At 58.1% G+C, this 55,084-nt stretch carries 62 protein-coding genes and 3 pseudogenes (1 of these 65 cut by a window edge); 50 read left to right on the top strand and 15 right to left on the bottom strand.

The genetic code is table 11. The features are described 5' to 3' along the window. Together AC3B6F_RS02765 and AC3B6F_RS02760 are read left to right on the top strand one after the other, a co-directional pair. A protein-coding gene (locus tag AC3B6F_RS02765) for a hypothetical protein (RefSeq protein WP_489823312.1) crosses the window boundary here: on the top strand, positions 1-69 show its 3' portion. 309 nt of this gene lie to the left of the window's left edge; 69 of the gene's 378 nt are visible here — the last part of the coding sequence; its start codon lies beyond the left edge, outside the window; it ends in the stop codon at positions 67-69. Then, a pseudogene (locus AC3B6F_RS02760) lies at positions 66-704 on the top strand (phosphoadenosine phosphosulfate reductase domain-containing protein); the annotation flags it as partial. The gene AC3B6F_RS02765 and the pseudogene AC3B6F_RS02760, both read left to right, overlap by 4 nt. A 336-nt stretch (positions 705-1,040) precedes the next feature. On the opposite strand, the gene AC3B6F_RS02755 reads toward AC3B6F_RS02760, so the two are convergent. Further along, a complete protein-coding gene (locus tag AC3B6F_RS02755) occupies positions 1,041-1,553 on the bottom strand; it encodes a Ros/MucR family transcriptional regulator (RefSeq protein WP_489823319.1) in 513 nt (170 codons plus the stop codon). A 361-nt stretch (positions 1,554-1,914) separates the two neighbouring features. Between AC3B6F_RS02755 and AC3B6F_RS02750 the strand changes: the two genes are divergently transcribed. The 15 genes from AC3B6F_RS02750 to AC3B6F_RS02680 all read left to right on the top strand — a co-directional run bounded on the left by AC3B6F_RS02750 (position 1,915) and on the right by AC3B6F_RS02680 (position 15,657). Continuing rightward, positions 1,915-2,178 carry a hypothetical protein gene (locus tag AC3B6F_RS02750; RefSeq protein ID WP_141353760.1) on the top strand — a complete coding sequence of 88 codons (264 nt, stop codon included), beginning with the start codon at positions 1,915-1,917 and terminating at the stop codon, positions 2,176-2,178. Positions 2,179-2,291: 113 nt separating this feature from the next. Beyond that, complete coding sequence (locus AC3B6F_RS02745; RefSeq protein ID WP_489823311.1) at positions 2,292-7,433, top strand: DEAD/DEAH box helicase family protein; 5,142 nt, start codon at positions 2,292-2,294, stop codon at positions 7,431-7,433. Positions 7,434-7,566: 133 nt separating this feature from the next. Beyond that, complete coding sequence (locus tag AC3B6F_RS02740; protein ID WP_489823310.1) at positions 7,567-8,202, top strand: hypothetical protein; 636 nt, start codon at positions 7,567-7,569, stop codon at positions 8,200-8,202. After that, positions 8,199-8,540 (top strand): hypothetical protein, encoded by a 342-nt coding sequence (locus AC3B6F_RS02735; RefSeq protein WP_489823309.1) that lies wholly within the window; start codon positions 8,199-8,201, stop codon positions 8,538-8,540. Before AC3B6F_RS02740 ends, AC3B6F_RS02735 begins: the two co-directional genes overlap by 4 nt. Next, the gene (locus tag AC3B6F_RS02730; RefSeq protein WP_153431511.1) at positions 8,537-8,845 is read left to right on the top strand and encodes a DUF5983 family protein; all 309 of its coding nucleotides are present in this window, start codon (positions 8,537-8,539) and stop codon (positions 8,843-8,845) included. Before AC3B6F_RS02735 ends, AC3B6F_RS02730 begins: the two co-directional genes overlap by 4 nt. Before the next feature lie 189 nt (positions 8,846-9,034). Beyond that, a complete protein-coding gene (locus AC3B6F_RS02725; protein ID WP_211561853.1) occupies positions 9,035-9,460 on the top strand; it encodes a hypothetical protein in 426 nt (141 codons plus the stop codon). A gap of 56 nt (positions 9,461-9,516) precedes the next feature. Beyond that, positions 9,517-11,379 carry a ParB/RepB/Spo0J family partition protein gene (locus tag AC3B6F_RS02720; protein ID WP_489823308.1) on the top strand — a complete coding sequence of 621 codons (1,863 nt, stop codon included), beginning with the start codon at positions 9,517-9,519 and terminating at the stop codon, positions 11,377-11,379. A gap of 80 nt (positions 11,380-11,459) precedes the next feature. Next, positions 11,460-11,690 carry a hypothetical protein gene (locus tag AC3B6F_RS02715; protein WP_010505037.1) on the top strand — a complete coding sequence of 77 codons (231 nt, stop codon included), beginning with the start codon at positions 11,460-11,462 and terminating at the stop codon, positions 11,688-11,690. 414 nt (positions 11,691-12,104) lie between these two features. After that, positions 12,105-12,773, top strand: coding sequence for an LPD29 domain-containing protein (locus tag AC3B6F_RS02710; protein ID WP_489823307.1), 669 nt, complete (start codon positions 12,105-12,107; stop codon positions 12,771-12,773). A gap of 69 nt (positions 12,774-12,842) precedes the next feature. Then, the gene (locus tag AC3B6F_RS02705) at positions 12,843-13,457 is read left to right on the top strand and encodes a hypothetical protein (protein ID WP_489823306.1); all 615 of its coding nucleotides are present in this window, start codon (positions 12,843-12,845) and stop codon (positions 13,455-13,457) included. A 69-nt stretch (positions 13,458-13,526) separates the two neighbouring features. Beyond that, positions 13,527-13,901, top strand: a complete 375-nt coding sequence (locus AC3B6F_RS02700) for a hypothetical protein (protein ID WP_489823305.1) — start codon at positions 13,527-13,529, stop codon at positions 13,899-13,901. Positions 13,902-14,156: 255 nt separating this feature from the next. Beyond that, complete coding sequence (locus tag AC3B6F_RS02695) at positions 14,157-14,333, top strand: hypothetical protein (protein ID WP_155721125.1); 177 nt, start codon at positions 14,157-14,159, stop codon at positions 14,331-14,333. Positions 14,334-14,409: 76 nt separating this feature from the next. Further along, positions 14,410-14,865, top strand: coding sequence for a DUF3085 domain-containing protein (locus AC3B6F_RS02690; protein ID WP_489823304.1), 456 nt, complete (start codon positions 14,410-14,412; stop codon positions 14,863-14,865). 34 nt (positions 14,866-14,899) lie between these two features. Next, positions 14,900-15,127, top strand: coding sequence for a hypothetical protein (locus tag AC3B6F_RS02685; protein ID WP_011251416.1), 228 nt, complete (start codon positions 14,900-14,902; stop codon positions 15,125-15,127). Between the two features lie 8 nt (positions 15,128-15,135). Beyond that, positions 15,136-15,657, top strand: a complete 522-nt coding sequence (locus AC3B6F_RS02680; RefSeq protein WP_489823303.1) for a hypothetical protein — start codon at positions 15,136-15,138, stop codon at positions 15,655-15,657. Here the strand turns inward: AC3B6F_RS02680 and AC3B6F_RS02675 are convergent. After that, positions 15,639-16,157: a hypothetical protein gene (locus AC3B6F_RS02675; RefSeq protein ID WP_489823302.1), complete on the bottom strand. Its 519-nt coding sequence runs from the start codon at positions 16,155-16,157 to the stop codon at positions 15,639-15,641. The genes AC3B6F_RS02680 and AC3B6F_RS02675 overlap by 19 nt on opposite strands. Before the next feature lie 281 nt (positions 16,158-16,438). On the opposite strand from AC3B6F_RS02675, the gene AC3B6F_RS02670 reads away from it, so the two are divergent. From AC3B6F_RS02670 to AC3B6F_RS02635, 8 genes are all read left to right on the top strand, one after another. Next, on the top strand, positions 16,439-16,678 hold the full coding sequence (locus AC3B6F_RS02670) for a hypothetical protein (protein WP_062106941.1): 240 nt from the start codon (positions 16,439-16,441) through the stop codon (positions 16,676-16,678). A 92-nt stretch (positions 16,679-16,770) separates the two neighbouring features. Then, positions 16,771-17,016: a hypothetical protein gene (locus AC3B6F_RS02665; protein ID WP_062493445.1), complete on the top strand. Its 246-nt coding sequence runs from the start codon at positions 16,771-16,773 to the stop codon at positions 17,014-17,016. 80 nt (positions 17,017-17,096) lie between these two features. Then, positions 17,097-17,924, top strand: coding sequence for a DNA/RNA non-specific endonuclease (locus tag AC3B6F_RS02660; protein ID WP_489823301.1), 828 nt, complete (start codon positions 17,097-17,099; stop codon positions 17,922-17,924). Beyond that, positions 17,921-18,187 (top strand): hypothetical protein, encoded by a 267-nt coding sequence (locus AC3B6F_RS02655; RefSeq protein WP_062493448.1) that lies wholly within the window; start codon positions 17,921-17,923, stop codon positions 18,185-18,187. Before AC3B6F_RS02660 ends, AC3B6F_RS02655 begins: the two co-directional genes overlap by 4 nt. 435 nt (positions 18,188-18,622) lie before the next feature. After that, positions 18,623-18,910 (top strand): hypothetical protein, encoded by a 288-nt coding sequence (locus AC3B6F_RS02650; RefSeq protein WP_489823300.1) that lies wholly within the window; start codon positions 18,623-18,625, stop codon positions 18,908-18,910. After that, positions 18,828-19,580 (top strand): DUF3991 and toprim domain-containing protein, encoded by a 753-nt coding sequence (locus AC3B6F_RS02645; protein WP_489823299.1) that lies wholly within the window; start codon positions 18,828-18,830, stop codon positions 19,578-19,580. Before AC3B6F_RS02650 ends, AC3B6F_RS02645 begins: the two co-directional genes overlap by 83 nt. Positions 19,581-19,590: 10 nt before the next feature. Then, positions 19,591-20,274, top strand: a complete 684-nt coding sequence (locus AC3B6F_RS02640) for a hypothetical protein (RefSeq protein WP_489823298.1) — start codon at positions 19,591-19,593, stop codon at positions 20,272-20,274. After that, a complete protein-coding gene (locus AC3B6F_RS02635) occupies positions 20,267-22,288 on the top strand; it encodes an ATP-dependent helicase (protein ID WP_489823297.1) in 2,022 nt (673 codons plus the stop codon). The genes AC3B6F_RS02640 and AC3B6F_RS02635 overlap by 8 nt, the downstream gene beginning before the upstream one ends. Before the next feature lie 264 nt (positions 22,289-22,552). On the opposite strand, the gene hyoA is transcribed toward AC3B6F_RS02635, so the two are convergent. Then, positions 22,553-26,977 carry an NACHT domain-containing antiphage protein HyoA gene (gene hyoA / locus AC3B6F_RS02630; protein WP_489823296.1) on the bottom strand — a complete coding sequence of 1,475 codons (4,425 nt, stop codon included), beginning with the start codon at positions 26,975-26,977 and terminating at the stop codon, positions 22,553-22,555. A 215-nt stretch (positions 26,978-27,192) separates the two neighbouring features. Next, positions 27,193-28,116, bottom strand: a complete 924-nt coding sequence (locus AC3B6F_RS02625; protein WP_489823295.1) for a LysR family transcriptional regulator — start codon at positions 28,114-28,116, stop codon at positions 27,193-27,195. A gap of 98 nt (positions 28,117-28,214) precedes the next feature. On the opposite strand from AC3B6F_RS02625, the gene AC3B6F_RS02620 reads away from it, so the two are divergent. The 3 genes from AC3B6F_RS02620 (at position 28,215) to AC3B6F_RS02610 (ending at position 31,067) form a co-directional block, all read left to right on the top strand. Further along, the gene (locus AC3B6F_RS02620) at positions 28,215-29,183 is read left to right on the top strand and encodes a carbon-nitrogen hydrolase family protein (protein ID WP_489823294.1); all 969 of its coding nucleotides are present in this window, start codon (positions 28,215-28,217) and stop codon (positions 29,181-29,183) included. 402 nt (positions 29,184-29,585) lie between these two features. Continuing rightward, a complete protein-coding gene (locus AC3B6F_RS02615) occupies positions 29,586-30,419 on the top strand; it encodes a macro domain-containing protein (protein ID WP_489823293.1) in 834 nt (277 codons plus the stop codon). Between the two features lie 87 nt (positions 30,420-30,506). Further along, a complete protein-coding gene (locus AC3B6F_RS02610; protein WP_489823292.1) occupies positions 30,507-31,067 on the top strand; it encodes a TIR domain-containing protein in 561 nt (186 codons plus the stop codon). Between the two features lie 28 nt (positions 31,068-31,095). On the opposite strand, the pseudogene AC3B6F_RS02605 reads toward AC3B6F_RS02610, so the two are convergent. Continuing rightward, a pseudogene (locus AC3B6F_RS02605) lies at positions 31,096-31,877 on the bottom strand (IS5 family transposase). 384 nt (positions 31,878-32,261) lie between these two features. Then, a complete protein-coding gene (locus tag AC3B6F_RS02600; RefSeq protein ID WP_489823291.1) occupies positions 32,262-32,456 on the bottom strand; it encodes a hypothetical protein in 195 nt (64 codons plus the stop codon). Between the two features lie 96 nt (positions 32,457-32,552). Here AC3B6F_RS02600 and AC3B6F_RS02595 point away from each other — a divergent pair. Continuing rightward, positions 32,553-33,301: pseudogene (locus AC3B6F_RS02595) on the top strand (IS630 family transposase); the annotation flags it as partial. 132 nt (positions 33,302-33,433) lie between these two features. Here the strand turns inward: AC3B6F_RS02595 and AC3B6F_RS02590 are convergent. After that, complete coding sequence (locus tag AC3B6F_RS02590; protein WP_489823290.1) at positions 33,434-34,513, bottom strand: IS5 family transposase; 1,080 nt, start codon at positions 34,511-34,513, stop codon at positions 33,434-33,436. Positions 34,514-34,732: 219 nt separating this feature from the next. Further along, the gene (locus AC3B6F_RS02585; protein ID WP_141353783.1) at positions 34,733-35,668 is read right to left on the bottom strand and encodes a hypothetical protein; all 936 of its coding nucleotides are present in this window, start codon (positions 35,666-35,668) and stop codon (positions 34,733-34,735) included. A 392-nt stretch (positions 35,669-36,060) separates the two neighbouring features. Between AC3B6F_RS02585 and AC3B6F_RS02580 the strand changes: the two genes are divergently transcribed. Both AC3B6F_RS02580 and AC3B6F_RS02575 read left to right on the top strand, forming a co-directional pair. Continuing rightward, entirely contained in the window at positions 36,061-37,041 is a 981-nt protein-coding gene (locus tag AC3B6F_RS02580) for an IS481 family transposase (protein WP_489823289.1), read from the top strand. A gap of 169 nt (positions 37,042-37,210) precedes the next feature. Beyond that, a complete protein-coding gene (locus AC3B6F_RS02575) occupies positions 37,211-38,170 on the top strand; it encodes an IS110 family RNA-guided transposase (RefSeq protein WP_489823288.1) in 960 nt (319 codons plus the stop codon). Positions 38,171-38,347: 177 nt separating this feature from the next. Here AC3B6F_RS02575 and AC3B6F_RS02570 read toward each other — a convergent pair whose 3' ends face one another. Both AC3B6F_RS02570 and AC3B6F_RS02565 read right to left on the bottom strand, forming a co-directional pair. Further along, positions 38,348-39,235, bottom strand: coding sequence for an MBL fold metallo-hydrolase (locus AC3B6F_RS02570; protein WP_211568951.1), 888 nt, complete (start codon positions 39,233-39,235; stop codon positions 38,348-38,350). A gap of 52 nt (positions 39,236-39,287) precedes the next feature. Beyond that, entirely contained in the window at positions 39,288-39,620 is a 333-nt protein-coding gene (locus tag AC3B6F_RS02565) for a YciI family protein (RefSeq protein WP_211570756.1), read from the bottom strand. A gap of 115 nt (positions 39,621-39,735) precedes the next feature. On the opposite strand from AC3B6F_RS02565, the gene AC3B6F_RS02560 reads away from it, so the two are divergent. Then, positions 39,736-40,629, top strand: coding sequence for a LysR family transcriptional regulator (locus AC3B6F_RS02560; protein ID WP_211570755.1), 894 nt, complete (start codon positions 39,736-39,738; stop codon positions 40,627-40,629). Positions 40,630-40,687: 58 nt separating this feature from the next. Here AC3B6F_RS02560 and AC3B6F_RS02555 read toward each other — a convergent pair whose 3' ends face one another. Next, positions 40,688-41,434, bottom strand: coding sequence for an SDR family oxidoreductase (locus tag AC3B6F_RS02555; RefSeq protein WP_041240784.1), 747 nt, complete (start codon positions 41,432-41,434; stop codon positions 40,688-40,690). 149 nt (positions 41,435-41,583) lie between these two features. Between AC3B6F_RS02555 and AC3B6F_RS02550 the strand changes: the two genes are divergently transcribed. Then, positions 41,584-42,498, top strand: coding sequence for a helix-turn-helix domain-containing protein (locus AC3B6F_RS02550; protein ID WP_211570754.1), 915 nt, complete (start codon positions 41,584-41,586; stop codon positions 42,496-42,498). Between the two features lie 19 nt (positions 42,499-42,517). Here AC3B6F_RS02550 and AC3B6F_RS02545 read toward each other — a convergent pair whose 3' ends face one another. Continuing rightward, entirely contained in the window at positions 42,518-43,000 is a 483-nt protein-coding gene (locus AC3B6F_RS02545) for a DUF2938 family protein (RefSeq protein WP_211570753.1), read from the bottom strand. Between the two features lie 103 nt (positions 43,001-43,103). Between AC3B6F_RS02545 and AC3B6F_RS02540 the strand changes: the two genes are divergently transcribed. Then, complete coding sequence (locus tag AC3B6F_RS02540; protein WP_082666660.1) at positions 43,104-43,556, top strand: Rrf2 family transcriptional regulator; 453 nt, start codon at positions 43,104-43,106, stop codon at positions 43,554-43,556. Between the two features lie 76 nt (positions 43,557-43,632). Here the strand turns inward: AC3B6F_RS02540 and AC3B6F_RS02535 are convergent, their stop codons facing one another. Further along, positions 43,633-44,559 carry an aromatic alcohol reductase gene (locus AC3B6F_RS02535; RefSeq protein ID WP_058988284.1) on the bottom strand — a complete coding sequence of 309 codons (927 nt, stop codon included), beginning with the start codon at positions 44,557-44,559 and terminating at the stop codon, positions 43,633-43,635. A gap of 66 nt (positions 44,560-44,625) precedes the next feature. Between AC3B6F_RS02535 and AC3B6F_RS02530 the strand changes: the two genes are divergently transcribed. Continuing rightward, positions 44,626-45,078 (top strand): winged helix-turn-helix transcriptional regulator, encoded by a 453-nt coding sequence (locus AC3B6F_RS02530; RefSeq protein ID WP_426067790.1) that lies wholly within the window; start codon positions 44,626-44,628, stop codon positions 45,076-45,078. 288 nt (positions 45,079-45,366) lie between these two features. On the opposite strand, the gene AC3B6F_RS02525 is transcribed toward AC3B6F_RS02530, so the two are convergent. Beyond that, a complete protein-coding gene (locus AC3B6F_RS02525; protein ID WP_489823287.1) occupies positions 45,367-46,233 on the bottom strand; it encodes an NAD(P)H-binding protein in 867 nt (288 codons plus the stop codon). A gap of 115 nt (positions 46,234-46,348) precedes the next feature. On the opposite strand from AC3B6F_RS02525, the gene AC3B6F_RS02520 reads away from it, so the two are divergent. The 9 genes from AC3B6F_RS02520 (at position 46,349) to AC3B6F_RS02480 (ending at position 50,742) form a co-directional block, all read left to right on the top strand. Then, the gene (locus AC3B6F_RS02520; protein WP_007284623.1) at positions 46,349-46,711 is read left to right on the top strand and encodes a winged helix-turn-helix transcriptional regulator; all 363 of its coding nucleotides are present in this window, start codon (positions 46,349-46,351) and stop codon (positions 46,709-46,711) included. A gap of 614 nt (positions 46,712-47,325) precedes the next feature. Further along, the gene (locus AC3B6F_RS02515) at positions 47,326-47,589 is read left to right on the top strand and encodes a hypothetical protein (protein WP_034953721.1); all 264 of its coding nucleotides are present in this window, start codon (positions 47,326-47,328) and stop codon (positions 47,587-47,589) included. Between the two features lie 70 nt (positions 47,590-47,659). Continuing rightward, on the top strand, positions 47,660-48,190 hold the full coding sequence (locus AC3B6F_RS02510) for a hypothetical protein (RefSeq protein WP_489823286.1): 531 nt from the start codon (positions 47,660-47,662) through the stop codon (positions 48,188-48,190). Beyond that, the gene (locus tag AC3B6F_RS02505; protein ID WP_489823285.1) at positions 48,183-48,734 is read left to right on the top strand and encodes a transcriptional regulator; all 552 of its coding nucleotides are present in this window, start codon (positions 48,183-48,185) and stop codon (positions 48,732-48,734) included. Before AC3B6F_RS02510 ends, AC3B6F_RS02505 begins: the two co-directional genes overlap by 8 nt. Positions 48,735-48,745: 11 nt before the next feature. Beyond that, positions 48,746-49,033 (top strand): DUF2312 domain-containing protein, encoded by a 288-nt coding sequence (locus AC3B6F_RS02500; RefSeq protein ID WP_211571531.1) that lies wholly within the window; start codon positions 48,746-48,748, stop codon positions 49,031-49,033. 4 nt (positions 49,034-49,037) lie between these two features. Next, a complete protein-coding gene (locus AC3B6F_RS02495) occupies positions 49,038-49,334 on the top strand; it encodes a hypothetical protein (protein ID WP_211571529.1) in 297 nt (98 codons plus the stop codon). Positions 49,335-49,336: 2 nt separating this feature from the next. Next, positions 49,337-49,759: a hypothetical protein gene (locus AC3B6F_RS02490; protein WP_167495576.1), complete on the top strand. Its 423-nt coding sequence runs from the start codon at positions 49,337-49,339 to the stop codon at positions 49,757-49,759. 54 nt (positions 49,760-49,813) lie between these two features. Continuing rightward, positions 49,814-50,524 carry an HD-GYP domain-containing protein gene (locus tag AC3B6F_RS02485; protein ID WP_489823284.1) on the top strand — a complete coding sequence of 237 codons (711 nt, stop codon included), beginning with the start codon at positions 49,814-49,816 and terminating at the stop codon, positions 50,522-50,524. Continuing rightward, positions 50,521-50,742: a hypothetical protein gene (locus AC3B6F_RS02480; protein ID WP_489823283.1), complete on the top strand. Its 222-nt coding sequence runs from the start codon at positions 50,521-50,523 to the stop codon at positions 50,740-50,742. Before AC3B6F_RS02485 ends, AC3B6F_RS02480 begins: the two co-directional genes overlap by 4 nt. A gap of 110 nt (positions 50,743-50,852) precedes the next feature. Here AC3B6F_RS02480 and AC3B6F_RS02475 read toward each other — a convergent pair whose 3' ends face one another. Then, positions 50,853-51,947, bottom strand: a complete 1,095-nt coding sequence (locus AC3B6F_RS02475; protein ID WP_489823282.1) for a hypothetical protein — start codon at positions 51,945-51,947, stop codon at positions 50,853-50,855. Between the two features lie 156 nt (positions 51,948-52,103). Here AC3B6F_RS02475 and AC3B6F_RS02470 point away from each other — a divergent pair, with 156 nt between their 5' ends. The 6 genes from AC3B6F_RS02470 to AC3B6F_RS02445 all read left to right on the top strand — a co-directional run bounded on the left by AC3B6F_RS02470 (position 52,104) and on the right by AC3B6F_RS02445 (position 55,038). Next, positions 52,104-52,235 (top strand): hypothetical protein, encoded by a 132-nt coding sequence (locus tag AC3B6F_RS02470; RefSeq protein ID WP_489823281.1) that lies wholly within the window; start codon positions 52,104-52,106, stop codon positions 52,233-52,235. A gap of 12 nt (positions 52,236-52,247) precedes the next feature. Continuing rightward, entirely contained in the window at positions 52,248-53,063 is an 816-nt protein-coding gene (locus tag AC3B6F_RS02465) for a hypothetical protein (protein WP_489823280.1), read from the top strand. A gap of 742 nt (positions 53,064-53,805) precedes the next feature. Further along, positions 53,806-54,285 carry a single-stranded DNA-binding protein gene (gene ssb / locus AC3B6F_RS02460; protein WP_489823279.1) on the top strand — a complete coding sequence of 160 codons (480 nt, stop codon included), beginning with the start codon at positions 53,806-53,808 and terminating at the stop codon, positions 54,283-54,285. Positions 54,286-54,312: 27 nt separating this feature from the next. Then, positions 54,313-54,591, top strand: a complete 279-nt coding sequence (locus AC3B6F_RS02455; protein WP_489823278.1) for a hypothetical protein — start codon at positions 54,313-54,315, stop codon at positions 54,589-54,591. After that, on the top strand, positions 54,584-54,709 hold the full coding sequence (locus tag AC3B6F_RS02450) for a hypothetical protein (RefSeq protein WP_489823277.1): 126 nt from the start codon (positions 54,584-54,586) through the stop codon (positions 54,707-54,709). Before AC3B6F_RS02455 ends, AC3B6F_RS02450 begins: the two co-directional genes overlap by 8 nt. 152 nt (positions 54,710-54,861) lie before the next feature. Further along, positions 54,862-55,038, top strand: a complete 177-nt coding sequence (locus AC3B6F_RS02445) for a hypothetical protein (RefSeq protein WP_211591016.1) — start codon at positions 54,862-54,864, stop codon at positions 55,036-55,038. Positions 55,039-55,084: the final 46 nt, after the last annotated feature.

Raw genomic sequence — 55,084 nt, 5'->3', positions numbered from 1 at the left:
CCGATCGCCCACGCCTTGATGTGCCGCTCGGTGCGGACAGGCGCGCCTGTCAGTCAGTGGACCTCATGAGCCCGGATCTCGCGTCCTATGACCGCATCATTGTCGCCGTGTCGGGCGGCAAGGACGGCACGGCCTGTCTGCTCGCCCTGCTGGAAGCCGGTGCTCCGGTCGAGCTCATCGAGCTCTGGCATCACGAGGTGGATGGGGCAGGGCAGTCCTTCATGGACTGGCCCTCCACAGGCCCGTATGTCGCAGCCCTGGCGCGGGATTTCAGCCTGCCGCTCTATCGCTCCTGGCGCGAGGGTGGCTTCGAGCGCGAAATGCTGCGGGACAATGCGCCCACAGCTCCGGTTGTCTTCGAAACCCCTGACGGGGTCATTACAGCAGGCGGGCAGGGGCCAGAGGGTACACGCCTGCGCTTTCCCCAGGTCTCAGCCAGCCTCTCCGTGCGCTGGTGCTCGGCGAGCCTCAAGGTTGATGTGGCCGATCGCGCTTTGCGGGGACAGGACCGGTTCCTGAACCGACGTACCCTCATGGTCACAGGCGAGCGTGCTGAAGAGAGTCCCGCACGGGCTCGATATGCGGCCTTCGAACGCCATCGGACTGACACAAGAAACGGGACGCGGCGGCGTCGACATGTCGATCACTTCCGGCCCGTGCACGCCTGGTCCGAGGCCGAAGTCTGGGCCATCCTCGAGCGCTGGCGCGTGATGCCCGCCTTTCCCTATCAGGTCGGCTTTTCGCGCCTGTCCTGCGCGTTCTGCATCTTCGGCAATGCAGACCAGTTCGCCACCCTGAAATGGATGGATGCGAACCGGTTTGCGAAACTGGTCAGATATGAAAAGGACTTCGGCTGCACGATCAAACGTGACAGGGGGGCTCGAACAGCTGTCGTCCGAAGGGACGGTCTATCAGGAAGCCCGGTCGCGGCCCGACCTGGTCGCAGCCTGCCTGGCAGACCGACCGTTAGAGACGGTTCTGACAGAGGACTGGACCCTCCCGGCCGGAGCCTTCGGCACCGGGGGAGGGCCGGTCTAGTCTCAGGCGCGGGCCGGACGGCCGCGACGTTTCTCGGGAAGCTTCTTTACCGGAGGAAGGGTGTCTTCCTCAGGGGAGGGCTCCTGCGACGCAGAGGCGCGGGTCGTAGAGCCCAGGCCAATTTCGCGGGCGAGGGACGAGCGTTTCTCGGAATAGCTGGGTGCCACCATTGGATACTCGCGCGGCAGGCCCCACCGGGCCCGGTACTCCTCCGGGGTCATGTTGTAGGCTGTCTTGAGATGACGGCGGAGCATTTTCAGCTTTTTCCCGTCTTCCAGGCAGATGATGTAGTCCGGAAACACGGAGCGCTTCGGGTTCACGGCGGGGGTCGGGGCTTCTTCCGCGACAGGCTCGGCCTTGGTCGGGGTGGTGAGGGCATCGTGCACGCTGCGGATCAGCGCGGGCAGATGGTCGGCGGAAAGCTCGTTCTGCGACAGATAGGCGGCCACGATGTCGGCGGTGAGTGGCAGAAGATCAGCATGAGGGTGTGCACTGGTCTCATTCAGGTCGGTCATAAATGTCCCTCAAGGTTCTGGAAGAGCTCTGGACATGGCTCTTTCAGGTCATGACTGCAAGTCGTTACGACTATTACTGCCTCAGATATTAACAGTTCCCTGAGCCGCGTCGAAACACGGTCATGTTTCTTTGATCGTGAGAGCACAAATCGCAGAAGACGCGGACCGTAAAAGAAAAAGAGGAAAGAAAAGGAAGGAAAGAAGGGCAGGCACCACGGGATCGCCCTGTGCCGCAAGGGGTGGGTCCGTCCGTGTCCTCGCTGGCGCTGCGGGCCGGGCGGTCCCGACGCTGACGCGTCGCCCTTGCCGCCCAGAACGACGCCGCGCTCGCCGGAAAGGGTCAGAAAGGAGACAGCAGACGATGCCCGTCATGGCCCTCACACGCCCAACCCCCACACAGAATTTCAGCCTGGTTCAGGCCCACCGCGAGGGCTGGACCATTCTCGAAGGCTGCGGCCCGGAGCACGCTGACACCCAGCTGCGCGGCGTGACCTGCTCGGACCAGAATGCCTGGTGGCAGGTCGCGCGCCAGGCCCGTCAGGGATCGCCCTATCACCGTGAGGCCCTGTCGCGTCTGTCTCACAGTGAGCGCGAACAGATCTCCCTGCGCTTCGGTCCGCTGTGACCTGACCCGGAAGGCCTGAGCGCCTTTCGCCCAAACCCATCCTGTTTGTTTTCCGGCCCCCCGGTCTGTCCCCGCGCAGCACCGGGCGCTGCCGCTTGTCCGGAGTTCCTCCCATGAGCAAGACCCAGCTCAGCTTTTTCGACACCTCCGCCCTGGGTGGCGGCAGCAGCACCCTGTTCTGGGGCGACCTGCCCGGAGATCGTGCGTTCGAAGAGGCCGCCTCCCTCGCGAAAGAAGCCACCGCAGCCCCGGTTGCCGCGTCTAAGATTGACTTCCGTCTCTGCGGCACACGCGAGCTGGCACAGGGCTGGAAAGCGCGGGCGCGGGACAACCTCGCCGCCATCCGTCTTCTGACCGAACTTGAAACGGAGGGCCGCAATGCAACGCCGTCCGAGCAGGCTTTGCTGGCGAAGTTTACGGGATTTGGAGCCGGGGAGCTGGCCAACAGCCTGTTCCCCCGTCCGGGCGAAGCCTTCCGTCAGGGCTGGGAAGAGATCGGGGTGCAGCTTGAGACGCTGACGAGCCAGCAGGAGCGGGCCGGACTGGCGCGGGCCACGCAGTACGCGCATTACACGCCGGAACTGATCGTGCATGCGCTGTGGGATCTGGTGGCGCAGATGGGGTTCCGCGGCGGACGTGCGCTGGAGCCGGGCTGTGGCACGGGTCTGTTCATGGGCGCGATCCCGGAGAAACTTGCCCCGAAGACGGCCTGGACGGCGATTGAGAACGATCCGCTGACCGCCCGCATCGCCCGCAAGCTGTTTCCGAACCAGTGGGTCCGGTCAGAGGACTTCACGACGGCGAAGATTGCCGAGCAGTTCGACCTCACGATTGGCAACCCGCCGTTCAGTAACCGCACGGTGCGCGGCACGGACGAGTTGGGGCGGCTTGGGCTGTCGCTGCATGACTACTTCATTGCACGCGCAGTGTCCCGCCTGCGGCCTGGAGCGATGGGTCTGTTCGTAACGTCGCGTTGGACGATGGACAAGCGCGACGCCACAGCACGCCGGCACCTGTTCGAAACGGCCGATCTGGTCGGTGCGGTTCGCTTGCCGGCTGGCGCGATGCGCGATGATGCCGGAACGGACGTGGTCGTGGACGTGCTGGTTCTGCGCCGTCGCGAGATTGGAGACAGCCCGGGCGGGACCGCCTGGCTGGAGGTTGCGGACCTGTCCGACACCGACGAGGGGGAGGGACCGCTCAGCATCAACCGCTATTTTGCGGAGAACGGTCAGCAGGTGCTGGGTCGGCATGGCTGGACGAGCGGGCAGTTCGGGCCGGAATACACCTGCGCCCCGAACCCGATGCTGATGCTCGACGACGCCCTGCCGAGCGCACTCTCCCGTCTGGCCGCGCTAGCCCGCTTCCCGATGCCACAGACGCTCGACGTCGAGGCTCTGCGCGCATGCCGCCGAGCGGATGTCGGTACGGCAGGGGAGGGGGCCAGCCTCAAGGAAGGCAGCTACCTGATTGAGAAGGGGGGCCTGCACCAGATCGTTGACGGCCAGTCGGTGCCGGTGCAGGTCAAGAAAGGCGAGCAGAAGGACGGCATGTTCCAGAAGCACGCGCGTATCATCGAAGGCCTGATCCCGGTCCGTGATGCCGCCCGCGCGGTCCTGCGCGCCCAGGTGGAGAACCTGCCCTACAGCGGGCTCCAGGCGGATCTTAAACGCGCCTATCAGTCCTTTGTGCGACAGTTCGGGCCGATCAACCTCACGCAGACCAGCACGCGCATTGATCCCAAAACCGGGGACGAGAGCACGACGCAGCGGCGTCCGAACCTCCAGCCCTTTTATGACGATCCGGACGTCTGGCTGGTCAGCTCGATCGAGGAGTACGACGAGGACCGGCAGGTCGGCACACAGGGGCCGCTGTTCTCCGAGCGTGTGATCCAGGCGACGCTGGAGCCGGAGGTGCACAGCGCCCATGACGCGCTCGCGGTCTGCCTGCACGAGACGGGTGTGGTGGAGATCCCGCGCATTGCCGAACTGTTGGGACGGTCCGAGGACGAGGTCATCGCCGAGCTGGGCAGTGCCATCTACCTCGATGCCGCACGCAGCCAGCCCGGACGCGATGTCTGGGTGCCCGCCGACGAAGCCCTGTCAGGGGCGGTGCGCACGAAGCTGGCGGAGGCCCGCAAAGCCGCTGAGACCGATCCCCGCTTTGCCCGCACCTTGGCCGCGCTGGAAGAGGCCCAGCCCGAGGATCTGCGGCCGAGTGACATTACCGCCCGTTTGGGCGCGCCGTGGATCCCGACCGCCGACATCGAGGGCTTCATCGCCGAGGTGATCGGGGTCGAAGCCGGCGTGTGGCACACCAAAGAGGTGGCGTCCTGGACCCTGGACAAGGGACCGTTCCGTGGCAAGGCCGAGGCGACGTCCGCCTGGGGCACCGAACGCCGTCCCGCAGGCGAACTGATCGAGGATGCGCTCAATCAGGCCATTCCGCAGATCTGGGACACGTGGCGCGACGAGAACGGCGAGCACCGGCAGCTGAATGCGCAGGAGACCGAGGCCGCCAAGGAAAAGCTCGCCGCTATCAAGACAGCCTTCCAGACCTGGGTGTGGCAGGATCCAGAGCGCGCCGAGCGTCTGGTACGGCTGTATAACGACACCTACAACAACCTCATCCCCCGCGCCTTTGACGGCTCGCATCTGCAGTTGCCCGGGGCCAGCACCACGATCCAGCTGCGTGCTCACCAGAAGCGGGTGGTCTGGCGCATCATCGCCACAGGAAACACTTACATGGCCCACGCTGTGGGGTCGGGAAAGACCTTCTCGATGTGCGCGGCGATCATGGAGCAGCGCCGTCTTGGCCTGATCTCGAAGGCCATGGTTGTGGTGCCGGGACACTGTCTGGCGCAGATGGCCCGCGAGTTTCTGATGCTCTACCCGACCGCGAAGATCCTGGTGGCGGACGAGACGAACTTCGTGAAGGCGAAGCGCCAGCGCTTTCTCGCCCGTGCGGCCACGGGTCAGTGGGATGCGATCATCATCACGCATGATGCCTTCAAGTTCATTCCGGTCGAGACCAGGTTCGAGCAGGCGATGATCGAGGCGCAGATCGCGTCTTACGAGAGCCTGCTGTGCGATGTGGACAAGGACGATCGCGTGTCGCGCAAGCGCATCGAGCGCATGAAGGAGGGGATGGAGGCCAAACTGGAGGGGCTGGCCAGCCGCAAGGACGATCTGGTGCATCTTGGCGAGATCGGGATCGACCAGATCCTCGTGGACGAAGCGCAGCAGTTCCGCAAGCTCAGCTTCGGTACGAACCAGTCCAGCCTCAAAGGGGTCGATCCGAACGGCAGCGGGCGGGCCTGGGACCTGTATGTCAAGGCCCGGTATCTCAGCCGTCTCAACCCCGGTCGCGAGCTAATCATGGCCTCGGGCTCGCCGATTACGAACACTCTGGGCGAGATGTACAATGTGCAGCGCTTCCAGCAGATCGACGCCCTGATCGAGCGTGGCCTGCACGAGTTCGATGCCTGGGCCGCCAATTTCGGGGAGACCCGCACGGAACTCGAACTTCAGCCGAGCGGGCTGTACAAGCCTGTGACGCGGTTTGCGGAGTTCGTGAACGTGGCCGATCTGATGGCCATGTACCGGCATTTTGCGGACGTCGTGCAGCAGGACGACCTGCGCCAGTACGTGAAGCTGCCTGACATCGCCACGGGCAGCCGACAGATCATCGTCGCAGACAGCGGACCCGCCTTTCGCGATTACCAGAAGGAGCTGGAAGCGCGGATCAAGGTGATCGAGGAGCGCAAAGGCAAGCCGCAGAAGGGTGAGGATATCATCCTGTCCGTGATCAACGATGCGCGTCACGCAGCGATTGATCTGCGTTTTGTCCGACCTTCGGAGGACAATGACACCAGCAACAAGCTGAACGTCATGATCGCGAGGGTCTTCGACATCTGGAAGGCGACGAGCGAAAACCGCTACACCGATCCCGACACCGGCAAGTCCTATGACCTGCCCGGGGCCGTGCAGATGATCTTCTCGGATCTGGGCACGGAAGCGGCGCTGGAGAAACGGGGCTTCTCGGCCTATCTGTGGATCCGCGACGAACTGATGCGGATGGGTGTGCCGCGCGAGCAGATCGCCTTCATGCAGCACTACAAGAAAAGTGCCGCCAAGCAGGGGCTGTTCCGGGATCTCAATTCGGGACGCAAACGCATCCTGATCGGTTCGAGTGCGACGATGGGCACGGGCGTGAACGCACAGCAGCGTCTGATTGCCCTGCACCACCTCGATGTGCCCTGGCTGGTGGCCGACATCATCCAGCGTGAGGGACGGATCGAACGCCAGGGCAACCAGAACCCGGTCATCCAAATTTACGCCTACGCCCTGAAAGGGTCGGTGGATGCCACGAACTGGCAGCTTCTGGAGCGCAAACAGCGCTTCCTGTGTCTGGCCATGTCGGGAGACCGGTCGATCCGTCGTCTGGAGGATATCGGCGAGAGTGCGAACCAGTTTGCCATGGCGAAGGCACTGGCCTCGGGCGACGAACGCCTGATGAAAAAGGCGGGACTGGAAGCAGAGCTGGCCCGTCTGCGTCGTCTCAAAGCCGCCCATTACGACGACCAGTTCAACGTGCGTCGCGCGATCGAGCGGGCCGAGCGTGATCAGAGGGTGGCCGAAGCCGTTATTCCGAAGATCCGGGCGGATATCGCGAAACGCCAGTCGACACGGGGCGAGGCGTTCCAGCTTGTGCGCAAGTCGGATGTGCTGACCGAGCGGCAGGATGCCGGCAGGTGGCTGATGGGTCAGGCGCGCACCGCCAAACGTGCCGAGCAGAAAGGCCGGTGGAAACTCGGCGAGATCGGCGGTTTCGAGCTGGTGTGTGAGACCTGGAGCTCGACCTTCATGGGTGAGACGGAATGGGACGCGACCATCGCCATCGTGGCCGAGGACCGGATGATCGGGATCGACTTTGATCACGACACCGCGCCGCTCGGATTCATCGCCCGCATCGAGAACACCCTGCTGCGGTTCGATAGTGAGCTTGCGGATGCGCAGCGTGTGGTTGCCGAGACGGAGCGCAAGCTGCCCGGCTACCGCGCCCGTGACGGGATGCCGTTCCGCGAGGCCGCACTCCTGGAGGAGAAGGAGGAGGAAATGGCGTCTCTGGAGGCGGATCTGGCCGAGGATACAGCGCGGCGGGAGGCGGATGCCGCCGAGGCTCTGGCCGTGATGGAGAGCCTGAGCGTCAACGACAATGGGGGAGAAGGCGAGGAAGAAGAAGCGGCAGCATAAGAAGAGGGAAAGGGCGGGCATGGCCCGCCCGGTGCGGCAAGGCTCAGGCCGGGCGCGCTAGCGCGCGGCCTTGCCGCACCGGGCAGCCCCTGCATCCGCGAAGAGGTTGAAAGAGAGATCAGAGGAAGAGAGCATGTCCTATCGTATCGTCTATGACCTCGCCGCCGTGCGACTTCCCGCAGAGACCCTGCGCCCTCATGTTGCGGATAGCAGCTTTCATGCCGATCAGTATCTGCTGATGGAGCTGGGTGGCGATAACAATGTCTATGAGGGGCGCGGCTCGCTGCGCGCGAGAAGCTGGTCCCTGATTGGGGCGGGACAGAACTGGGAGATCATGCGTCAGGTGGTGCAGTACGCTGCCTCCTGTGAGGGCGGCGGGATGCGCTTCTCCGGTGCCAGCGAGACGCAGGCAGAAACCTATATTCGCAAGTGCCGGACTGTTTTGCGGGATGCCGTGGCCGCGCAGGCGCTTCTTGATCGGGGCATGACCTGCACGGGAAAATTCGCGCTCCGCAAGGGGGCGGTTTCAGCGTGGCTCCAGAAACGTGTGGACGAGCTGTCCGCTATCAAAGCCCCGGAGATGACAGGTAAAACTCCGGTGTGGTCCTGGCTGAACCTGCTGCGTGACCCAAAGGATGCAGCCATCTTTCTGGCATACTCCAATCTGGATGACGCCCCTGTCTATAACCGGGCGACAGTTTATGGACCATGTCACGAGCGCCACTCCATCATGAAAGGTCTGACTTCATTCGCGGAGTGCGCGGCATGAGCCAGACGAACAAGGCCATCATTTCCAAGGTTCTATGCGGTGTGAACGTGGAGATTTTCACCTATCCGAATGGTGAGGCTCTTCTGCGCACCGTGGACAGCTATCCCGTCAACGGGAATGACTGGCACGGGCCATACAAGGATGCGACCTGCGCGGAAGCCGATTTCGTGGACCGCAACGCGCCGCCCGTAATTACCCCGGAGGATCTGCAACGGGGCCGCCGGAATGGGACTATTGCGCAAACGCTTGAGGGCGTCGAGATGATGCTGACCATGGATCGCTGGACAGGAGGCAGTTGTCTGACGTCGTTCATTGTCCGGCCGGAGGCCCGGACATGAGCGAAGTTCTTCCGACGTCCGCAGGCTTCGTCTGCCGACACCTGGATCTCAGCACCGGGCATCTTCCGCTCGCAGAGCGCGATGCGTGCGAGCTTTATCTCAGCAGCGGGGGCACGGCAGGGCGAAGTTGCCTGGGTGGGCCTTATGGCTGGATGATCCATGTGCCCACTGAGGCGGAGGACGTCCCGCAGGATGTGTCTCCCGAACTGGCTGCCCTGATGGTGCGGGCGCGGGAGCAGAACTGCCATTACATCCACTTCGATCGGGACGGGTCGATCGACGAGACGCTGCCTTTTTACGACTGAACCGCCACCGCCTTGCCTGCCTCAGGAAGAAGAGAAGGGGGCGGGAAAACAAACAGAAAAGAGAGAGGGAGCCGCCACAGGTCGCGGCTCCGCGCAAGGCTCAGGCCGGGCGCGCTGACGCGCGGCCTTGCGCGAAGCCACGCCCCGTGCCCGCGCCGAGATCATCATGACAGAAAAAAGGAGACAGGCGTGTCAGACCCGACAGGACAACCCGCGGCCGAAGTGGCGCTCAGAGCAAACCTGACGCTGATCTTTGACGCGATGCAGGCGCATGGCGTGAAGGCGGTCAAAGTTGAGTACGAGGCCAAGGAAGGCTGGTGGACAACGCTTCATGTGACGGCGGACGACAGTCCGGATCTGTTCGAAGACCTGTCTCTTGAGAAGGCCGTTGCAGCGCTTGGACCTGACCAGACGATTGCCCCTCTGTTTCCGAACAGCTTTGACCTTGTGGTCTGGCACTGCGTCGAAACCGTTATCCGGCGCGTGCAGGCCGATTACGACAACGATGAAGACGGGTCTTACGGCACAGCCACGCTGACGCTGGAAACGCGACAGCTTGAGGTCGAGCATATCGAGCGTGTGGTCTCCCACCTCGCGCACAGCCTGACCGCCTGACGTCTCCCCCCTCACGATACCTTTTCGACACCCTTACGACATCACTGGAGCCCATCATGGACGAACTGCGCCTTGTCGATCCCAACACCCTGATCGCGAACCCGAACAATCCCCGCCAGACGACCTCCGGCCAGGCAAGCATTCGCCAGCTTGCGCTGAATATCCGCGCAGTCGGGCTTGTCCATCCGCCGCGCGTGCGTGAGCTCGGTGACGGCAGCCTGATGATCATTGCGGGCCATCGACGGACGGAAGCGGCGATCTATGCGGGTCTGACGGAAATTCAGGTCCATGTGACGAAGATCGATAATGGTCTGGAGGATCTGGCGGCAGCCAGTGAGAACATGATCCGTGAGGGCATGACCGAGCCGGACCAGTGGCGTGCCGTAACCCGAATGCGCGAAGAGCTTGGCTATACGGATCAGCAGCTGTGCATGGCGCTGATGATCACGCCTGCCTATCTCCGTGGGCTGACCCTGCTCGCGAAACTGCATCCGCCAATCCTGCACGCCATCGAAATTGGCCGTGGCCCGGACCAAAAAGAGCGTCGGACTCTGGCTCTGTCGTCTCTGGAGGAGCAGGCCGCTGCCTGGGCTGAGATGTTTGCCGAGAGCGTGGAGGAGGGAGAAGACCCGGCCGGGTATTGTCTTAACGCCGAAGATCCGGATGATACCGTGAACTGGCGTGACTTCACCTGGCACCTGCGTCAGGACGAGTGGTATGCGCGGGACGCCCGGTTTGACGATGCTCTGGCGCAAAAGCATGGCGTCGTCTGGACCGAAGATCTGTTCGGGCAGGGCAGTGAGGATAATCGCTACGTCACGGATGCCACGGCGTTTCGGGCCGCGCAGGAAGACTGGATTGCCGAGCATCGCCCTGAAGGCACTCTTGCGATCGAGGCGGACGAGTACGGATCTCCCCTGCGCCCTCAGGGCTACAACTTCGTCGCGTACTGGATGAGCGAGCAGGAGACCGATGTTGTCGGCTACTGGCTCAATCGGAGTACCCTGAAAGTCGAAGAGCGGAAGTTTCGCTACACGGGTGAAGAAACCGTTCGCTCTGAAGCGCGTGTGGTGGAGCAGACGCCACCCCCAAAGAAAGAGCGCGCGGACATCTCCGGCACGGGTCTGAAGATGATCGGCTCCGTGCGGACTCTCGCGCTGAAGAAGGCGCTGGAAGCGAAAAGTGAAGATGCCGATCCGTGGGATCTGGTGGCTGGCCTGCTGCTCGCACTGAATGCCAATAACGTCCATATTTACGGTTCATCAGGCCGGTCGCCTTATGAGAACGCGGTGAAAACCGCTATGGAAGAGCTGTTCCCGGAGGGGGAGCTGGTGCGTGATGAGGCGCTCATCCGTCGCCACGCGCTGGAAAGTCTCGGTGGTTTCATGAACTGCGAAGTGAGCATGCACTCCGGTTCGGGCATGGCAGCGGAACTGCTGGGCTGTCTGTTCGACGCGGATAGCCACATGCCGAGCATGGCCGATGAGGACTTCCTGAAGACCTACAGCAAGCCCGGGATCACCAAGGCGGTTCAGGCACATGGGCTCGCACCACTCAACACAGGCAAAGAGATGCGGGCCGCTTTGCTGAACGCCGTGGGAGACGGGCATTGGGTTCCGGAGGCCGCAGGCTTTGCGCAGGCGACTGGCGTCTGGGCGGACGAGGTTCGGAAAAACCAGTCTCGCCGTGCGAAATGGGATGCAGCTGAAAGCAGACTGCAGGACGAGGATGAAGATGACCTGGAGTGTGCTGATCCGGAGGGTCTGGAAGACGTGATGGACAACGAAGGCGGGGAAGAGGTTGGCGAGCCAGACGTCATGGAGGATGAGCCAGCAGAAAAACCGGACCTCGTGGTGCCGCAGGAACTGGTGGCCATGCAGGCCGCCATGGGAGGGCGGCTGGAGATCCTTCGGGTCTGAGGCCGCTTGATGACAGAGCGTTTCGCGACAGACTTGCGTGGAACGCCTGATCTGGCACAACAGGAGATCGGGGTCGCCTGATGAGTCCGCGTGACGAAACGTCTGTTCAGGTTACGGTTCAGACGTCGCGGCCCCCGAAAATCGTAACCGGATGTGGGTCGGGGGTCGCTTTGCCCACAGTCGTCAGAGTGAAAGGGGAAACCATGATCTTCGTGATCGTGGTGGACCGTAAGTGGTTTACGAAGATCCTTCGTAAAACGAAGAAGACCCTTCAGGCGGTTGCCACCGCACTGAAGAGCCTCTCCGAGTAAATCACTTAAGGTAAACCGGGCCGTGAGGTGTTTTTTGCGAAGCCCCTCACGGCTCACCTCTGAACTTGGACGAACCGGTTACGATTTTCAAGGGCGGAGTCAGCATGGCTCCGCCCTTTTTCGTGCGGTGAGACGGTGCCTGGGTTCACAGGGGAAGAGCCTGCCCGCGCGAGGGCGAGAAGCGAAGAAACCTGGGTGAGCCTGTCTGTCCTGCCCGCGCGAGGGCGAGAAGCGAAGAAAAAAGAAAAAGAAGGAGGAGAGAGGGGCGGGTGTCAGAGCCTGTCTGTCGCCGCAAGGGGTGGTGTCCTCGGCTGACGCCTGCGGGACCGCCGCTGACGCGTCGCCCTTGCCCCGCCAGTCAGGCCCTGACCCCGGAGAGGACAGTTGAAGAGACATGAAGAGAAGGAGATCAGCATGTCCGAACACCCGACTGTCACCGTAGGCACCCGTGTCAGCACCATCCTGTACAACAGAGGCCGGGGTGTCGTGTCTGCGGTCCATGGCACGCCTCGCCCAGAGACAATCAGACGCCTTGCTGGTGGCTTCATCGCGGCGGGAGGCAGTGCCAGCTTTGATATCGTCTTTGCCTGCGGAAGTATCAGCAAGAAGCTGCCCGAGAGCATTCTGCACGGCGTGCAGTGGACGATCTTCCACGACGAGCCCAAGGCTGGCCCGGAGGAAATTGCGCAGCTGCACGCTCATGCCGAAGCATGCCGTGCTGAAAAACAGGCGCGGAAAGATCAGGCTGCGGCGGCCCATGCGGCTGAAATCGAGCGTCTGCGCACCGATCCCGAATACGCTCATCTGGAGCAGGGGGCGGACCAGAGCGGCGTGCTGGCAGGAAAGAACATCCGCCGTCTCCTGAAAGCTGCGCTGCCAAAGCACACGTTCCGTGTGCGCAAATCCTCTTACGGGTCCGTATCGGTCAACTGCGACAATCCGCTGGATGATGCCGCGCAGAAGACTGTCGACAACATCCGAAAGCAGTTCAGATCGGGGTCTTATGATCCGGTGTCCGATTGTCACTCCACGAGCCGGAGCCCCTGGCAGGAAGTCTTCGGCAGCGCCGAATACGTCTTCTGATCCCACCTCGTTTCGTCACAGTTCTTCCAGGCCGCCGCGAGGCGGCCTTTGTCATATCCGGAGACCGACATGGCTTTCTTTACGCTCAGTGCGACGCCCGCTACCGCAAAACGTGAGGGCTATTTTACCAGCACCACGATGGCGCTCATGTCCCAGCTTGGTGAGCGCCGCATCGTCGAGGCGAAGTCGGTAGATGGCCTCAAGCCGCTCATTCTGAGCTTTGGCCGCGACACTGCGCTGCAGCACCCCGGCAAGTCGTTCAAGATCATGGTCACGGTCAATCGTGGCAGCCGCAAGCCGCGCGGTTTCGACGCAGCTTATGATTCAGAAGCACTTGGCACCTCTGAATGGCTGGAAATCACGGTTGCAGACCCGGTTCCCCACGACGGCATGGCAGGTGTGGCCTCATGGGGAACACGGTACACGCCATTCCGTATGGACGGTGCAGAGCCGGGCGAAGCTTCGCTCACCGAGGCCGAACGCCTGTCTGACGACGGCCATCTTGGCTTCAAGGGATGGGCCGCGGAAGTCGCGGCCATTCTCGACACCATTGGCGCGCCTGCGACCGCTTTGGGCTGTGAGACCCGGGACGCTCTGGTGTCGCGCTATCGCGCCCACCAGCATCCCGCCCTGGCCGCCGCTGTCCTGACTGCGTCCTCAATGGCCGAGCATCTGGCCGCCTGAGGCCAATGCAGGGGAGCGGACAATGTCTCCCCTGCCAGATCCTGAAGTTTAAAAAAGAGCGAGTTTTCCATGGTCGATGAAAGCCTTCTCCAGATTGAGACCTGTCTTCTGGAACGTCGCAAGGTCCATCTTGGCATTGCGCCGGATGGGCGCGTCTATCTGCGTGTAACGTCGTTCTGGCCAAAAGAAGCCGCGCAGCACTGGCACGGACCATACTCAGACCGAAAAGCGGCTGAGACGGATTTCCTGGCCCGCACGCAGCCGCCATGCGTCACGCGAGCAGAGATCTCTGACGCCAGCCGTCGCGGCGAGCATGGAACGGTCGACGGCGTCCCCATGATCGTAATGAAGCATCGCTGGACGGGGCAACTAACCCTGACGCCTTACCGCCTCGTGGAGGACACCGGCGTGATGCAGGTCGCGCGCCAAAATGGACACAATTGAACATCGGTCGACACCCGCTCAAGCTGTGGAAGGAGGAGAGTAGGAAGAGGAAAGAGGGAAAGAAGCAGAAGGAGAGAGGGGCAGCACAGGCTGTCTGCGCTGGCAAAGGGTGGGTCTCCACGCGTCCTCGCCCTGACGGGCTCCGGGTCGTGGAGATCCCGCCGCTGCGCGGCGCCTGTGCCAGCGCAGACACCCTGTGCCTGTGCCGGAGAGGTCATCAGAGAAAAGAGATGACGGCAACAGGAGTGACCTTTCATGCAGATTTCCCAGCAGACCCTTCAGGACATCAAGGACGTTGCCGGACTGGCCGGTGGGGTCTTCGGTTTTCTCGCCCTGGTCTTCGCGTTTACGTGCCTGCCGAGCTTTCTGGCGGGACCGGTGCCCCATCACTATCTCGCCTCGGCATCGCACAGCGCTCACCCCCGCGGCTGAGTTTTCACGTTTCCGAACGCATCCACGCCCCGCCATCGTGCGGGGTTTTTCCATTTCTGATCCCAGGAAATATCCCATGATCGTCACCTTCGACCGCGCGCTGATCGCGCGCCTTCTTGCCCATGCCGAGGTTGCGTCGGAACGACGTGCCACGCTTACGCAGCTTTTTGACAAGAACCTGCGTAAGCCTGGGCATGGCGCGTGCGAATGGGGCCTTCAGGAAGACGTCGAGCCCACAAAGATCCCTGCGGGTCTGTGGCTGGTTGGCGATCACGGGATCTACATGATGTCGAACGGGCTTCCCCTTCTGCCGTCCGATGACGGTCAGAAGCCCAATTTGTGCGCGTATGCGCGCGAGGCTGACCCGGCACAGAACGCGGGCAGGGCTCATGACGTCAAGCGACAGGCTTTTGGCGGGGATGACGGATGCGAGTTCCTGGAAGCTGCGCTTGTACGACGGGCCCTCAGCAAGGTGTCCGGTGACACACTGCGGTTGAACATTACGCCTGAAACCCTCGAAATTCTGGCCTGACTGGCCTTCCTTGCAATCCTTCAGGAGTGAAAGAATGTCCGATCTTATGCCTGTTCCCCACGAGCAGATCTGGGCCTCGGCCGTGGCGGTGGCCGCTGACAGCGTGGAGCAGCTGAGACGCTGCGATGTCGACCGCGTCGTCTCCCTTGTTGACGCGGCGGATCGCAGCGCGCTGACAGGCTGGCTGATCGCGCAGCGGCCCGATCTTGCGGGCGCTGTCGCGGAGGCTCTGTCCGCGCTCGTCCAGGAGGCTTACGCATGAGCCTGCTGTTGCCACACCTGCGGCGCGTCCGCATTGAGGCCGAGGGCCTGACGGCCACCCAGTGGAGCTCAGCGCAGGACAAAGCGAAACTGGCCAATGCAATCCTCGCCTTTGTTGCGAAAGGATTGCCGGAGGAGGGGTTCAGCAAGGCGCTGTACCAGCGCGTCAGCCAGATGTGGGGGTTTATCGCCTGCTTTAACCGGAACGGCTTTGCGGGCCGGTATTTCAGCACAACGCAGGGGCGCATCGCCTTCCTCGATCAGATCACTGCGCGTGGCGGGATCGGCGATCCCGCCTGGACCTGGTCAGACGTGGAAAGCCGGATCGCGGCTCTTCTGGTCGAGCATCAGGTGCTGGACCTGTACCGCGCCGAACTGCGGCAGGAGACTGTCCGAGGCGAACAGGCGCTGTTGCGCAGACTGATCGACCGCCACGGCGTGCCGGCCGATCATGCCGGCCGCATCTCACTGGCTCCGGCGTTGGCTGCGACCCTGTCCCGGCAGCAGCCTGTTCAGATGGGTCTGCTCTGACACGTTGCGCTGTCCGTGACGGCGCAGGAGTCCGGATCGTCGATCAGGCCCTGAACGATCTCCCATCCGCCGAGAATATTCTGGGCCGTCTCCCAGGCGACGATCTCGGCGCGAAGCGCCTGCGCAAGATCGTAATAGATGCCGTCGCGCTGAGGATCTTCGATCTCACGGCGCTCCGCCTCCTCCGTGAGGGACCGTGCGTCGGAAACCCGGGCCAGTGCCCGAGAAACAAGCTGCGACAGCCAGTCAGACGCCATGCGCTGGCGACCCTCGCGTGTGTCGGGCAAAGGCGTGGCTTCGAAAATCTGTCGCGCCCTCTCGCGTCCGAACGCGCGGAGGCGCTCAACCTGTCGGGGCGGTGTCACGGCCCGGATTTCGGCAAGCGACCGCAACTGCGTCTCGGGCAGGATTGCGTCGGTGAGCGCGTCCAGGGTCGGCGCACGACGCCGCTCCTGCGGAAAGCGGATCACCGTGGCGGTCTGATCTGTCTGTGCACTCATCGGTGTCCTCCTGTCGTTGTGCGGTAAGCGTAAAGCGCGCCACAAATAAAAGTCAATAAAAACAATAAGATACCGGCAATATTCGGCCCTCGAGAAAACCTCCGGGGGCAGAAAAGAGAAGCGCGGGAACGAGAAAGAGGAGGGAGGGAAGGGGCTCTCATGGGGCAGGTGTCGCAGCAAGGGTGCGTCGCTCCGCTCCCGGCGCACAGCGCCGCCCATGCCACGCCACCCGCCCCATGAGGCTGCCAATCGGGAACGAAATATTCCGAGAGAGGCAGAACATGTCCAAGCGCAGGAAAACAGATCTGACAGCAGCCCGTAAAAAGGCAGAGGTCTTTGGGCCGGATACGGTTCTCTTTGCAGATCTTGAACTCGGAGAAGCCTTCCGCATGGCTGGGGCAGAGCTGGGAGCCGTGTATCGAAAGGTTCGCCGCAACCACTACATGCACGACGGAAAGCGATGCCTTGCGAGCGACGGTCGGGCCGTCAAGCGCGCTTCCCTGCCTGGGACGGAAGACTGAGACCACTCTCCCGATCCTCTCCTTCCTCCACTGACATCAGGGCCGCAGCGCGGCCCGCATCCGGTCAATAAACACAAGAAAGGAACCGCATCGTGCAGATCCAGATGCTCACCCCTACGTCCAGTTTTCTTCCCGCTCTTGAGGCGCCCGTCTTTCACCGCGCCGTCTCGGCAGGCAAGACCATTGGCCGCGCACGGCGCTTTTACGCGGAAGCCGATCTTCTGGCTGACGACGCGAATGATGTCCGTCTCGGAGCGGCGCTACGGGCTGCATTGAGGCGGGACGCCAGCACCGCACACCGCTCGGCACAGCGCACGCTTCTGAGTGTCTCCCATTGAGAGCCGCGCACCTGCACTCACAACAGGCCGTGCGATCCTGCGACCTGAGACAGACGCTCCGAGGAAGAAAAGGATGGGCCATGCGGCTTCCGATGACAGGGTTGACCCTGGCAAGCCTGCTATGGGCAGGCATAACCCACGCGACCGCGGCAGCGTGCTCCACTTTCGGCGGAGACGGTCAGCTCCCGGTTCTGACTAACGCAGCGCTTGGGCAGAAGATCGTGCTTCTGTGCAATGACGGCTTTGCTGTCCTGCACTCGGGGATCAGTCATGGCCCCCTGCGGACGGCAGAGCATCTGACCGAGGAAGGCCTGGAGCGCAGCATGCAGATCGGCCGGGTCGTCCGGTTCTTTCATGCCGATCCCCGTCTGTCCTTTGAGGACAGGGCCGAGCTGAGCGACTACCGCGCGTCGGATTATGATCGCGGCCATATGGCCTGTTCGGCGGACGAAGACAGTCTTCAGGCGCAGGAGCAGAGTTTTTCGCTCGCCAATGTTGTTCCCCAGACCCCGGAACTGAATGAAGGCATCTGGACGGGCGTGGAAATGGCGGTGCGTCGTCTCGCACAGCGCGAAGGCGAGCTTTACGTCGTGACCGGTCCGGCATTTGGAGCGTCGGTCAAGACCATCGGATCGCATCGGGTTTTTGTGCCCTCTGCGACCTGGAAGGCTGTTTACGATCCTGTCGAGGACGAAGCAGGCGCGTATTTCTGTCAAAATAGCAGCCAACCAACCTGTACGATCATCAGCATCGGCGCGTTAACCCAGGCGACGGGTGTAGATCCTTTCCCGTCTCTTCCCGATGAGATCCGTCAGACGGCCATGACGCTGCCTCGTCCCCTTAAAAGTCCTCATGCTGTTCGCATCCGGCCTGCTTCCGGAAGCCCTGTGCTGGAGACCATGCCATGAGTTTTATTCCTTTCCTTGACGCAGGCGAAAGTGTTCAGATCGATGACCTGACGATTGAGAACGGCACTGAGCGGATCGCCCTGTACGGACGCCTCGAAATTCGAAGGGACCGGATCGGCCTGCAGGATATTCAGGCCCTGAAGGCTCAGATCGACGCCATTGCCCGCGAGCTTGAAGGATCGGCCCATCTTCCCGAGCGGGCGCGGAGCGCACACCAGACAAGCGTGATGCCCAGTCCCTTCATGGGGCGGAGCTGTGCATGAAGGGGCGGGAGCCTCTGGCAGGAAAGGTCTGGAGTGCCACAAGCCTCGCTCCGGACAAGACGACCTTCCACCCCAGCTTCCTCCGCGCCCTTCGGTTGCTCCGTGCAGCCGGGTCCCCTGAGAAGGCATCGTGTCCTGCGCTGCGTTTGTGACGGACCTGGCAGTGTCGGGACGAAAGGCGTCGCTGCGCTTGCTTTCGCCCCTTTTGCCTCCGGCACGGGTCGAACGAAAGGCTCGTTTAAGTATTAGTTAAGTTTGTAGCGATGTTTCTTATGTATGCGAAAGTAAACCAGAATAAACAAAGATGAAAACCGCAGCAAAACCACGGTTTTTCTTGCAATACTTGTGTATTTTTCCTAAACTAAACCCACATTACAGGGGCGTTGAGTCCGGTTTTGACCGTTGCGCCGCCCGAAGTGAGAAAGGATGACGATCATGGCACGCTTTGAGCCGTTCAGACTGTCTGATGACGACCGGACCGACATTGTCAAAGGCGTCTCCTGCGCTCTGCTGCTTGAGCGCCATGGCTATCTTCTCGACAAGCCCGAAAGCACGCGGAACGCTCTGAAATACCGTGCGGGAAAGGGCGAGACGATTATCGTCAACCATGAAGGCCGTGGCTGGTGGGATACGGGGGGATGTGTTCTCCCTGATCCAGCGCCTGACGCCCGGTCTGAAGTTTCGCGATGCCTGTCGGGAGCTGGGTCAACTGGTAGGTATTGAACCAAAGGGGGCAGAGTATGTCCGCGAGCGTCAGGCCAAAACGCCAGACGGCGCCCCGGCTGAGCGCTGGCAGGGCAAGAAGGAGCTCAAATCCGGCACGAAGGTCTGGGCGTATCTCACCGAGGAGCGCTGCCTTCCGGAATGGGTTCTGCGTCGGGCCATTATGACCGGCTGCATCCGGGACGGTTATCACGCCGCCTGGTTCTGCCACCGGGATGCCGTGGGAGCCATCTGTGGCGCGGAACTGCGTGGTCCGGACACCAAGGGTATCTGTCTGTCGGGTACGGTCAAAACGCTGTTCCGCTTCCAGCCCGGTCTGGCTCGCACGGTTCGTCGCCTGGTGGTGAGTGAATCCGCCATTGATGCCCTGTCCTACGCCGCCCTCGACAGCGAGCGTACGCGCGAAACCCTGTACTGTTCGACCGCAGGTGGCATGGGGCCGGAGACGGTCGAAGCCCTGACGGCCGAGCTGGCTGAAATGGCAAATGATCCGGCTGCCGTTCTGGTAGCCGCAACCGATAATGACGACGCCGGCAACCGCTATGCCGCGCGCCTTGCAGAGCTGGGCCGCGAAGCCGGTGTCCGCGTGATCCGCCGTATTCCCCACGGTGGCTGCAAAGATTTCAACGACGCCCTGAAGACTGTTGTGGCCGCCGCCCGCGCCGCCTGAGGAGAGACTGATGACGAATGACAAGGCACGACGGGAAATGGAGGCGCTGTTTCCCGGGCATGAAAAGAATGACGCTCTGAGAACGGCCTTTCTGGCGCACCCGGATGCGGACCATTATCTGCGCCTGACGCCAGACCTCGGATGTCGTATTCCCTGGGCTCTGGTGGAATACGCTCCTGAGACGGGGCGGTGCCAGGGTCTCGTGGTTGGTGGACGCTGGAGTGCGGCAGGCTGGGATCTCTCCGGACGCATCGTCCTGTTTGTTCAGTCTCCAACCGGAGACAGTGGGTTCCTGACCTGCCGGGCGGGGGAGCAGCAGCTTGTCCAGATTGGCACCGTTCCCGGAAGCACGCGTCATCCTGACGGTCCGGAAGCCGTCACGCTTCTGGGGCATGTCGCAGAACTGACCGCCGCCTGGCATGCCGATGTAGAGACAACCCGCGCCTGGCATACCTGGGCTCTGCTGCACAATCAGCCGCCCTTCCCGCAGACCTACGCCGAGATTGCGTTCGGCGATGATGTGCTGCGCGGTCTCGTGGTCGGAGGCGCGGTCCTGGCGGACGGGACATGGGACTTCGAGCAGGAGTTCGACCTGATGGTCGAGACGGACATGATCCTCAGCCTTGATGGCCGCCGTGCGACGCGGTGCGAGGTTCTTCATGGCACCCGGGAGCAGGGACGTGGTCGTGGATAATCATCTCTCAGGATTGACCCCCTCCCAGGCAGACGCCGCGCGTCAGACAGGACCGGTTGTTGTTCTGGCGGGTGCCGGGACCGGAAAGACCAAGACGCTTGTGGCCGGTATTGTCGACCGTGTCGTCAAGCGCCGGATGTCGCCCGATCGCATTCTGGCCGTGACCTTTACCAACAAGGCGGCCGGGGAGATGAAGACGCGGATCGCAGCGGCCCTGAACATCGCGCAGGCCCCGTACTGGGTGGGCACCTTCCATGCGCACGGACGCCGTCAGCTGCGGACCGATCCTGACATTGCCGGGCTGCGTCCGGGCTTCGACGTCTGTGACAGCGAAGACAGCACGAAGATCGTGCGCAGGCTTCTGGAAAAGGCGATTGAAGCGGGCGTCATGAATGCCGATGACGGAGAGACGTTTCGCAAGCGTGTGAAGTCCGTCAGCTCGCGCATCGCCATGCTCAAGGAAAACATGGTGCTTCCCCCGGATGCCGTGACCTGGGTAGAGGGACGGATTGCGACGGATGGCATCACCGAAGGCGATGACATCATGGTCTGGCGAGATGCGGCCGCGCTCTATCCAGCCTATCAGGCGATGTTGCGCGAAAGCAATCGCGCGGATTTTGCAGACCTCCTGCTATGGCCCACCGTGACCATGCTCCGCGACGAACGCTACAGACAGGACTGGTCAGGCCGGTTTGACTGCGTGCTCGCCGATGAGTTCCAGGACGTCAACCGGCTCCAGTTTCTCTGGCTGAAATGCCTGTCCAAAGACCACAACGAGCTCTTCGTTGTGGGCGACGATGCGCAGTCGATTTACGGCTGGCGTGGGGCCAATGTCCGGATTATCCGAAGCTTTCTCAAGGAGTTTCCGACCGGACGCATGATTGCTCTGGAGCAGAACTTCCGTTCGACCGGTCACATCCTGTCAGCGGCCAACGCAGTGATTTCTCACGACACCAACCGGCTGGAGAAAACACTGTATACCGCGTCCGGAGATGGGGAGCCAGTGGATATTCTGCGGCACACCGGCAGCCAGGACGAAGCTTCCGGGATTGCCGCGGAGATCGGACGTCGCGCCCTGGAAGGCGTGCCTTATGAGGAGATGGCGGTGCTCTATCGTTTCAACCATCTGTCACGCCTGCTGGAAGAGTCTCTGTTGCGCGCAAAGATCCCTTACGAGCTGGTCAATGACACCGCCTTCTGGCAGCGCGGCGTGGTCAAGGACGCGCTGGCCTTCCTGCGTCTGACATGTTTTCCGTATGAGCGGCAGTCAGATGAGGCATTCCGCCGGATCGTCAATCAGCCCGCCCGGGGGATCGGGGCCAAGGCCATGGCGACATTCGAACAGGTCGCGGATGAGGAGGCGATCTCGCTGTACGAGGCAGCGGAGCGCACGGTGCAGGGACGGACCGGAAAGGCTGCTGACAAGCTGCGCTGCTTTCTGGACGTGATCCTGAAAGGCGCCCGCAGTGGCGAGCCCAGTTTGGGAGAGCGTCTGAGGGTTCTTGTAGAAGAGAGCGGGTATCTCGCGATGCACCAGGCAGCCGGGGACGATGGCCGCACGGCGCTGGAAAACCTGCACGAGCTTCTATCGCTCGCCAACGAGTTCAGCTCGGTGGAGGAGCTGTTCGACCATGCGGCCCTTGGCTCGGAAAGCAGCGGTGATGAGAGTGTCGGCCGGGTCAAGCTGATGACCATTCATGGATCAAAGGGCTTGGAGTTCGGGCATGTCTTTCTGATCGGGTGGGAAGACACACTGTTCCCGTCGCGCACGAATATTGACCCGGCAGAAGAACGCCGTCTGGCCTATGTCGCACTCACCCGCGGCCGCCAGCGCGTTAGCGTGTCCTGGTGCGAGTTTCGTCGGGGCGAGCAGGCCAGTCCGAGCTGTTTCATCGACGAGATCCCGCTCCAGGCGCGGCGGGACGGTTGGGGGCGGAATCTCAACTGCCGTCCCGCGTTTCAACGGGGAACGGGTTTCAATCGGCAGGCTCAGAGAGAGGCGATGGGCTTCTGACCACTCACGTCCTGCGACTGACTTGGGGGGGTGAGCAGAATGTCGGTTATTGGCGAAGCATGACTAAAAGCGGCCACTCGCAGCGTTCAAGTTCATGACGCCTACGAACCAGCATACACCGTCCGGCAATCGGATATTCGCGGTTGGTATTGCTGGAAGCAGCCGTTCGGCCCGCGATTATTTCCTGTCAACGAACCTGAGTTTAGCTCCTGAACAAAGAGAGCGGCTGTCGCGGTGAATGCGCGTGCAGCGGCGGAGCGCCCGTCAGGGCCTCACCGGCCCCTTCTTTCCCGCCGCCTTCCTCGACGCCGGTTTGGTCGCCTTTTCCGCGGCCTTGCGCGCCTCGCTCTTCTTCTTGACCGTCTTGGTATCGAGGCCACGACGGGTCAGGTCGATCCCGACGACGGCGAGATCCTCGACATTGGAATATTGGCTCGCAAGCACCGCCCAATGCTGGCGCAGCGCCGCGAGCAGCGCCTCGAAACTCTTGGCGCGGCCGCCACCCGGCACGTCCCAGCTACGCTTGATGCCGACATAGACAAGTAGGAAAATGCCCCGGCTTGAGCGAGCATCGCGCAGATAGTCCCCGCTGAGCTGGACCTCCATGCGCTCGAACAGATGCGGACCCGTCCAATTGTCGGCGACCTTCAGCTCGACCGGGACCGGCGCGTCGAACCCTGCGCCTCGGAACCGCAGATCGGGTCGCTTGGCATCGGCAAGCTCTTCCTCGGGCGGGATGCTGTAGCGTCCTCCGGCGTGGTCGCGCAGCCAGCCGCCGATAAACCTACGGAATTCGGTCTCCTGCTCGGTCTCCTGTAGAATCGACGCAATACTCTCGTCGCCATGCTCGAGATCGTGTTTCAGCGCCTCAAGACGCTCCACGCCGAAATACCAGAGCTCGCGATGATTGGCCGGCGTAGCGATACGCGCGTCGTTGAATTCCTGGACCTGACCCGGATTCCACGGCGCAAAGTCGGCGTCGATAGTCGCCTTCGTCTTCGCGTGCAGGCTCATCCATGGTCGTGACTCCGCCCCCGGGTGTGCGTGCGCCATTTCCATGAGCGCGAGATAGGCTTCCTTGCCTGGCATCTCGCGGATGAAGATGAAAAGCGCATTACGCGCTTCTTGGGCCTTGTCGCGCAAGCCTGGAGAATAGACGCCACCGCTGGATCGGTCGATATCCTCTTCCTCGCGAATATATTTCGCCATCAGAAGGTAGAGCGTCTTCATATGTTCGACAGTACGGTATGCGAGCCGCGCCCGACTCTCTTGCTGGTAGCCGCCAAGTAGCGCGACGACGAAGCGTAATGCGAGATTGGTCTGTTCAACGGGATCGTTCAGTGCAGCGAGTCGCGCCATGACAGCAGGGATCGCAGCGCCGGGATCGACGCCGACCCAAGTCGCGTACCAGACTGGAGTAAAGTCAGGATCATATTTCCTCGCCGCCTTGCACGCGGCGATCTTGGCGATGTTTCCATCCGGTATAGATGAGCCCTGCACGATCGACAGGAGATAGGCGAGATTGCGCGGATTGATGCGCTTAGCGCGCAAGGTAGGCAGCAGCGCTGGTGCGATCTGCTCGCGCGCGAACACACCATGCCTGGCCACGTTGGATAGGACGTAATGGCTCTCATCAACGGCCTGCTCAACCTTGAGCTCGTGCTGGATCTCGGTCAGAAGTACAGCGACAACCTCGTTAGGAAACGCGTCATACAGGTTCGGGAGCCAAACCGGGAAGCCATTTATCTCGGCGAGTCCGTAGCGCGCCGCCTGCGTCGCTTCCGATGATGTCAGCGTCTTATGCCAATTCTCGGTCTCGCTCGCCTCGATCGCCAGCCCGGTCAGGCCGAATATGACAGTGGCGGGCGTTTGATTTATTGACCCGCCCTGCGATCGAGTTTCCGGCTTAAACGCACGCCAAAAGCGTACAGCGGCGTCACGGAATGCGGTCGCAACAGGCTCGCCGTAAGTGTCAACCAGAGAACGCCAATTGCCATCAGTACAGTGGTTGTGACTGTTCTGCCCTGCCAACCGCATCCGTTCCATCAGATAGTGTTGGTCAGGTGTGAGGATAGCAGGCATCCCTGGATCCCGAATTTGATCGACGCGTTCGGCAAAGAACATTTTCTCGTGCTCGAGACGTTTCTCTCGATCGGCGACAATACGTGCATCACGCTCCCTCCTCTGCGCCTGCTGCTTGCGAAATTTAACTAGCTCGTTGGCAGGTTGATGGAGCAGCAATTCTAGCTTCGTGCTCAGCGTCTCGCTCTTGACCGTCAGACGTTTCAGTTGTTCAAGCCACTTGCGCGGTCGGCCGCCGGCAAAAAACAGAGCAACGGCAAGGCTTAGCGCGACGAGACGATCATCACATAACGAGCGCCCCTCGATATCGGCTGAGATCGTTTCGAAGCTGTCCGGTTTAAAGTTCCAATAATGACCGAAAACCGAAATATCCCACCAATCGACAAGGGGTTGGTCATTCTTGATTTTACGCCACATGCGCTCTTGTTCTACCGAGTACCAGAACAGCGCACTATTGAGCTCCGGCCAATCTTGTACGAGATCTGGTAAATCCGCTCGGATCTCCTCGAAATGTCTGTAATCATAATCTCTGGCATGCGGCAGACGCCGCAGCGCGGACAGTGTCGAGAGCGACAACGCCGCCGGATCACGCGCCTCAATCAGGCGCCCGGCAACGCGCGCAGCCGTGGAGGCGAGCCAGCCATAGGATTTCGATATCCCGCAATGCGAGTCCTCAACGACGGGTTCGCGGAGCAAAAGCGTGACAAGTCCGTCCATCAGCCCGCCCAGCATCGCGACCGGCAGTTCATCTACTAAATGGTCGAGCGGATCAGCTAAGGGATCGACCCGATGGTCGCTCTTTCGCGTAGTCGCTTCGAGCGCCTGCAACAGCCACCCGATCGCCTCCTTGTCATGGGGGAGGTCGCCCAAAAATTCTCCCAACCAGTCGCGCGACAGCCCTGGCCCTTCCCTCAGGAAGGCATTGCGGATATCTGCAGCATCGGCGGGAGTGCCGACCGCGAACACCGCGCGGATCGCGGCAATACGGGGATACTTGGCGCGGGACGTGAGCGCAAAGTGCTTGGCTTTGGTGGCAAGGGCGTCAATTCCACCTTGATTAACCATGCGTAGCAGAAACCAGGTAATGTCGTCGTTTGCTGCATATTGGTCGAGGAGCGCTCCGATCTCCTCGGCGAGATCGGGGTTAGTAAAGCGCTGGATCGCCTGATATTCCATCATTGAGCGGCCGTGTGCGGGTTGCACGAGCTGTCTACAGGTCTGGCGCAGGATGGTACGCCTCGTGTCGAGTGGCAACTTGGCGGGGTCTCCGCCTTCGAACAGCACCTCAGGTGCGCGCGCCACGACCCTATCACGGATCCGTTGATCGAGTAACGCAAGCCACGGAAGCACCGGCCGCATCGTCGGTACGATGACTTCGATGCCATATTGCTCTCGGAAGAACAGCCCTTCGATCTTCGCGCGCGAGCCCTCGTTCGCGCGCGAGCCCTCGTCAACCAGCAGTGAATACAGCCATTCGGCGGTCAGATATTCCCGCACCGAACGATGGTGGAACCGCTTCGTGCCATAGATGCCCGGATCGAAGATCGGCCGGGACAGCAGGATCGCGCAGTCCTGATCGTTCCAGTTGGTGAGGACGTCCTTGATCGGAAGACCTAAGGCATTCTTGTCCCCGTCGGGAACGCGTATGGCCGATTTTTGGCAGAGCGTGGTGGCAGCGGCGACGAGGCGGGCGCCTTCGCGAATACGGTCGACCGCGATCGGCCGTGCGTCGGCCCGGTCCTGATCCCGCTCTTCGAGGCGCTTGGCGATGCTACTCGTCATCAGGTCGAACCGAGAGCCGATCCGCTGGTGATCGTTCCAGAATTCGACGGTCTCGGCGAGATCGAGCGGCTTGGTCGTGAACGACGACGCCTCGGCTTGCTCTACGGCCTTGGTGAAGGCCTTGATGTCGGCGACGCCCTTGGCGATCGCGAAGGTCTCGACCTGAGCGTCGTGCAGATCCTCAAGAGTCACGATGCGGAACGGGGCGTGCTTATTCTCGCGCTTTGCCGCATCCTCAGCCGCGACCGCATATTCCCCCTGGGGCGCGGGCGCCTCGTCAGGTGCTTTCGCCAGCGCATCCCAACGCAGGTTGGTCCGGCACAAGAGGAGGTCGGTCACAGGGCGCCACGCCTCCGTGCGACCCGTGATGACGATATGTGTGCGCTGCAAGGCACGCTCGATCCGCTTGCCGATGCGGCGGATGGCGCGCTCGAAATCTTTCGGATCGTGCAGACGTGCCTCATCCACGGAATCGAGGAAGAGCCAACCTTGATCACCCGACTTGAGCCATGCCTCGAACTCCTCCAGATCCCCTTCCTCGAAGCTCGTCTCGAAATCCTCGACGACATGCTCGATGCGCAGGAAGAAGGCCGACTTGCCCTCGGCGCGTTGGCGACGGCAGATATGCCGGATCTCCTCCGTCTTTCCCGAACCAGCCTCGGCAAGCACGATGACGCGCGGCTCGGCCAAGAGATCCGCCCAACGCGTCGATGCCTCTCGCGCGAAAAGCCGCACCATCTTAGCCTCGTCACCATGCTCATCGGAGATGACGAGATCGCGGAAGGTACGATCGAGCTCAATGAAATTGTCAAGGTTTCCAGACATGACACGTACTATAGTCGTCACGGCCCTAATCCGCACGGGGGATGCTGCCAAAAGCGCGCGCCGAAAGGCTCTATCTCGGACAATCGAAATGGATCAGCGCTGGCAGCACGAGCATCGTCCCCTTCTCGCTTTCCGACACTCCCGGAAGGGGGGGGGATTCGGAATGTCGGTTATCAGTTTATTGTTGTCCGATATCGGACATTCACGATGCGAGATTAACCCGAATAGATTGCCTCTAAATCCGGTGAAATCGCCAGGAAGGCATAGCTTATAACCTGGCGCATCCAAGGATTATCGGCCGTTCTCTGCCAGAGGATCGATACAGAATAGTCTCCCAAATCAATGGGGGCCGCGCAAACAGTAAGGCCCGAAACGGCAGCGAGGCTCTGCGCGGCATGGAGGGGCAGTGTGGCAATGGCACGCGTTCCAATCAGGAAAGGGGGGAGCGCAGAAAAATGCGTCAGTGCCGATTGTACCCGGCGTGCATGGCCCAGAGTTTTCAACACATGGTCCACGATGCCCTCACGTCCGGAAAAGGACACCAGAAGATGTGGCAGCGTCAGGTAATCTTCCAGTGTAAGGGGAAGTGTGAGGCCGCAGGCGACCGGGTCGAGAAGGCAGGCGTAACCGGATTGTCCGATCTCCTGATGCTGTAAGCCGGAGCGTATGTTTGGTTGTGCGACGACGGCAAAGTCGATTTCTCCTGCTGCGAAAAGAGCCTCGACGCGATGTTTGTTGGCCTGTCTGAATGTCACCGAAACCCGTGGGGCTTCCGCTGCCAGACGTTTTGCGATCAGGGGGCCAGCCGCGATCTGGAAGTCGTCGGACATTCCCAAAGAGAAATGCTGTCGGCTGGTTGCCGGATCAAATGCCGTGACGGTTGAGAACGCTGTCTGGATCAGCGTCGCTCCGTTTTGTAGCGGTTCCGCCATGGCAATTGCCCGAGGGGTTGGTTGCATGCCGTCACGTGTGCGGACGAACAGGGGGTCATCCGCCGCTTCCCGCAGGCGGGCCAGAGAAGCGCTGACGGCGGACTGGCTCAGGGATAGTCGCCGTGCCGCTCTGGAGACGCTGCGTTCTTCCCAGAGTGCCAGAAACGTGGTGGCCAGATTGAAATCGAGGCGTGAAATATCGACCATGGTGATTTAGACTATTAAAACAATCAATTTGCCCGATAATGGGGGAAAGTCCACTCTTCCTCTTACTGTAATCCGCTACATGCATGAGAGATCCGGACATGAGCCAGCGTCGCGTCGCCGTTATTCAAGCGGGAACCAGTCTTTTCGACACTCCTCGGACGCTGGATCGGATGGAAGCCCATTGTGATGCGGCTACCGCACAGGGTGTTGAGCTTGCAGTTTTTCCGGAAGCGTATGTTGGCGGATATCCAAAAGGGCTGAGTTTCGGCGCAATTTTGGGGAGCCGTTTTCCGGAAGGGCGTGAGGATTATCTGCGTTACTGGAAATCTGCCATTGACGTGCCAGGTACAGAAACGGCGCGGATCGGTTCGTTTGCGGCGAAAATGAAGGCCCATCTTGTTGTCGGTGTTATCGAACGTGATGAGGCGACGTTGTATTGTACGGCGCTCTTTTTCGGACCCGACGGGACGCTTTTGGGTAAACATCGCAAGCTCATGCCGACGGGAACCGAGAGGTTGGTCTGGGGGCAAGGAGACGGCTCGACCATTCCGGTTTTTGAGACAGATATTGGGCGTATCGGGGCTGCGATCTGCTGGGAAAACTATATGCCGGATCTGCGGCAGAGTATGTACGCCCGGGGTATCAATCTCTGGTGTGCGCCCACGGTAGATGAGCGCGATATCTGGCAGGCTTCCATGAGGCATATTGCCTATGAAGGACGGACGTTTGTTCTTAGTGCCTGTCAGTACATGACGCGTGCGGATGCGCCGGAGGAGTATGCCTGCCATCAGGGCAATAATCCGGACACCGTGCTTATTCGGGGTGGCAGTGTGATCGTCAGTCCGCTTGGAGAAATCATTGCCGGACCAATTTATGATCGTGAAGCAATCCTTACGGCTGATATCGATCTGGATGATGTGATCCGGGGGAAATACGATCTGGACGTGGCAGGCCATTACGCCCGCCCTGATATCTTCAGTTTGCAAGTTAACAACGCCTGTCAAAATCCAGTATCGTTTTCTGCGCAAGAGATCGATGCTCCACTTCCCACGATGAAGATCGAATAAAATAACTGCGGCCTCTATCGCCTTGCCGTAACTATTGAAGCCCTCCTTTTAGATGTCACGGCAAATTTCGTATCTGGGGATGAACTGCTATGGGGGACAGCAGAATGTCCGGTTCCGGCGTAGAACTCAAAACAGCGGATATTCATCTGGACTGATGCCGGCAAACGGGCAAGCACTCGCCACCCGATCTGTCACCGGACAGACCAGAGAACCAGGGCCTCGCCAGTCGTTTGCCTTGGTCAGGGTTCCTTCGACGCGAGGAACTGCGCTTTGCTGCGTGATCTATTCGCGAGATAATCACCGTCAGCACCTCCTCAAACAAGGGAGGGATGTGGTGGCCTTGAGTGGCTACTATACTCGTCCGCCGTTTCTAGTGCTGCTTTGGTAGATTGGAATGAAACATTGAAAGTCCGCTTTTTTGATCGTCGTGTGTTTGGGATTTTTCTCAAAGTAAGCTCTGGAGTAAGTACTGGACTGTCTACAGTTTTACTTTTTATCGACATTCCGCAGAAATGTAAGATTTGGGCATTTATTGCGTTTCTATTTATTTTGTTAGTAATATATTCTACTATATGGAAAATATCTAACTCACTCAAAAGCGTGAATATAAAAATTGAAGGGACGAACGTGTCCGTCAAGGCGGGGGACATATTCGAGCAGCCGGGCTTCAAGGCGATAGCATTCAATGAGTATTTTGACACTCTTGTAGACGACAGGGTGATCAGTCGGGCATCGCTTAATGGCATTTTTATAGAGAGTCATCTTGACACAAGCGTTGAAAAACTTGATCAAGAAATAAGCTCATTTCAGTTTGACGAAGATGAAGTTCTGGGTGTCAATCCAGATAGGACCTCTGGGAAAAAACAAAAATATAGACTGGGAACAATTTTTGTTCATGGAGATTACCTTTTGGCTGCGATGTCGAAATTCGACAGCAATAATCGCGCTACATTGACAATGCCTGAGTACTTAGAGTTTTTGATTCAATTCTGGGATGGCGTTAACAGGGTTTACGCACAAAAAAGCGTCTCTACTCCAATTTTTGGTTCCGGCATTACTCGAATTAAAGGGCATAAAGATATTGGTGATGAGGACCTTCTAAAGATCATGCTGTGGACTTTTCGAGTTAGTGAGATGCGTTTCAAGTATCCCGCTAAGCTTTCAATTATAATTCATCGCGAGAAGATAGACCAAATCAATCTTCTTGATATTAAGTCTCTCAAAAATGGGGTTTAGGCAGGGACGAACGGAGTAACCTAATCGCGAGCTATCTCGCAAATAGAAGTGAAGATTATCCGGCGACCGCAGGAACAGGAAAGCGTCATGGTAAACAGGACTGGCACGTATTTTGCATTTGATGGCCTTGGGGAGACTGACCCAACTAAGTCAGACTTTAGATATTACGCAACAGTTCAGAGCTGGAATGCCGCAGAGGACATAGATTTTAAGTTTGTTAATAGCCATGATAAGGCAAGTGCTGTACGTGATGCGAGTAAAGTTGAAACGCTAAAAGCAAGTATACGAGAGAGGCTTGCGGCATCCAAAAATATTGTGGTTATAATTTCGCCTGACACACGGAAGTCGGGAAGTATGCTGTCTTACGAAATCGAAAAGGCAGTAGACTTGTACAAGATACCCCTGATCATAGCATACACCGCGTATGGCTCGATCTTAAATGTTAAATCACACGCGGACGAATGGCCCACGATCCTCAAGAGTCGGTTGGATGATGCTACCGCCAATGCGATCCACCTACCGTTCAAAAAGGATGCCATTTTCACTGCAATTAATCAGTTTACTGTGAATAGCGGCAATCTCAATGGCCCGTATAATTTCTATAGCCGAGAAGCGCAGGTGAAATGGGGCTATATAAGTGGAGGTTGATAGCTTCTCACGATGAGGTTCCAAGTGACTAGGTCACGTTGACAAAAGAGCCAATCCAGAGTTTTGCGGCGGCGATATTGAGGAAAGTCTTGAAGGATAAGGCGGTCTTGTCGTAGCGGGTCGCGATGCGGCGCATCTGCTTGAGCCTGTTGAACATCCGCTCGATGTGGTTGCGATCCCTGTAACGCCGCCAGTCTGTTTTCTGTGGAGCGCTGCGGCCTTTGCGTGATGGAATGACCGGCAGGATCCCGTGGACCAGCAGCTCCTGGCGGAAACTGTCACTGTCATAGCCCCGGTCGGCCAGCATGGCTTTGGGGTTCGGGACAGGTAGCTTCATCAGGGCGTCTATGGCTTTGTAATCCGAGACCTGGCCTCCGCTAAGGACAAAGCCGAGAGGACGTCCCTGATTGTCACATCGGGCATGGATTTTGCTCGTAAAGCCGCCGCGTGACCGACCAAAAGCCTCCGAATAAGCCCCCCTTTTGCCCCAGTGGCCTGTGAATGGGCGCGGATTACGGTGCTGTCGATCATATGCTGCCAGTTATCAGTCAGCCCCAGATCTACCAGGGTCTGTAAAAGAGCATCCCAGAGACCCTGTTCAGCCCAACGCCGGAACCGGACATAGACCGAGTTCCACTTGCCGTAGCGTTCATGCATGTCCCGCCAGGGGCAACCCGTTCGTAGAACATGCAGCATACCATTGAGAAACTGGCGATTGTCTCCAGATGGACGTGCCCAACGTCCACGCTCAGGCGGCAGAAGCGGACCAATCATCGCCCATTCCTGATCCGTCAGATCGCCTCGTGCCATGCCTGTTCTCTCTGCCCGTTATCCCACAGCCAGGAAGTGAATCAGATCTCAGGCAGATCGTATGGATCTTTTGTCAACGTGGCCTAGTGCGACAACTGCTCTGGGGAGCTTCGTCAGATAGATGCCGATTTCATGAATGGCGGCAGTAGGGGGCGAGCGAGTAGATCCGCGCAGTTCGGTATCGTGACTCTTCAAAGGACGCTTCCTGTGCACGTCAGCTGATAGGTTTTGAATCAGTCATGTCCGCTATCGGGATGCAGGTAGGAGCCCCCTATGTTCTGAGATGAAGGCGTAAGCGGTAGGTCCGCTTTTCTCTGGCAGCTCCCCCCGGGGTTTGAGTGGCTGCGGAACAGAAAACCTACACAAGATTTACATCGAGTAAGTCTATCGAATGAGAACCACTTCAACGCCGATCGCATCAGCAATTTCAGCCCATGCCCGATCTGCCGTGACCGCAGGGAGATCCAATTTTTTAGCCAATGCCAGACAGGCGCGGTCTCCGTGGCTGAGGCCGACCCGCTTGGTCGCATCACGCATCAATCCGGCTGCGAGAGCCAGGTTGTGATCAAGAGGCCGCACGTCTAGAGCGTTTTCTGCCCTGAATGAATCGGTTGGGATTCCCAAAGTGGCTGTGATCTGATTCAAGATGACAGCCGGGATGGAGGCCGGCTGTGGATGTCATCACGCACATTGTCTCTGGATCTCCGCGAACGTGTTGTTGCGGCCGTTTCGAATGGTCTGTCGCGGCGTCAGGCGGCTGAACGGTTTGGCGTCAGTCCGGCAAGTGCGGTTCGCTGGTGCGCTCTTGCCGCTACGACCGGCAGTCCTGCTGCCAGCCCCCGTGGCGGGGATCGTCTGTCTCACCGGATTGAGGCGCAGGCAGAGTGTATTCATGCGCTGATCGCCCAGAAGGACGATCTGACCCTGGCCGAGATCCGCGCCCGACTGGCTGAGAACGGCCATCACTTTGCAATCGGCACGCTGTGGCGTTTCTTCGCGCGTCATAAGATCACATGAAAAAAAAGACCGCTCACGCGGCGGAACAGGACCGACCGGACATCCTGACACGACGGCAGGAGTGGTTCGATGCCCAGCCCGATCTCGATCCGGCGCGGCTGGTCTTCATTGATGAAACCTGGGCTTCCACGAATATGGCAAGATGCTACGGGCGGTGTCGACGTGGCCAGAGGTTGCGTTCCGCCGTGCCACATGGTCACTGGAAAACCACGACGTTCATCGCTGGGTTGCGACTGACCGGCATCGTGGCGCCCATGGTCCTGGATGGTCCGATCAATGGCCGCAGCTTCCAGACCTATGTCGATCGCGTGCTGGTATCCGATCTGCGGCCAGGCGACATTGTTATCATGGACAATCTCGGCTCTCACAAAGGTCCCGGCGTTCAGGCCGCCATCGAAGCAGCAGGTGGAGGGATCGAAGAACCGTTGATTGATGTGCTTGGCGAGTAATTTCTGGGTTTTGGCGCTTTGATTGACGGTTCTTTGGGTCGGTTTTGATCTGCGTTTTGAGCGGATCGGTGGGTGTTACCCTCTGGATGGCTACGCGGCGGCGTTTATCCGCTCCAGGAAGAGAAAGCGGCGCATGTTGTAGACGATATTGGCCAGCCCGATCCTCATGGTGGCCCGGGTAATGCCGACAGTTCGGACGAACAACCCGGTCTGCGATTTCTGATCGGCAAAGACGTGCTCGACGCGGGAGCGGATCACCGACTTCCCTGCATTAGATTTCTGGATATGCCGGGGCATCGCTTTGAGATGCGGCTTTTTCCTGTGAACCTTCGAGACAAAACCCTGCTTTTCCATGAAGTCTTCATTGGCTTTTGAGCGATACGCTGTATCAGCCCAGACGCTTGAGGCCGTATTGGTTTTATCCAGAAGGCCCTCGCGCAGTCTGGCACCATCACTGGCTGCTGCATCCGTCGTCTTCCATTTCCGGATCAGTCGGAACTTCCGGTCGATGGAAACATGCGATTTGTAGCCAAAGAACGGGATGGCGAGATCGCTGGATGGCATGGTTCCATCATCCTGCCGCTTTGCCTTCGTGAACTTCAGTGTCCAGCGCGCATTACGGTCCTTGTGCGACAGCTTTGCGGGTTTGTCCTGCCAGTCTTTGGGGGTACGTCCTGCCCGGAGATCGGCTTTCTCTGCGTTGGTGTTCCGCTGCTTGGGAGCAGCCACCAGTGTGGCATCCAGGATCTGGCCTGACATCGGCAGATAGCCCGCGTTCCGCAGGGTCGCGTCAAATCGGTCAAACAGTCTTTCAATGGCCCCCGCCTGTGTCAGCCGTTCACGGAACAGCCAGATTGTTTTGGCATCAGGCACACGGTCCGACAGCCCCAGACCAAGGAAACGCATGAACGACAGGCGATCGTTGATCAGATACTCCGTCCGTTCGTCGGACAAATTGTTGAGCGTCTGGATGACCAGGATCTTGAACATCAACACGGGATCGAACGGCGGCCGTCCGCCCTTGCTTCCGTCTGAATAGGCCAAAGCCTTCTCCAGATCAGGGCGGAACACCTCAAAATCCACAGCCCGGGAAAACGCTTCAAGCTGATCACCAAGTCCGCTCAATCGAGCAAGCCGCTCTTCAACATCAAAGAAACCCGGCTGCTTCATCTTTCACCATACCCAATCAACGTAGGAAAAATGGAATCATAAAGGCCGACCCAAAACCAGTGGGTTTTTCGAACCCTCCATATGTAAACTTTCGATCTCGTGGAAGAACCGAGGTGGAGGGTTTTTCGAACCCTCCATGTGGGAGAAGCAGGGGCAGATAATAGTCATTAAAAAACGTCATAGAGCACGGTTTCTCCGGGTTGCAGACTTCATTTTTGGTCAGGCTCCAAAGAGCTTTTTCAGCATTCCGGACAAACCGCGATATTCTTTCGGTGCGATGATGTTTTCTGCCGGAGCAGGGCTTATGGGAGGAGACTTGATGTTTTTTCTACGGAGTTCAGAGTATTTCTCACTTTGTAGCTTTTTAGGGAGGTCAGAGACATTAAAGAAAAAGGTGAGATAACAACTACATCCAGTCGTCATGAGGTCAGACATCACCGTGTCTAGATAGGTTATATCTCCTGATAGATACCCACCTTCATCTGCCCAAGAACCACGCACGATGAATATCTTATGATCATGAGACTTATGGTTTTCTATAGGATAATCTTGATCTTCATCTAGGTTGTTATAGCACCATTGTGCTGCTATGGCGCCAGATTGGATTTTTAGTAAGTCATCTACTCTGGATTCAAAGTTTCCTGCCGTTAAGGCATTAAATGTTTTTGCCCATTTTATATTCATTCTGAAGGATTGGCAGACTGATTTTATCTCATCTTTGACGATCTTTTCAGTGACGTTCTGCTCCATTAGGAGTTTATAGAAATCAGAGACGTTTTCCAGAACACAATCCAATGTACTGTTTCGGTAAATCTCTACGTTCTCTTTGAAATTTTGGATACTTTTTGAGCATAGATCATCTATATCCAGCCACAGTTTTGTTGTGTCTCCCTTTATAGGGATGACATATGTCGATCTATCGTCACCAAGTGCTTGTACAGGTGTTCCGTTATTATCTTTTATAGTTTTGATATAACCAAGGCATCTGTTTTCATAACTCTCAACCATCGTCGGTATGTCATCTGAGTATCTGTCGAAAAGGGAGGTTATGAGCCTGAGTTCGTTTTGTATTTGATCGCTGTTAAGTGGTGATAATTTAACTGCGCGGTTCAGTTCTTCCTGAATGGCTTTGTATGGCGTTTTTTCAGTGCTCATTCTTAAATGCCTTATCTATCTGAACATGATCTTGATAGATTTCATGTGTTTGATCCATACCGAGTACGTGGAGCATGGATAAAAAGGTTAAAAGTACACGTCAGGTTAAATACCAGAACTTAATCTGGACTGGTAAAACATGGCATCAAACGGAACATATACGGTCAACGTCAGCGTCGTTGACAACGCTACAAAGAAACTGGCGAAGATAAACTCGTCTATCTCAAACCTACAAAAGCCTTACAACAGGCTGGCAAAACAGATCCAAAACTTCGAGAAGTTGTCAGGTCTGAAGACACTGCGCGAACAGACCTCGAAGCTGATCCAGCCTTTAGGTGTTTAGTCCCGGGATTTGATGGGGTATTATTTTCCCGCGAGTGGAAGGAAGCCTTATGGGACAGATACGTTATGGGAGCGCCACGACCACGCACGCCGTGCGAGCAGCAATACAGCGATCGCAGGCTTCGCTCGCGGCGCTGAGCAAGGAGTTCGGGATCAACCCGAAAACAGTTGCAAAATGGCGGAAGCGTCAAACGGTTGAGGATCAGAAGACAGGCCCTAAAGAGCCTCGCTCAACGAGCCTGACAGAAACCGAAGAAGCCATGGCAGTCGCTTTTCGTCGGCATACTTTACTGCCGCTGGATGACTGCCTTTATGCCCTGCAGGCCAGCATCCCTCATCTGACACGCTCGGCTCTGCATCGCTGCCTTCAGCGCCACGGGATATCCCGGCTTCCGGATATCGAGGGAGACAAGCCCAAACGACAGCGTTTTAAACGCTATCCCATCGGCTTTTTTCATATCGATATTGCCGAGGTCCCGACTGCTGAAGGCAAGCTGTATCTCTTCGTCGCCATCGATCGGACCAGCAAATTCGCTGTCACACAACTGGTTGAGAAAGCCGATCGGAAGACTGCCTGGGAATTCCTCGAATATCTCCTGAGCATCATTCCTTATCGGATCCATACCATTCTGACCGATAAGGGCATCCAGTTCGCTGATCAGCCCCGCAACCGCAATACGGCCTGGTCTCGCCCCATGCGCTTCGACATGATCTGCGAAGCTCACGGGATCGAACACCGTCTGACAAAACCCAACCATCCCTGGACGAACGGTCAGGTTGAACGGATGAACCGGACAATCAAGGAAGCAACCGTCAAACGCTTCCATTACGACAGCCACGAGCAGTTGAGGACACACCTCAGCGATTTCATGGCAGCCTATAATTTCGGGCGAAGACTCAAGACTCTGAACGGCCTCACCCCTTACGAATACGTCTGCAAAATCTGGACTTCAGAGCCAGATATATTCATCATCAATCCAACCCATCAAAACACGGGACTAAACACCTTATGTGTTTCCAGCCTGTTATGATGGCCTCATGAACGCCCTGGCCAAGGGCGTTCATGAGGTGAGATACAGCGTTTAACACCTGGTAGCCTGACCACGTTTTCTAGCAGGCTGATCTCGCCTCTCTTCACCGTCTCGAACAGTTGACGGCGGCCCGGTTCCGGGACCGCGAACATAAGAAAGAGAGAGTGATATGTCGGTGGAAAGTATTATTGGAATAGACGTGTCCCGAGACTGGCTTGATGGATTTTGTCTGCCGGGGAGACAGAGATTCCGTTTTCAGAATTCGCCTGATGGCCATGCCAGATTACTGGAAATTCTTAAGAGTATGCCTGACGGTCTCAAGGTTGGGTTTGAAGCCACAGGTGGACAGGAATGGGCGCTCTGGCGTGTTCTCATCAGTATGGGAATAAAGGCGGTCCAGTTGCCACCAGCACAGATCAAGGCTTTCGCATTCTCCATGGGGAAGAGAGCGAAGACCGACCAGATCGACGCGGAACTGATTGCGCGCTTCATGGTTATCCGCCCAGAGGCCGGCCGAACACTGCCGGATGCAAAACTCCAGCTTCTGCGGGCACGGACGGTGCGCAGAGCTCAGATGGTGGAGGCACGCAAACGGCTTTCTGCTCAGATTTCGGCGCGCCGTAAGCAGGGTGTGAGCGCTGAACTGGAGGAGATGGACAGCAGTCTTAAAGCATTTCTTGAGAGCCAGATCAGCGAGCTCGAACAACGGATTGAAGGAGCCATTGCACAGGGCAAAGAACTCTCTGCCAAAGCAGAGCTTCTCCGTTCTATTCCTGGTATCGGCCCGGTATCAGTCGCCATGCTTCTCGCCGAAATGCCAGAGCTCGGCCGCATGACAGCGACAGAAGCCGCTGCCATGAGCGGACTTGCGCCAATGTCTCACGATAGCGGCGCAATGCGTGGAAAACGTGTCATTTCAGGGGGAAGAAGATCTCTCCGCCACGTCCTGTTCCAGGCAGGATTAGCAGCTGCCTGCCATAATCCGGTTCTGAAAGCTGTTGCCAGGCGCATGAAAGAGCGGGGTAAGCCACATAAATTGGTGATCGTCGCTATCGCACGGCGTCTCGTCACAATCGCCAATGCCGTCCTCAAAACCGGCCTGCCATGGCGCATTAGCTCCGCCGCTTAAACACAGTTGCTAGGGCGTGTCGGCTTTCGGGTAACTGTGACAACCGCTTCCATGTCTGGAGAGAGGCGATAGCAGCCTGTCTGCTCATGCATCACTGAGCGGACAGGCAGACCAGGGGGGAAAGCGGAATGTCCGCAATGGAATTGAACGAGGTGAACAGCGGACATAATGGCAGCCCTAGAGGAAAGACCAACCCCTTCCCTGGTCGTATGTCATCACTTTTCCAGCGGATGTCATCGGAAAATGCGATGTGAATACTGCTGCGGTGTGTTCGGCGGCATAATTCAAAGCCCATTTGCGCGATATGATGGCTATCTGAGGATCTGCATCAAAAACGGCACTCCACTCCGGAATACATACCTGAATGGGGTGATGCATGACATCACCCGTGAAGAGCGCACGCTCCATACCTGATTTCAGCACGAGAGACGCGTGATGGGGCGTATGCCCAGGTGTGGGGTGAAAGGAAATTCCTTCAAGAACTTCGGATCCGTCTACGTCAATCTGATCCGCAAGATCCGCCGAGATAATCGGATCAACGCTATCAATGCGTGTCATGAAACTGGTTTTATTGCGGACGCTATCATGAGCCGGATTACTGAAAAAATCATATTCGGCTCTAGAAAAGACATATCGGGCATTCGGGAAGGTCGGAACCCAGATGCCATTTTGCAGGCGTGTGTTCCACCCCACGTGATCAACATGCAGATGGGTGAGAAGAACAAAATCGATATCTTCTGGTCGGACGCCAGCGCGCATCAGATTTTCAAGCCACACGGTCTGCAAGTGATCGAAAAACAGAGCAGCAGGTCGAGCCTTGCTATTTCCGGCCCCCGTATCCACAAGAATGTTCCGACCGCGATCCTTGATGAGCCAGCTATGAACGCTCAAAAGGACTTTCGTTTCTGAAGCATCCAGCGTTTCAGGTAGATCAGAATAGGCCTGAAGTGCCGTTGCATCATCCCAGTCAGGAAGCAACTGTTCTGGAGTGAGTGCTGCCAGCGTAAGATCCTGTATTTTTAGTATGCGGGCATCCCCTACAGCATACCACTGAAGATCGTTCATAATCCCAAGGCTCTCTTTTCGTTTTTATTTCTCAAAAAACACAACGCTGTCGTCATGAAGGGAAAAGAGACTTCAATTCTTGCGGGAGTTTGCCTGTTGCATGATCTGAAAGGCACCCGAATAGTGGGTCCCATTCTTCAATCCGCAGATCACAAATCAAACCTTCGGATGCAAAGGGATCACCGGCAATCATCGCGTCGATCTCTTGCCGATTGGCGCCTTTCATAATCAGAAAGCCGGAGCGCAATGGGGTCCCTTTCAACGGACCGGACGCCAGCAGGCTGCCTTCCTGAATAAGGCGCCTGAGATACAACACGTGTGCTGCGACATGCTGTCCCCAGCCCTCGCCATCAGGGTGATCCATGCGAACAAGATAAACAGGCATTTCGAAAGTCTCCACCAGAACTGGACTTGCCAATCACTCGAAGCCTTCAGCATATTCCTCTTTTTCGCTGGATAAATTGTCGATACGAGACATCAGTCACAACTGAGGATGATGAATGCTTGACCGGTTAACCAGCATGAAGATTTTTATCAAGGTCGTGGAATTGGGGTCCTTTGCTGCGGTCTCCCAGCATCTGACTTTGTCGCCGCAGATGGTCGCAAAGCATATAGAGGCTCTGGAGCGCCACCTTGGTGCACGTCTGTTACATCGGACTACCCGCAGACAAAGTCTGACCGAAACAGGCCGGCTCTATTGCGAGCAGTGTCGGCTTGTTCTGCAGGCTGCTGAACGAGCTGACAGTCTGGCAGCCAATACGCTTGGCACACCGCGCGGCACATTATCTGTCAGCGTCCCCGTCACCTTCGGGCGAACGGTATTTCTATCATTTATTCACAGTTTTCAAAAAAGATATCCAGAAATTCAAGTGCATTTATCCCTGACAGACCAACTGGTTCACCCCACAATGGATGGACATGAGGCTGTGATCCGAATTGGTGAACTGGAGACGGACCTTACAGCGGTCAGTCGTCCTTTGACGGCCTATCGTCGGGTCATCTGCGCGGCTCAAACCTATCTGGAAAAACACGGTTTTCCAGGGCAGCCCGAAGATCTGATGCGCCACGAGTGTCTCCTATATGAAAACTCCGGCGGCCCTGTAACCACGTGGCACCTTTCTCAGGGGAGCGTTACTCGACCTGTCACCGTGTCCGGGAAGATAATCAGTAATGATTCAAGTGTTCTGCATTCTGCAGCTCTTGGTGGCGATGGCATTCTGCTGGGATATGAGCAGGCTCTGCTTCCAGATATTAAAAGCAAACGGCTTGTCCGGCTTATGCCCAGGTGGAAAGTTCCGGACAGGCCCGTGCACCTGCTCTATAACGCAGGTCCGGTTATGACACCAAAGCTGCGGGTCTTTGTGACCGAGATTCAAGAGGCTTTCCAGCCTTAAGCCTCTTTTCGACGGTAGGGTGCCTGACTCCTAAGCTCAGTTGGCAATCAGTTCCTGTTCACCATCCCTGTTCAGTCGGAAGAACAAACAATTCTGCAACATCCATACGTGCAGGTGATTTCAGAGCAAAAAGGATACTGTCTGCTATGTCCTCGCCCTCGAGAAAGGTCATGGACGCTGCAAGGTCATCCATCTGTTTGCGGTAATCAGCATCTGTAATGTGATCGTAAAGCTCTGATTTTACGGCTCCCGGCTGAATGCAAGTAACGCGGATATTATGCTTTGGTCCGATCTCCATTCTGAGGCCGTCTGAAAACGCTGTTACCGCAGCCTTGGTGGCGCAGTAAACGGCGAGACCCGTAAAGACTTTCCGGCCTGCAATCGAGGACATGTTGAAAATATGGCCCGAATGCTGTGCGATCATCTGCGGAAGAACGGCTGCCGTTGCATTAAGAACACCAGATATATTGACGTCCACCATCTGCTGCCATTCGTCCACTTTCAGGCTGTCAACGCTGGATAGGGGCATCAGGCCCGCATTGTTGACCAGAACATCAATCCTTCCAAATTGGGCGATCAAGCTCTTTGCCGCTTCTTGACACGAGACAAGATCAGTAACGTCCGTCACCAGAGGAATGGCTCGACCGCCAGCCTTGGTAATTTCACTAACAAGCGTCTCCAGGCGATCATGACGACGTGCCGCCAGGCCGACTGTCATTCCTTCTGCTGCAAGTTTGCGCGCTGTTGCCGCACCAATGCCACTGGATGCTCCGGTCACCAGAGCAATTTTTCCTGCAATATTCATAATCTTCTCCACACGACGAGCCTTCAATCGGCCTTAATTGTCGAAGGAGGTGTAAATTATGCCAGAAGATATCTCGCTTGGCTTCTTGCTGAAACTATCGCGATTTTGCGCTATAGATAGTCGCGCATGGAAATGAGAGAGTGTAGCAGATGGTTTTGTCCTGCCTTCCTTCTCGGCGTGCTGCCAGTTTGACACTGGAGCAACTTCTCCCCGGGAAGAAAGTCGCGCAAAGTGAAGGGGATGTCTGGAAGGATGTTGACGTCCAGATATTCACTCGCCCGGTACAAGAAGACGAAATTCTTGTACCTGCCGTCGCAGAACCCCTGCTTGTTTGGGTTATCCGCGGAGAAGCAAATATTGAAGAGCGTGAACTGACAGGGCCTTGGGAACAGAGCAAGGCAAGAGCAGGAACATTTTACCTCACGCAGACGGACACACCCTATCTGATGCGGTGGCAGGGCAAGGGAAACACTTGTTTTGAAGTGTTGCATCTCTATCTTGGACTTGAGCTTGTCGATCGAGCTGCCATGTCATTAAATCTGACTTCATCCCGTATTCGAATGCAGGATGTTTCGGGCGGGGAGGATGCTTTCATATCAGGCATTTTGAGTGGTCTGATAGCTGAAATGCAATCTTCTGTTATTGCAAATCCCTTATTTGTAAATGGCCTTCTGGAGAGTCTGACAGTTCATCTTTTAAGACAGTATGCTGATACCAAGGCTAAGATAAAGCTACGATCCACACTCTTGCCCACATGGAAACTGCGTAGAGTTCTTGATCATATGGAAGCACATCTGGCTGAACCATTTGATTTGGATTGTTTTGCTGCTTTGTGTGGCATGAGCCGTTTTCACTTCAGTCGCTCATTCCGTACAACCACGGGACAAACTCCCTCTGGTTGGTTCATGCAGCGCCGGGTCCAGAAGGCATCAGAAATGCTTTGTAAGACCAATGTTCCTATTATCGAGATTGCCTTGGAGATCGGATACGAAAGCCCAAGCCACTTTGCTCAGGTCTTCCGCAGAGTGACGGGTGTCAGTCCTCGTGATTATAGAAAAATGTAATCAGTACATGAGTAAGGTTTCAGCAAAGACCTTGGTAAAAAATTTCTCCTAAATACAGTCCCATTCCAAAGACAGCATGAGCGCTTATACTGAGAAATAGTCCTTTTTCAGGATTGGGGGCTCTAAGCCCGAAAAAACCGCCGCCCAGAGCAGGTTTCATAAACAGAAAAGGGGCTAAAAGGGTAACAAGTCCGAAGAGTAGACCATTTAGCAGTGTGGGGACTGTCTTTGCTATAACCACCACAAAACTGAGGTACAGTGCGGCATAAACAGCACCAATCAGATAATGAAATGCCCAGCCGACAGGTGCCTCTCCTTTCAGGGAGGGTCTTTTTCCAATCATTGGGTCATAGATCCTGCCATCGCGCCACCCTATGACCCAGCGGCCGGTGACAGGCCAGTTGGCTGCAGGAATTCCAGTCAATGGTTTCTGGGCCTGTTGCCAGATATCGGATGCAGCAGTCGCCACGACGCCGACTGTCAGAATTTCGAGCAAATTCATACAGCATGTCCTCGAAGTAAGAGTGTTCGCGCACACTTTCATGTCACTTTTCGAGTTTCATGATATACTGACGAAATCGCACTCTAGCAACACATGAAGTTACATGAGACAAGACAACAGATTATCCTGTGTGCTCCACGTACTCCTGCATATGGCAGAAGCAGGTGGTCCCATGACGTCAGAAGCTCTGGCTCGCGCCCTTAACACCAACCCCGTGGTTGTGCGACGTCTTATGGGCGGTCTGCGTGAGCATGGATATGTACACTCCGAAAAAGGACATGGCGGCGGGTGGACGCTTTCATGCCAGTTGGATCAGGTAACGCTGCAAGATATTTACGAGGCTCTTGATGCTCCAAGATTATTCGCCATAGGGAACCGGAGTGTGGAGACTGAGTGCCTTGTCGAAGAAGCCGTTAACCACGCCATGAGTGGCGTCCTTGCGGATGTTAAGGCCCAACTTCTCGCGCGTTTTGGCCAGATTACACTTGCAGCACTTCATGCTGACTTCCATCAGAGGCTAGCAGAACGGCATGCTCCGGCGACGCTCTGCAAGTAAACTAAGGGGGCGAATGGCTAGGATTGATGCAGACCTTGTGTCTCCCGGAATTCAGATGTCGCAAACAGTGAGATGTTTACGCTACATGACGTTGCTGGTGTTTTAGCCAGGCTATGGCGTCGGTCACCTCAATGCCCTGTAAAGCGTTAAAAGTCCGAACCTTGTCCCAAGCCACGCCCGTATCGCGTGCGAAAGCAAGACGGTATTTCCGTATTCCATCGTCAGGGTGTGCAGCGACTTCTGCGCGTAGCCAGTCGATTTCCCACAACTCCCGAGTGACAGGGCGGCTGAGATAGTGCTCCATCTTTCCGGCGAGCTGAGCGTAGGAAAACGTATCCCCGGCAACGTAAACCACCTCGTTCTGGATCGGCGGTTTATGGGCGAGGATGCTCGCTGTAAGTCGTCCTATATCTTCGGAAGTGGTCACGGTCAGGCGGTTATCCCAACTGCCGAGTGCGCGAACCTTGGCACCTTGAAGATCCACCAAACCGAAAGCTGGCTCAAACAGAAAGCTGGTGAAAATTCCTGTCGAAACGATTATCCATCGGGTCGCAGATTGACCGCGCAGCATGTCCCTTACGTCTGATTGCTCATCAAATACTGGCTGCCCGCTGCCACGTCCAACAACATCGTAATCGACACCAAACTGCCACGGCACATAACAGTCCACCCCAGCCTTCAGGACGGCACTGGTAATTTTACGCTGTGTACCGGGACCACCAACAAACCCGGTACAACATATAATCGTATTGAACTTGGCGAAGAGGACGGAGAGGTCCTCCACCGTTTCCGTCGCAAGATCAGCATAAACGATCTGCAGGCCTTTTTGCTTTAATTGTCGCGCAATATCCGTCCTGGTGCTTCCGCTTGATGGTCTGAGAAGAACGCTGATCGATCGGGCGCATTCCGGTTTCTGTTCAAGCAGGCCGGTGATGACGGCCTGACCAAGCTCTCCGGCGCCGATGACAAGGGTTTCAATGACAGGGGTCTTCATCGCTGGCATCAGGAATTCCTTCTGGTTATGAAGTTAAAATAAGACGCGATGCGGGAAAGCGAAGAAGGTACACGAGTGATACCGTTCGATAATCTGGACTTCGATGCCGTGATGGCTCAGTCGCAGGCAGCCTGTGCTGCTCTCAGTGACAACGATGGCGGGTTGAAGCGAGAAGTGCTTGCGCATGCCGGCAACAGATGGTCACTCGGTATTGTCCATATTCTTGGTGTTGCTGGTACTCTGCGACACGCAGAGCTGGCGCGGCGGCTTGATGGGGTTACGCAGCGTATGTTGACGCGTTCTCTTCGTCAGTTAGAACGCGACGGTCTTATTATTCGCCATGATTACGGTGAGGTCCCGCCACGGGTGGATTATACTCTCACTCCGTTGGGAAAGGGGCTGCTCGTAGGAATGATGCCTCTTTGGCGGTGGATTATTGACAACGCTGCGGCATTCAGAACGGCACGCGATCGGTTCGACAGTGAGAGGAATAGCACTTTCGTTGAGTCTCGTGACGGTCTGAATTAGCAACAGTGTTTAAGCGGCGGAGCTAATGCGCCATGGCACTCCGCTTTTGAGGATAGCGTTGGTGATTGTGACGAGAGGCCGCTCAAACACAGTTGCTAGCCGCCCCGGACGCCATAGCCCTGGAAAGCCATCTGGTCGAGTGCCCTGCAACGCCGACATCCAGTTGGACCTGACCTCCTGTTGAACTACGCCACCAGCGTGGTCATGTACCCGCAATTCCAAGCCTACTTGCACCGGTGGCGCGGACCTCCGTCGAATGGCGCAGCAAAGCACCCAGCAAGTGCGGTGCTACGACTGCCCCAGTCCTCCGGCGATACTCGCCAGAATTTCGGCTAGGGAACACGGCGTGCCTCCGGTCAAACGCACGATGTCACCGCTGACGATGTCGTAGGCGCCACGCGCCTGCCGCGCCTTCATCGATACCACGGCATCGGCAACCACGTCAGGCAGACCCGCTTTGAGCAACCCGGCTCGCAACACCTCGGCGGGCATAACGTTCAAGGCAAAGGGCCGCTGGATCTGCTGCGCGACCAGTCTGCAGACCGCTTCGCCACGCAGGGCTTCAGAGCCTGTCAGCTGATATATGGCGCCCTCGTGGCCCTCGCTGGTCAATGCGGCGGCGGCAGCTTTGGCCACGTCGCCGCGCGAAACGAAACTGACGCGGCTGTCCTCAAGCATCGCAAGCCCGCCTGCCGTCAAAGACATCCGCACCTCTTCGACCAGCGTCTCGGAAAAATAGCTCATACGCAGTATCGTCCATGCGGGGATCGCGCTCTTGATCAATGCCTGCTCACTGCGCCAATACGCCGCCCCAACGGCGGACTCCCCCTCACGCTGCGTCCCGGTTGCCGACAACAGGAAGACGTGACCGACCTCGGCCTGTGCAGCGGCATCCACGGCCGCCAACATCTGGCGCGAACGAATCCCCGGCCGCAGATCAGCCCCCGGAATCAACAACAGGCGATCCAGGCCCTGATAGGCCGCCACCAATGTCTCGGATTGGTCGTAGTCGCCTAAGCGACCTGCGTAGGTTCGATCGGTCTTGGGGGTGCGCGAAATCGCCACCAAGTTTTCGGCCGCAACCGTTTCCGCCAACGCCTGAACAACTGCGCTACCGAGCTGGCCGCTGGCACCGCTCACACCTATTTTCATCATCAGATTCCATGGTTATTTATGGTTCTTTAGGATAAATTTGTTCCTATAAGCTAACAAGTACGCATGAATTCATGCGTCAGGAACACCCAGGTTCCTGTCGGCCCAAGGAGTAGCAATGGAAAATGTAGAAGCGGAATGTCGCGGCCTGGCAGAGGTGATTGCACGCATTGGCGACAAGTGGACGGTCATGGTCTGTGGCCATCTCTCAGAAGGCACCCATCGTTTCAATGCGTTGAAGCACCGCATCCCCGGCATCTCGCACCGGATGCTGACCATCACTCTGCGCGGGCTCGAACGCGATGGACTGGTGGCTCGCAAAGCCTATGCTACCGTCCCGCCGAAGGTTGAGTACTGTCTGACCCCATTGGGGCAAAGCCTGACAGGACCTCTGGCAGCCCTGGCAAGTTGGGCACGCGAGAACCGTCCCGCCCTTGAACAGGCCCGCGCCGCATTTGATCGTCGTGCCGCGCAGGACTGAACTGGCGTTGAGGTGTGATGAAGCGCGCCGTCAATCAGCGGCGCATGCGGGGCATCATTCCATCAAGTTGAACCACTTAACCATGCGCTCGCTCAGGTGTTTGTCCAGAGATGTCGGTTCATTTTGCTACAGTATAATTACCAATATGCGCAGCATCGTGAGGCACATGAGCGGAAATTACTGGCAGACGGGAACAACGGTGACGGCATACGCGAGTATGTCGGACTTGCCACGCGCACATGTCCGGTTTTGGGAATCTTTATCGCGCTTTGTATGTCGAGGATGAAGGCGGAAGCTGTCGCTGTCATAGCGCCGGTTGGCCAGCATGGCTTTGTCGTCCGAAACTTTCTGTAACTTTCGGATGCTGAGGGAAATGCTGTGGTGCGGCTTCTTCCAACACAGCGTTACAAAGCGTCAGGTCTCGGACTGGAGGTCTGAGGCCTGCCAGTAGGGTCTGTCGTTTCAACCTCATCCGGTCCCTTCGCTGAACTGCACTCACAAACGCTGTCGTCATACTGCCGGGTATGACCGAGCACTCTCTTTCTCTTGGGCAGCCAGATCTGCCCGAATCAACACTTTCTCTCCCACTGTCTTCCTCTTGGATGCTTGGCAGCATGGTTCTTTCGGCGACCATGCTCCTCGGGTTCGGCTGGCTCTTTTTCCCGCTGGACGTCCGGATGGTCTGGACCATGCTTGCACAGGCGATCCTTTTCTCTCTGGCTATCTCCGTTCTTGTGATGGACGTCATGCGCGTGTGGAAGACGAAAGCCTTCATGCCGCGCTGGCATGTCCTTGTCTTCGTTCCGGTCTGGGTGGCTGTCGGCCTGTTCAACCTCCGGAACGCCTATGACTGCATGAAGGCGGCAGGCCAATGGTGACGTTGCGTGACTGCACTCACAACAGTCTCCGGCAGAATATCCCGACGGCTACAGACGACGGGGCATCACAGTGAAATTTGGCGGTCATCAACCGAAGGCGCGGGTCTTTCGCAAGCTCAAGGCAGAGATGCAGCGTGAAGTCTATCAGTCGGTTCTCCAGCACGTCCGGACCTGTCTGAACCGCGGGCCGTATAATGTCCTTGAACTCCGCGCGAACCTGACGCCCGAGCAGGCGGGTGCTCTGCCGATGGCTTTGACGACGCTCGCCCAGGCTGGAGAAATCGCGGCTTTGGGTCACAGTGTTTATGCCCGGGTGCCGTGGATGCCGGCCACGCGAACGGTGAAAACCTCGCCCATCGAGGATCTTGTCTTTGCGTCCCTGACCGAACATGAAACCGCCAGCGAAATCGCGACATGGCTCGGCCTCTCCGTCGGTGAGGTGCGTGAGTCCCTTGCGGCTCTGGAGCGGGCGGGGCTGATCGAGGAGCGAATGGATCCGCGCCGCCCCAACCGTTACCGGATTGTCTCGCCTCATATGGCCAAACACATTCGCCGGGGTGCACAGGACCGGACCTTTACTGACATCGCCCGGCATGGCTGAGGCGTTGCGTTTTCGGGTTATCCCCCAAAGCAGTGGACAGCACTGTGGGCAACCGAAGGCAGGACATGTGGATTCACGGTCCGTTCGTCCGGGGCACAGGCGCGCGGCGCTGTCCATCGCAGGCGAGCTCTCCGCTATCGGCTGGGGCGTGCGTCAGGCGTCCCGCCGATCCGGCGTTTCAAAGGACCGGATCCTGCGCTGGCAATCGGGGCATAGCATTCCTGATCCGGCCTTCCTCAGGTGGCTTGCGGCCCTTGGGATGTTGCATCGTCGACTGAGCCACCCACTGGCCCGGGCTGTGCCTCCCGCGGGCAACCGGCCTCCACTGAATGGTTACGCGATGAGCAGTGCTCTCATGACCATTGGCTGGTCCGAACGCACGCTTGCAGAGCGCCTCGGCGAACACCGGACCGCCCTTCGCCGCCTTATCGAAGAACAGGGACATCTTCCGGAAAGGCAGTCCCGCTGGCTCGAAGCGCTGGCAGACGGTCATCGCGATCTGCCCCGCCCCCTTTCACCCATCTGTTACTCATCCGATCCCTGAAAGGTTGACCCATGTTGCAACGCGTTTCGCCTCCTGAGGACTCTCAGGACAATCAGGCTGTCGTCGCAGGCGGCATCGCCGCCGACCGGCTGCGCTCCATTATCGAGCGGGTCGAGCGCCTGGAAGAAGAGCGCAAGGCGCTGAGTGGTGACATCAAGGACATCTTTGCCGAAGCCAAGTCGGCCGGGTTTGACGTCAAGGTCATCCGAACGATCATCCGCCTGCGCAAGCAGGAGCCCGGAGAACTCGAGGCTCAGGAAACCCTTTTGCAGATCTACCGCCGTGCCCTGGGAATGTGACCTGATGCAAGATGCCCCACCGCGCCGCCGCATCGCCGAAGCCGCAGGAGAGATTCTGGTCTGCTGGCCAAGTGTGGGCCTGCTTCTGTTTGCCTTTGTGGTTCCCCGGCTTGGCGCTGTCATGGGACCCGTTTTTATGTTCGGTGGCTGCGTTGCATCCATGATGGGACCGGGTGTTCCCGATATCGGCGAGGATGGACGCGACTACGGGCTTGAGCGGAGGCGGGGAGTGGTATTTGCCAGTCTCGGTCTGGTGCTCTGCCTGCTTTCTCTCTCCAGACTTTTGCTGGATCGGTTCTGATCGTGCCCGTACCGTTGTTTACGGACTGGACCCCAACGTGCGTCACCAGTGTCCGTTACATCTCCACTCTGGGACCGGCTCGCGCTGTTGGGACGGTGCCGCGTCGGGTCTGTGGCGCCAGGTGTCTGGCTGGGGTCAGTCTGTTTCTTCTGACGAATGCGGCGGATGGATTTCTCGGTCTGGACCAGTTTGCAGGGCAGGGGGACTGGCATCTGTCCGGACTGGGCCAGCCGGTCGTCACGCTGTCGCTCTGGCAATGGATGCTTCTGGCCTGCGTCACCCTGGGTCTTGTGAAACTCGCCGAAAGGACGGCCGGGATCCTGTCCGGACGTGGGCCGCGCCGCGCGACCGGGATCAAGTTCCTCTTCACCTGCGTCGCTCTGGCTCTTGGCGGCCTCGCCCGCGGTCTGATCCATCCGGGATAACCGGACTCACATTGGCCGCGCTTAGAGTGATCTTACACAACCGGTAGAGGAAAGATGCCTGAACTGCAGACACTCCTGAAAGAGGTGGTGAAACTGCCTGCGTCCTATCGGCGGCAGGGCCCGCCTCTTGTTTCTCTCCTGGCACAGATTGCCCAAGGAGATGACGGACATGGCCAGAGGGTCGGGCGCCTCGCCGGCCTGCTCGGCCATCTGACGGGGAGCGGATTATCGTCGAGCGCGCTTGAACTGGCGGGCCGATTGCACGATGCAGGCAAACTGCTCCTGCCCGACAGTCTCCTGAATTATCCGGGTCGGTTTAACGCCCGTCAGATGCTGGTGATGCGACAGCATCCGTCGCTTGGTCTCGGAGCGCTGTTTCATCTGTCAGCCGATATCCCGACCCTCGTTTATGAGGCCGTGCTTCTGCATCACGAACGCTATGACGGTGACGGCTATCCGTTCGGAATGAAGGGTCAGGCCATTCCCCTGGCCGCCCGCATCATCGGCCTCGCCGACGTGATCGACGCCTTGCTCTCCGCCCGGGCCTATAAAACAGGACGGTCTCCGCGGCAGGTGAAAGACTGTCTTCAGGAGCAGGCGGGTGGCGCGTTTGATCCTGACCTGGTGCGGCACGCGATCACCTATTTTGATGATCTGCTCGCCATTCGCCGCACCGTTGCGCAGCCGGTTCAGGGATATCAGCCCATGCCCGGCCGGTCACCCATGACATCCCGTAACCTTAATCTTCGGAACACTCTGCCATGATGCCTCTCCCGCTCCCGCCCGCAGCCCATGCCGCCCCGTCTGAGACTTCCCCTATGAAGCTTCTGGCCGACGTCGCAGACAGGCTTTTTACAGAAAACCGGAGAGAAGAGGGGCTGTGTGTGGTTGAGGCCCTTTATCTTCAGGCAGATGCTGCTCTTGGAGGCAGTGAGAGGCAAAAGGAGCGGGATGCGCGTGAGACAGGAGGAAGTCGGGTATAACCTCTCAAAAGGAGAGAGGCCCAACACGCGCGCCTGAAAACGTCTCCTCGCCACGCTTTTCGAATAGCGCGTGGCTGGGGGAGGTCAATTTCTTCGTGCGGGATGGCTGATCAGATATCATCAGGGCGGGAGGCCGCGTGGAGCTTGACCATCAGCGCTGTGGCCTCGAGAACAGTTCTGGATAACACCTTCATCTGGTCATGAAGCGCCTTTTGTCTGGCGAGTGTTCCTTCAAACATCGCCCCCATATTCTCGACATATGTCTGTATGATTTCCAGAGTATCCTGCTGGGAGCGGGCCACACTCTCCCAGTCACTCGGGTTCTCGTTTTCGCACTTGAGGAATCCGGGGAAGACGAGGGGTGCAGACTGGTTGTCGAGCGGCAGTCGTGTGTCTTTGAGACCCATGGGCCAGTGCTCAAGGCAGAATGAGATTCCCGCCAGCAGAGAGGGTGGCAGGGACAGAAGCAGTTCGGTATCTGGAAGGTGAAGCTCTCCCGTTTCCGGAAAGCCGGTATAAAACATGTGCTCACGGTACCACGTCTCCCGGCCGCCCATGTTTTCGAGTGTTTCACGCCAGAGGCCCAAAGCGGCCTCCGCCTCCTGATATGCCGCCTGACTGTTGACCTCCGCCTCATAAACGTGGCTCCACAGATGATGGGTTCCAACCCCGGGAAGCCAGTCGTTCAGTCTGAAAGATTCCTCATCGAGAAGAGGTGTACTGCCAAGGACGAATGCGCCCTGAGACAGGATGCAGCAATAGGCAACAATACGGGTGCCGCGCCATTCTCCCCGCAGAGCGAGAGCCTGCTTCAGGACGGCAGGGAACAGCACTTTCCGGGTACGGGCGCTGTAACTGCTCCATTCGCACTTCTGTAACGCCAGCGGCGCAAGCGGATCAACGATGGCTTCGGGGTCGCTCAGGGTTCGAAGGCGCACGCCGTGTCGGGACAGGTGGTAGGCCCAGAGAAAAACCATATCATTCGGGCGCGCATCCCCGATCGTGAAGGCGTGCAGGTCGTAACGCTGAAACGATCCTACGGAGCGGAAAAGGGTCCCCGTGCGCTTGAGGTAGGTTTGCAACGTGCGGACAAGGCTCTGTCCGACAAAGACCGTTCCATCTTCAAAAAGCAGGCAGACGATCAGCCGAAGCTCGTCGTGGGGATGACAGCCAGAACGGGCTGACTTGGAAATGCGATGGTGCATGGCTATCCCGGGTCATGACAATGGATCCCTGCACTCTGTCATCGCGCGATGTGAGAGCGGGCCGTGGGGTGGCCAGCATCTGCGCGCCTTCTAACAACCGCGCAGCAAGCCGGCACAAGAGAAGCCGGGGGCGGGTCGGGACGTGAAGAGTAGAGCGTGGGACAGGAGAGAGACGGGGTCAGCCACAGGCCGTCCGGCCGCCACAATGGTTCGGCCGCACGCGGCCCGCGCCTTGGAGGGCGCGCCATTGTCCCGGCCAGCCGTCTGCGCCTGCGGGAAAGCATCTGAAAAGAGAAAAGGATGTTTTCCGTGGCTACTTCCGTCACAACAGTCTTCACGCTCACCGGGCCGCAGGATCGTCTGCGCCAGATCGCCGAAGAGCGCGCTTACCGGACCTGCGCAGCGGATCGGATGACTTGGGAAGACGACACCACACTGGTGATGACCCTCGAAAACGGCACCGGCACGCCCTTCCTTCATCATGGAGACGGACTGTCAGACGAGTATCCCGACGTCAGTATCCGGGGGATGGAATATTTCGACTGCTTCGATGATCCGAGCTTCGCCAAATGGCAGGGCGGCCAGCTTGTCTATGAGGCAGAACTCATCACCGTTTTCTCAATCCTGTTTCCAACGGATCCTTCGAGAGACTGGGCGGGCTGTAGCGCCAGCTTCTGGCACAGGTCTCAGCCTCTCTCGGCGGCCATAGCTGAGAACTGTCCGGACTTTGACCTGATGCCATTGCGGCAACTGGCAGGGCCAGCGCCCGGATGGGTTCAGACCTCAGATGGCTTCGCCACCCTTTTCCTCCGGCTGCCCTCAACACCCGATGCGCAGGATGGTCTCGGCGTGATCTTCTATCCGGGGATCGGCAAAAGCACCCTGCTGACAGGTATCGACCGCTTCGGCGGCGTGGCCCTGTTTAGGCGTCAAGCTTATGGACAGATAAGCGCACAGTGTCCCGAACTGCGTGCTGTCCTGCGAGAGTGCTGGAAGGCTGACGAGAAGAAAAGGCGCAAGGCCCGTCAGGAACGCAGGGTTTTGAAAAGGAAGGCGAGCAAGGAGGGAAAGGCCAGTCTTTTCCATCTTTTCGATACTGACCCGTGGGTGGTTTGAAGGGCAGAAGAAAAGCAGGATCGGGGCGGCCCTGAAGGGTTCGTTCACCCTATCTCACTAGGCTCCTGCGTCGCCAAGTTCGACCGAGCCACAGGATCCAGCCGCCCTCGGTCGGGCGTCTGGCCCCTGCGTCTCGGCCCTTCCGGGTAACGGTTCACCCGCGTTCTTTTCCCTGAACGAACGGTCCTGGTCTGGGGGATCTGTTCGTGCGACGGCTTCTCAACCTCCCCGGCCAGTCCTGCGGACCGCCCGGGGAGGCACGTTACAGGGAGGCGGCCTCGCATCCAGCGTTCAGTCTGACAGTCGCCGTGCCAGTCCGTAAAGCCTCTCCGCGACCTTCGGCGGCAGGTGTCAGGCCCGCATCTGCTGCAGGGCCGCACGCGACCCCGCATCAGTCGCAGACCGCCTCCTTTGCTCAGGACGCTCCGGGCTTGACGGCCTGTCCCGTCGCCCGTCTTGGCCGGTGGCAGGATGGGCTCAGGAAAACGCCACCTCCCTTCCACTCTCGTCGTCGTCAGTGTGCTCGCCGCACGGGCAGGATGGGTCTAGGAAAACATCAAATATAATTTCAGTAACCAACAAGTAACTATCCCATTTCGGCGGCTTTATTTCTCTGAAAACGGCAGTTTTCTGCCGTTTTTCGTTGACGATCACAAAGTAAAAACCTAATATCTATTCATGGACAGAGGCGATGACGCCGAACAAGTCCAGTCGATACGTTCCCGAAGTCTTGGAGGCTCTCATGGCTGGTTCCGTTAACAAAGTCATTCTCGTTGGAAACCTTGGTATAGACCCGGAAGTTCGTCATACGCAGTCCGGGTCCAAGATCGTGAGCTTTACCCTCGCCACGTCTGACACATGGAACGACCGCCAGAGCGGCGAACGCCGTGAGCGCACCGAATGGCACCGTGTCGTCATCTTCAATGAGCGGGCTGGTGACGTCGCAGAGCGCTTCCTCCGCAAAGGCCGCAAAGTCTATATCGAAGGCGAACTCCGCACCCGTAAATGGACAGATCAGGGCGGTCAGGAGCACTACACTACAGAGGTAGTTATTGACCGTTTCCGGGGCGAGCTGGTGCTGATCGACAGCAACCGGGGCGAGGGCGGCTTTGGTGGTGGAAGCAGTGGCGGCCGGTCCGGGGGGGCGTCTGGCAACGCAAACCGCAATGCGGGCTGGGACGCACCGAACGGGAACGATCTTGATGATGACGTGCCGTTTTGATTCGAGGAAAAAGGAGCGTAGCGCCAGATGAACAAAGACCGCCTCATGGCGCTGCTGCCCCCGCCGCAGCGCTCCAAACACAAGGAAGACCGCTATAAGGCGATTGCCAGCGTCCTTCAGACATTCGCCCTTAGCGCGTGGGGGCTCGGCATCGTGACCCCACTCATCTCCGGGACAGGACCGTTGACCCCCATGCGTACCGTCACATGCTTTTTTCTGGGAGCCGCGCTTGAGGCAATTTCTTTGACTTTTCTGGCTTATATCCCCTATCCTGAGGACAAGACGGAGGCGAAAACCAATGGATAACGTGACCCAGAGTATCCTGTTTATTCTTCTTCCTGCCGCTGTTTTCACCATCGGTCTGGGGCTTGCGATTGGACCCATTGCGTCCCGGCTGGCAAAGCTGCGAACGTCCCATCAGTGATACCGACAGGCGGCCTCCGGGCCGCTTTTTTTTGTCCGCTCGTTTAGTCAATCAGGCGGACGCGCCTCGACGGCGCGAGTTTTGATGCCCCCGACTGCTCGCCCCCCACAGGGGGGCTGCGCCAGGACAGCGAAGAAGGCTAGAATACCCCCATGTCACGACAAACCGTAATCCGCATTGGGGCTCTGGTCTTTCAGGCAGCCATTCTTCTCATGATCTGGAAGGGCTTTCTGCATCCCACCCGGGGAGGTCTGCTGGTTCTTGCCGTCGGGTTTGTAGCGTTTTTTCTCACGCGGGAGTCTTCGGGCAAAAATCAGGGTCATAGGTAAAAAAAGCAAAAGAGAGATCGGGGCGGCCCTGAAGGGTTCGCTCACT

Source organism: Gluconobacter sp. ESL1110 (genome assembly GCF_058107395.1).
Note: the sequence above shows the minus strand (reverse complement) of the source record. Positions and strands in the feature narration are given on the sequence as shown.

Coding starts and splice junctions, on each gene's coding strand:
- AC3B6F_RS02495 (WP_211571529.1), top strand. CDS start 49,038: ATGCAAGATGCCCCACCGCGCCGCCGCATCGCCGAAGCCGCAGGAGAG.
- ssb (WP_489823279.1), top strand. CDS start 53,806: ATGGCTGGTTCCGTTAACAAAGTCATTCTCGTTGGAAACCTTGGTATA.
- AC3B6F_RS02555 (WP_041240784.1), bottom strand. CDS start 41,434: ATGAATATTGCAGGAAAAATTGCTCTGGTGACCGGAGCATCCAGTGGC.
- AC3B6F_RS02590 (WP_489823290.1), bottom strand. CDS start 34,513: ATGAAGCAGCCGGGTTTCTTTGATGTTGAAGAGCGGCTTGCTCGATTG.
- AC3B6F_RS02620 (WP_489823294.1), top strand. CDS start 28,215: ATGAGCCAGCGTCGCGTCGCCGTTATTCAAGCGGGAACCAGTCTTTTC.
- AC3B6F_RS02535 (WP_058988284.1), bottom strand. CDS start 44,559: ATGCCAGCGATGAAGACCCCTGTCATTGAAACCCTTGTCATCGGCGCC.
- hyoA (WP_489823296.1), bottom strand. CDS start 26,977: ATGTCTGGAAACCTTGACAATTTCATTGAGCTCGATCGTACCTTCCGC.
- AC3B6F_RS02445 (WP_211591016.1), top strand. CDS start 54,862: ATGTCACGACAAACCGTAATCCGCATTGGGGCTCTGGTCTTTCAGGCA.
- AC3B6F_RS02525 (WP_489823287.1), bottom strand. CDS start 46,233: ATGATGAAAATAGGTGTGAGCGGTGCCAGCGGCCAGCTCGGTAGCGCA.
- AC3B6F_RS02640 (WP_489823298.1), top strand. CDS start 19,591: ATGACGAATGACAAGGCACGACGGGAAATGGAGGCGCTGTTTCCCGGG.
- AC3B6F_RS02520 (WP_007284623.1), top strand. CDS start 46,349: ATGGAAAATGTAGAAGCGGAATGTCGCGGCCTGGCAGAGGTGATTGCA.
- AC3B6F_RS02565 (WP_211570756.1), bottom strand. CDS start 39,620: ATGCCTGTTTATCTTGTTCGCATGGATCACCCTGATGGCGAGGGCTGG.
- AC3B6F_RS02750 (WP_141353760.1), top strand. CDS start 1,915: ATGCCCGTCATGGCCCTCACACGCCCAACCCCCACACAGAATTTCAGC.
- AC3B6F_RS02670 (WP_062106941.1), top strand. CDS start 16,439: ATGTCCAAGCGCAGGAAAACAGATCTGACAGCAGCCCGTAAAAAGGCA.
- AC3B6F_RS02610 (WP_489823292.1), top strand. CDS start 30,507: ATGGTAAACAGGACTGGCACGTATTTTGCATTTGATGGCCTTGGGGAG.
- AC3B6F_RS02695 (WP_155721125.1), top strand. CDS start 14,157: ATGCAGATTTCCCAGCAGACCCTTCAGGACATCAAGGACGTTGCCGGA.
- AC3B6F_RS02710 (WP_489823307.1), top strand. CDS start 12,105: ATGTCCGAACACCCGACTGTCACCGTAGGCACCCGTGTCAGCACCATC.
- AC3B6F_RS02570 (WP_211568951.1), bottom strand. CDS start 39,235: ATGAACGATCTTCAGTGGTATGCTGTAGGGGATGCCCGCATACTAAAA.
- AC3B6F_RS02515 (WP_034953721.1), top strand. CDS start 47,326: ATGGTTCTTTCGGCGACCATGCTCCTCGGGTTCGGCTGGCTCTTTTTC.
- AC3B6F_RS02480 (WP_489823283.1), top strand. CDS start 50,521: ATGATGCCTCTCCCGCTCCCGCCCGCAGCCCATGCCGCCCCGTCTGAG.
- AC3B6F_RS02735 (WP_489823309.1), top strand. CDS start 8,199: ATGAGCCAGACGAACAAGGCCATCATTTCCAAGGTTCTATGCGGTGTG.
- AC3B6F_RS02745 (WP_489823311.1), top strand. CDS start 2,292: ATGAGCAAGACCCAGCTCAGCTTTTTCGACACCTCCGCCCTGGGTGGC.
- AC3B6F_RS02500 (WP_211571531.1), top strand. CDS start 48,746: ATGTTGCAACGCGTTTCGCCTCCTGAGGACTCTCAGGACAATCAGGCT.
- AC3B6F_RS02705 (WP_489823306.1), top strand. CDS start 12,843: ATGGCTTTCTTTACGCTCAGTGCGACGCCCGCTACCGCAAAACGTGAG.
- AC3B6F_RS02660 (WP_489823301.1), top strand. CDS start 17,097: ATGCGGCTTCCGATGACAGGGTTGACCCTGGCAAGCCTGCTATGGGCA.
- AC3B6F_RS02585 (WP_141353783.1), bottom strand. CDS start 35,668: ATGAGCACTGAAAAAACGCCATACAAAGCCATTCAGGAAGAACTGAAC.
- AC3B6F_RS02675 (WP_489823302.1), bottom strand. CDS start 16,157: ATGAGTGCACAGACAGATCAGACCGCCACGGTGATCCGCTTTCCGCAG.
- AC3B6F_RS02505 (WP_489823285.1), top strand. CDS start 48,183: ATGGCTGAGGCGTTGCGTTTTCGGGTTATCCCCCAAAGCAGTGGACAG.
- AC3B6F_RS02650 (WP_489823300.1), top strand. CDS start 18,623: ATGGCACGCTTTGAGCCGTTCAGACTGTCTGATGACGACCGGACCGAC.
- AC3B6F_RS02625 (WP_489823295.1), bottom strand. CDS start 28,116: ATGGTCGATATTTCACGCCTCGATTTCAATCTGGCCACCACGTTTCTG.
- AC3B6F_RS02545 (WP_211570753.1), bottom strand. CDS start 43,000: ATGAATTTGCTCGAAATTCTGACAGTCGGCGTCGTGGCGACTGCTGCA.
- AC3B6F_RS02455 (WP_489823278.1), top strand. CDS start 54,313: ATGAACAAAGACCGCCTCATGGCGCTGCTGCCCCCGCCGCAGCGCTCC.
- AC3B6F_RS02700 (WP_489823305.1), top strand. CDS start 13,527: ATGGTCGATGAAAGCCTTCTCCAGATTGAGACCTGTCTTCTGGAACGT.
- AC3B6F_RS02550 (WP_211570754.1), top strand. CDS start 41,584: ATGGTTTTGTCCTGCCTTCCTTCTCGGCGTGCTGCCAGTTTGACACTG.
- AC3B6F_RS02655 (WP_062493448.1), top strand. CDS start 17,921: ATGAGTTTTATTCCTTTCCTTGACGCAGGCGAAAGTGTTCAGATCGAT.
- AC3B6F_RS02540 (WP_082666660.1), top strand. CDS start 43,104: ATGAGACAAGACAACAGATTATCCTGTGTGCTCCACGTACTCCTGCAT.
- AC3B6F_RS02685 (WP_011251416.1), top strand. CDS start 14,900: ATGTCCGATCTTATGCCTGTTCCCCACGAGCAGATCTGGGCCTCGGCC.
- AC3B6F_RS02450 (WP_489823277.1), top strand. CDS start 54,584: ATGGATAACGTGACCCAGAGTATCCTGTTTATTCTTCTTCCTGCCGCT.
- AC3B6F_RS02715 (WP_010505037.1), top strand. CDS start 11,460: ATGAGTCCGCGTGACGAAACGTCTGTTCAGGTTACGGTTCAGACGTCG.
- AC3B6F_RS02740 (WP_489823310.1), top strand. CDS start 7,567: ATGTCCTATCGTATCGTCTATGACCTCGCCGCCGTGCGACTTCCCGCA.
- AC3B6F_RS02475 (WP_489823282.1), bottom strand. CDS start 51,947: ATGCACCATCGCATTTCCAAGTCAGCCCGTTCTGGCTGTCATCCCCAC.
- AC3B6F_RS02485 (WP_489823284.1), top strand. CDS start 49,814: ATGCCTGAACTGCAGACACTCCTGAAAGAGGTGGTGAAACTGCCTGCG.
- AC3B6F_RS02465 (WP_489823280.1), top strand. CDS start 52,248: ATGTTTTCCGTGGCTACTTCCGTCACAACAGTCTTCACGCTCACCGGG.
- AC3B6F_RS02755 (WP_489823319.1), bottom strand. CDS start 1,553: ATGACCGACCTGAATGAGACCAGTGCACACCCTCATGCTGATCTTCTG.
- AC3B6F_RS02580 (WP_489823289.1), top strand. CDS start 36,061: ATGGGACAGATACGTTATGGGAGCGCCACGACCACGCACGCCGTGCGA.
- AC3B6F_RS02690 (WP_489823304.1), top strand. CDS start 14,410: ATGATCGTCACCTTCGACCGCGCGCTGATCGCGCGCCTTCTTGCCCAT.
- AC3B6F_RS02730 (WP_153431511.1), top strand. CDS start 8,537: ATGAGCGAAGTTCTTCCGACGTCCGCAGGCTTCGTCTGCCGACACCTG.
- AC3B6F_RS02560 (WP_211570755.1), top strand. CDS start 39,736: ATGCTTGACCGGTTAACCAGCATGAAGATTTTTATCAAGGTCGTGGAA.
- AC3B6F_RS02720 (WP_489823308.1), top strand. CDS start 9,517: ATGGACGAACTGCGCCTTGTCGATCCCAACACCCTGATCGCGAACCCG.
- AC3B6F_RS02575 (WP_489823288.1), top strand. CDS start 37,211: ATGTCGGTGGAAAGTATTATTGGAATAGACGTGTCCCGAGACTGGCTT.